The 57,671-nt window shown below is 43.3% G+C and carries 52 protein-coding genes and 1 tRNA gene (1 of these 53 running past the window's edge); 20 read left to right on the forward strand and 33 right to left on the reverse strand.

Annotated elements, in window-relative coordinates; genetic code table 11:
- Both ABD772_RS16270 and ABD772_RS16275 read right to left on the reverse strand, forming a co-directional pair.
- On the reverse strand, positions 1-1,288 hold a 1,288-nt coding region (locus ABD772_RS16270), incomplete at its 3' end, for an MBG domain-containing protein (protein WP_345106858.1).
- 423 nt (positions 1,289-1,711) lie between these two features.
- On the reverse strand, positions 1,712-2,062 hold the full coding sequence (locus ABD772_RS16275; RefSeq protein ID WP_345106861.1) for a HopJ type III effector protein: 351 nt from the start codon (positions 2,060-2,062) through the stop codon (positions 1,712-1,714).
- Positions 2,063-2,268: 206 nt separating this feature from the next.
- Between ABD772_RS16275 and ABD772_RS16280 the strand changes: the two genes are divergently transcribed.
- On the forward strand, positions 2,269-4,665 hold the full coding sequence (locus ABD772_RS16280; protein WP_345106863.1) for a TonB-dependent siderophore receptor: 2,397 nt from the start codon (positions 2,269-2,271) through the stop codon (positions 4,663-4,665).
- A 147-nt stretch (positions 4,666-4,812) separates the two neighbouring features.
- Positions 4,813-5,304 carry a DUF421 domain-containing protein gene (locus ABD772_RS16285; RefSeq protein WP_345106866.1) on the forward strand — a complete coding sequence of 164 codons (492 nt, stop codon included), beginning with the start codon at positions 4,813-4,815 and terminating at the stop codon, positions 5,302-5,304.
- Positions 5,305-5,360: 56 nt separating this feature from the next.
- Here ABD772_RS16285 and ABD772_RS16290 read toward each other — a convergent pair whose 3' ends face one another.
- Positions 5,361-7,130 carry a thiamine pyrophosphate-requiring protein gene (locus tag ABD772_RS16290; protein ID WP_345106869.1) on the reverse strand — a complete coding sequence of 590 codons (1,770 nt, stop codon included), beginning with the start codon at positions 7,128-7,130 and terminating at the stop codon, positions 5,361-5,363.
- A gap of 118 nt (positions 7,131-7,248) precedes the next feature.
- Between ABD772_RS16290 and ABD772_RS16295 the strand changes: the two genes are divergently transcribed.
- Complete coding sequence (locus tag ABD772_RS16295) at positions 7,249-7,434, forward strand: DUF2188 domain-containing protein (RefSeq protein ID WP_345106872.1); 186 nt, start codon at positions 7,249-7,251, stop codon at positions 7,432-7,434.
- Between the two features lie 3 nt (positions 7,435-7,437).
- The gene (locus tag ABD772_RS16300) at positions 7,438-7,821 is read left to right on the forward strand and encodes a YidH family protein (protein ID WP_345106875.1); all 384 of its coding nucleotides are present in this window, start codon (positions 7,438-7,440) and stop codon (positions 7,819-7,821) included.
- A 311-nt stretch (positions 7,822-8,132) separates the two neighbouring features.
- On the opposite strand, the gene ABD772_RS16305 is transcribed toward ABD772_RS16300, so the two are convergent.
- From ABD772_RS16305 to fucP, 9 genes are all read right to left on the reverse strand, one after another.
- Complete coding sequence (locus ABD772_RS16305) at positions 8,133-8,975, reverse strand: DUF2911 domain-containing protein (RefSeq protein WP_345106877.1); 843 nt, start codon at positions 8,973-8,975, stop codon at positions 8,133-8,135.
- A gap of 247 nt (positions 8,976-9,222) precedes the next feature.
- Positions 9,223-9,642 (reverse strand): DUF1810 domain-containing protein, encoded by a 420-nt coding sequence (locus ABD772_RS16310; RefSeq protein ID WP_345106880.1) that lies wholly within the window; start codon positions 9,640-9,642, stop codon positions 9,223-9,225.
- A 43-nt stretch (positions 9,643-9,685) separates the two neighbouring features.
- Entirely contained in the window at positions 9,686-11,689 is a 2,004-nt protein-coding gene (locus ABD772_RS16315; RefSeq protein WP_345106884.1) for an FAD-dependent oxidoreductase, read from the reverse strand.
- Positions 11,690-12,060: 371 nt separating this feature from the next.
- On the reverse strand, positions 12,061-12,843 hold the full coding sequence (locus tag ABD772_RS16320; protein ID WP_345106887.1) for an SDR family oxidoreductase: 783 nt from the start codon (positions 12,841-12,843) through the stop codon (positions 12,061-12,063).
- A 137-nt stretch (positions 12,844-12,980) separates the two neighbouring features.
- Positions 12,981-13,811 carry an amidohydrolase family protein gene (locus ABD772_RS16325; protein WP_345106890.1) on the reverse strand — a complete coding sequence of 277 codons (831 nt, stop codon included), beginning with the start codon at positions 13,809-13,811 and terminating at the stop codon, positions 12,981-12,983.
- Entirely contained in the window at positions 13,798-14,655 is an 858-nt protein-coding gene (locus ABD772_RS16330; RefSeq protein ID WP_345106893.1) for a fumarylacetoacetate hydrolase family protein, read from the reverse strand. Before ABD772_RS16330 ends, ABD772_RS16325 begins: the two co-directional genes overlap by 14 nt.
- A gap of 112 nt (positions 14,656-14,767) precedes the next feature.
- On the reverse strand, positions 14,768-15,532 hold the full coding sequence (locus ABD772_RS16335) for an SDR family NAD(P)-dependent oxidoreductase (RefSeq protein ID WP_345106896.1): 765 nt from the start codon (positions 15,530-15,532) through the stop codon (positions 14,768-14,770).
- Between the two features lie 8 nt (positions 15,533-15,540).
- The gene (locus ABD772_RS16340; RefSeq protein ID WP_345106899.1) at positions 15,541-15,870 is read right to left on the reverse strand and encodes an L-rhamnose mutarotase; all 330 of its coding nucleotides are present in this window, start codon (positions 15,868-15,870) and stop codon (positions 15,541-15,543) included.
- Position 15,871: 1 nt separating this feature from the next.
- Complete coding sequence (gene fucP, locus ABD772_RS16345; protein ID WP_345106903.1) at positions 15,872-17,131, reverse strand: L-fucose:H+ symporter permease; 1,260 nt, start codon at positions 17,129-17,131, stop codon at positions 15,872-15,874.
- Positions 17,132-17,353: 222 nt separating this feature from the next.
- On the opposite strand from fucP, the gene ABD772_RS16350 reads away from it, so the two are divergent.
- Positions 17,354-18,367, forward strand: coding sequence for a LacI family DNA-binding transcriptional regulator (locus ABD772_RS16350; protein WP_345106906.1), 1,014 nt, complete (start codon positions 17,354-17,356; stop codon positions 18,365-18,367).
- 2 nt (positions 18,368-18,369) lie between these two features.
- Here ABD772_RS16350 and ABD772_RS16355 read toward each other — a convergent pair whose 3' ends face one another.
- From ABD772_RS16355 to ABD772_RS16370, 4 genes are all read right to left on the reverse strand, one after another.
- Positions 18,370-19,893 (reverse strand): rhamnogalacturonidase, encoded by a 1,524-nt coding sequence (locus ABD772_RS16355; RefSeq protein ID WP_345106909.1) that lies wholly within the window; start codon positions 19,891-19,893, stop codon positions 18,370-18,372.
- 111 nt (positions 19,894-20,004) lie between these two features.
- Positions 20,005-20,742 (reverse strand): hypothetical protein, encoded by a 738-nt coding sequence (locus ABD772_RS16360; RefSeq protein WP_345106911.1) that lies wholly within the window; start codon positions 20,740-20,742, stop codon positions 20,005-20,007.
- 178 nt (positions 20,743-20,920) lie between these two features.
- Positions 20,921-22,048 carry a glycoside hydrolase family 76 protein gene (locus ABD772_RS16365; protein WP_345106913.1) on the reverse strand — a complete coding sequence of 376 codons (1,128 nt, stop codon included), beginning with the start codon at positions 22,046-22,048 and terminating at the stop codon, positions 20,921-20,923.
- A 122-nt stretch (positions 22,049-22,170) separates the two neighbouring features.
- Positions 22,171-24,393, reverse strand: coding sequence for a thioredoxin domain-containing protein (locus ABD772_RS16370; RefSeq protein WP_345106916.1), 2,223 nt, complete (start codon positions 24,391-24,393; stop codon positions 22,171-22,173).
- A gap of 296 nt (positions 24,394-24,689) precedes the next feature.
- Between ABD772_RS16370 and ABD772_RS16375 the strand changes: the two genes are divergently transcribed.
- Positions 24,690-25,631, forward strand: coding sequence for a sugar phosphate isomerase/epimerase family protein (locus ABD772_RS16375; protein ID WP_345106919.1), 942 nt, complete (start codon positions 24,690-24,692; stop codon positions 25,629-25,631).
- A 47-nt stretch (positions 25,632-25,678) separates the two neighbouring features.
- Here ABD772_RS16375 and ABD772_RS16380 read toward each other — a convergent pair whose 3' ends face one another.
- The 5 genes from ABD772_RS16380 to ABD772_RS16400 form a co-directional block, all read right to left on the reverse strand.
- Positions 25,679-26,095, reverse strand: coding sequence for an arsenate reductase ArsC (locus ABD772_RS16380; protein ID WP_345106921.1), 417 nt, complete (start codon positions 26,093-26,095; stop codon positions 25,679-25,681).
- A 134-nt stretch (positions 26,096-26,229) separates the two neighbouring features.
- Positions 26,230-26,760: a DUF6428 family protein gene (locus tag ABD772_RS16385; protein ID WP_345106924.1), complete on the reverse strand. Its 531-nt coding sequence runs from the start codon at positions 26,758-26,760 to the stop codon at positions 26,230-26,232.
- 38 nt (positions 26,761-26,798) lie between these two features.
- Positions 26,799-27,128 carry an ArsR/SmtB family transcription factor gene (locus ABD772_RS16390; RefSeq protein WP_345106928.1) on the reverse strand — a complete coding sequence of 110 codons (330 nt, stop codon included), beginning with the start codon at positions 27,126-27,128 and terminating at the stop codon, positions 26,799-26,801.
- A 98-nt stretch (positions 27,129-27,226) separates the two neighbouring features.
- Positions 27,227-29,542 carry a S9 family peptidase gene (locus ABD772_RS16395; protein ID WP_345106931.1) on the reverse strand — a complete coding sequence of 772 codons (2,316 nt, stop codon included), beginning with the start codon at positions 29,540-29,542 and terminating at the stop codon, positions 27,227-27,229.
- A 130-nt stretch (positions 29,543-29,672) separates the two neighbouring features.
- The gene (locus tag ABD772_RS16400) at positions 29,673-31,184 is read right to left on the reverse strand and encodes a carbohydrate-binding domain-containing protein (RefSeq protein WP_345106934.1); all 1,512 of its coding nucleotides are present in this window, start codon (positions 31,182-31,184) and stop codon (positions 29,673-29,675) included.
- 134 nt (positions 31,185-31,318) lie between these two features.
- Between ABD772_RS16400 and ABD772_RS16405 the strand changes: the two genes are divergently transcribed.
- On the forward strand, positions 31,319-31,870 hold the full coding sequence (locus ABD772_RS16405) for a ferritin (RefSeq protein WP_345106936.1): 552 nt from the start codon (positions 31,319-31,321) through the stop codon (positions 31,868-31,870).
- 62 nt (positions 31,871-31,932) lie between these two features.
- Here the strand turns inward: ABD772_RS16405 and ABD772_RS16410 are convergent, their stop codons facing one another.
- On the reverse strand, positions 31,933-34,497 hold the full coding sequence (locus ABD772_RS16410; RefSeq protein ID WP_345106939.1) for a PAS domain S-box protein: 2,565 nt from the start codon (positions 34,495-34,497) through the stop codon (positions 31,933-31,935).
- A 155-nt stretch (positions 34,498-34,652) separates the two neighbouring features.
- Here ABD772_RS16410 and ABD772_RS16415 point away from each other — a divergent pair, with 155 nt between their 5' ends.
- The 5 genes from ABD772_RS16415 (at position 34,653) to ABD772_RS16435 (ending at position 38,416) form a co-directional block, all read left to right on the forward strand.
- The gene (locus ABD772_RS16415) at positions 34,653-34,889 is read left to right on the forward strand and encodes a hypothetical protein (RefSeq protein ID WP_345106941.1); all 237 of its coding nucleotides are present in this window, start codon (positions 34,653-34,655) and stop codon (positions 34,887-34,889) included.
- Between the two features lie 97 nt (positions 34,890-34,986).
- Complete coding sequence (locus tag ABD772_RS16420) at positions 34,987-35,454, forward strand: VOC family protein (protein ID WP_345106944.1); 468 nt, start codon at positions 34,987-34,989, stop codon at positions 35,452-35,454.
- Between the two features lie 16 nt (positions 35,455-35,470).
- Positions 35,471-35,680 (forward strand): hypothetical protein, encoded by a 210-nt coding sequence (locus tag ABD772_RS16425; protein WP_345106946.1) that lies wholly within the window; start codon positions 35,471-35,473, stop codon positions 35,678-35,680.
- A gap of 14 nt (positions 35,681-35,694) precedes the next feature.
- Positions 35,695-36,288, forward strand: a complete 594-nt coding sequence (locus ABD772_RS16430; protein ID WP_345106948.1) for a hypothetical protein — start codon at positions 35,695-35,697, stop codon at positions 36,286-36,288.
- 496 nt (positions 36,289-36,784) lie between these two features.
- The gene (locus tag ABD772_RS16435; RefSeq protein WP_345106951.1) at positions 36,785-38,416 is read left to right on the forward strand and encodes an ArnT family glycosyltransferase; all 1,632 of its coding nucleotides are present in this window, start codon (positions 36,785-36,787) and stop codon (positions 38,414-38,416) included.
- A 338-nt stretch (positions 38,417-38,754) separates the two neighbouring features.
- Here the strand turns inward: ABD772_RS16435 and ABD772_RS16440 are convergent, their stop codons facing one another.
- From ABD772_RS16440 to ABD772_RS16455, 4 genes are all read right to left on the reverse strand, one after another.
- Positions 38,755-39,513 (reverse strand): ABC transporter permease, encoded by a 759-nt coding sequence (locus ABD772_RS16440; protein ID WP_345106954.1) that lies wholly within the window; start codon positions 39,511-39,513, stop codon positions 38,755-38,757.
- A gap of 11 nt (positions 39,514-39,524) precedes the next feature.
- Positions 39,525-40,307, reverse strand: coding sequence for an ABC transporter ATP-binding protein (locus ABD772_RS16445; RefSeq protein WP_345106956.1), 783 nt, complete (start codon positions 40,305-40,307; stop codon positions 39,525-39,527).
- Positions 40,308-40,529: 222 nt separating this feature from the next.
- Positions 40,530-43,277 carry a glycoside hydrolase family 2 TIM barrel-domain containing protein gene (locus tag ABD772_RS16450; RefSeq protein WP_345106958.1) on the reverse strand — a complete coding sequence of 916 codons (2,748 nt, stop codon included), beginning with the start codon at positions 43,275-43,277 and terminating at the stop codon, positions 40,530-40,532.
- 176 nt (positions 43,278-43,453) lie between these two features.
- A complete protein-coding gene (locus tag ABD772_RS16455) occupies positions 43,454-44,092 on the reverse strand; it encodes an START domain-containing protein (RefSeq protein WP_345106959.1) in 639 nt (212 codons plus the stop codon).
- A gap of 312 nt (positions 44,093-44,404) precedes the next feature.
- On the opposite strand from ABD772_RS16455, the gene ABD772_RS16460 reads away from it, so the two are divergent.
- A complete protein-coding gene (locus ABD772_RS16460; protein ID WP_345106961.1) occupies positions 44,405-45,427 on the forward strand; it encodes a glycosyltransferase family protein in 1,023 nt (340 codons plus the stop codon).
- A gap of 5 nt (positions 45,428-45,432) precedes the next feature.
- Here ABD772_RS16460 and ABD772_RS16465 read toward each other — a convergent pair whose 3' ends face one another.
- On the reverse strand, positions 45,433-46,380 hold the full coding sequence (locus tag ABD772_RS16465; protein ID WP_345106963.1) for a Smr/MutS family protein: 948 nt from the start codon (positions 46,378-46,380) through the stop codon (positions 45,433-45,435).
- A gap of 114 nt (positions 46,381-46,494) precedes the next feature.
- On the opposite strand from ABD772_RS16465, the gene ABD772_RS16470 reads away from it, so the two are divergent.
- The 3 genes from ABD772_RS16470 (at position 46,495) to lysA (ending at position 49,899) form a co-directional block, all read left to right on the forward strand.
- Entirely contained in the window at positions 46,495-46,992 is a 498-nt protein-coding gene (locus ABD772_RS16470) for a DUF892 family protein (protein ID WP_345106966.1), read from the forward strand.
- A gap of 340 nt (positions 46,993-47,332) precedes the next feature.
- Positions 47,333-48,643: an aspartate kinase gene (locus ABD772_RS16475; RefSeq protein WP_345106969.1), complete on the forward strand. Its 1,311-nt coding sequence runs from the start codon at positions 47,333-47,335 to the stop codon at positions 48,641-48,643.
- 104 nt (positions 48,644-48,747) lie between these two features.
- Positions 48,748-49,899 carry a diaminopimelate decarboxylase gene (gene lysA / locus ABD772_RS16480; RefSeq protein WP_345106972.1) on the forward strand — a complete coding sequence of 384 codons (1,152 nt, stop codon included), beginning with the start codon at positions 48,748-48,750 and terminating at the stop codon, positions 49,897-49,899.
- A 148-nt stretch (positions 49,900-50,047) separates the two neighbouring features.
- Here the strand turns inward: lysA and ABD772_RS16485 are convergent, their stop codons facing one another.
- Positions 50,048-50,410 carry a hypothetical protein gene (locus tag ABD772_RS16485; RefSeq protein WP_345106974.1) on the reverse strand — a complete coding sequence of 121 codons (363 nt, stop codon included), beginning with the start codon at positions 50,408-50,410 and terminating at the stop codon, positions 50,048-50,050.
- Between the two features lie 197 nt (positions 50,411-50,607).
- Here ABD772_RS16485 and ABD772_RS16490 point away from each other — a divergent pair, with 197 nt between their 5' ends.
- Positions 50,608-50,994: a YtxH domain-containing protein gene (locus ABD772_RS16490; RefSeq protein ID WP_345106977.1), complete on the forward strand. Its 387-nt coding sequence runs from the start codon at positions 50,608-50,610 to the stop codon at positions 50,992-50,994.
- Between the two features lie 127 nt (positions 50,995-51,121).
- On the opposite strand, the gene ABD772_RS16495 is transcribed toward ABD772_RS16490, so the two are convergent.
- From ABD772_RS16495 to pfkA, 4 genes are all read right to left on the reverse strand, one after another.
- Positions 51,122-52,201 carry an alpha/beta fold hydrolase gene (locus ABD772_RS16495; RefSeq protein WP_345106980.1) on the reverse strand — a complete coding sequence of 360 codons (1,080 nt, stop codon included), beginning with the start codon at positions 52,199-52,201 and terminating at the stop codon, positions 51,122-51,124.
- A 255-nt stretch (positions 52,202-52,456) separates the two neighbouring features.
- Positions 52,457-53,452, reverse strand: a complete 996-nt coding sequence (gene gap / locus ABD772_RS16500) for a type I glyceraldehyde-3-phosphate dehydrogenase (RefSeq protein WP_345106982.1) — start codon at positions 53,450-53,452, stop codon at positions 52,457-52,459.
- A 5-nt stretch (positions 53,453-53,457) separates the two neighbouring features.
- The gene (locus ABD772_RS16505; protein WP_345106985.1) at positions 53,458-54,306 is read right to left on the reverse strand and encodes a hypothetical protein; all 849 of its coding nucleotides are present in this window, start codon (positions 54,304-54,306) and stop codon (positions 53,458-53,460) included.
- On the reverse strand, positions 54,306-55,292 hold the full coding sequence (gene pfkA / locus ABD772_RS16510) for a 6-phosphofructokinase (protein ID WP_345106989.1): 987 nt from the start codon (positions 55,290-55,292) through the stop codon (positions 54,306-54,308). Before pfkA ends, ABD772_RS16505 begins: the two co-directional genes overlap by 1 nt.
- Positions 55,293-55,421: 129 nt before the next feature.
- Between pfkA and ABD772_RS16515 the strand changes: the two genes are divergently transcribed.
- On the forward strand, positions 55,422-56,114 hold the full coding sequence (locus ABD772_RS16515) for an NUDIX hydrolase (protein WP_345106992.1): 693 nt from the start codon (positions 55,422-55,424) through the stop codon (positions 56,112-56,114).
- Positions 56,115-56,228: 114 nt separating this feature from the next.
- On the opposite strand, the gene ABD772_RS16520 is transcribed toward ABD772_RS16515, so the two are convergent.
- Entirely contained in the window at positions 56,229-57,089 is an 861-nt protein-coding gene (locus ABD772_RS16520) for a BadF/BadG/BcrA/BcrD ATPase family protein (protein WP_345106995.1), read from the reverse strand.
- A gap of 212 nt (positions 57,090-57,301) precedes the next feature.
- Here ABD772_RS16520 and ABD772_RS16525 point away from each other — a divergent pair.
- A tRNA-Arg gene (locus ABD772_RS16525) sits at positions 57,302-57,375 on the forward strand.
- A gap of 145 nt (positions 57,376-57,520) precedes the next feature.
- On the forward strand, positions 57,521-57,671 hold the 5' portion of the coding sequence (locus ABD772_RS16530; RefSeq protein WP_345106998.1) for a carboxypeptidase regulatory-like domain-containing protein. Its footprint extends 3,395 nt past the window's final position; the window shows 151 of its 3,546 coding nt (coding positions 1-151); it begins with the start codon at positions 57,521-57,523; its stop codon lies beyond the right edge, outside the window.

Raw genomic sequence — 57,671 nt, forward strand, 5'->3', positions numbered from 1 at the left:
TTAACGCCTGGCCGTAAGTTTTATGGACAGTATTGGCCGTAATGGTAATTGCTGCTTTGTCTATGATCAGGTCTCCGGTTGCGTAGCTAATCGTATAATTACTGGCATTAAACGTTCCGCCCGTGGCAGCGCTTGGCGTGATGCTGCCGGTGTAGGTCCCTGCTGTTGCTGTGGCAGCTGCTCCTGCGCCATAAGCAATCGTGATGCTGCCTATCGTTTCCGAGTTTTGCAAGGTACCTGAGGTGATGGTGTAGGCTGTCGAGCCTGCTGCGCCAGTCAGCGTTTGTCCGTAGGTTTTATGAACAGTATTGGCCGTAATGGTAATGGCTGCCTTGTCTATGATCAGGTCTCCGGTTGCGTAGCTAATGGTATAATTACTCGCACTAAACGTTCCGCCCGTGGCCGCGCTTGGCGTGATGCTGCCGGTGTAGGTCCCTGCTGTTGCTGTCGCCGCTGCTCCTGCGCCATATGCGATGGTGATGCTGCCTATGGTTTCTGAATTCTTTAGTGAGCCGCTGGTGATCGCATAAGCTGTCGAGCCTGCTGCGCCAGTGAGCGTTTGTCCATAGGTTTTGTGGACAGTATTGGCTGTAATGGTTATTGCTGCTTTATCTACAATCAGGTTGCCTGTTGCGTAGGTAATTGCGTAATTATTGGGATCAAACGTACCGCCGGTGGCTGCGCTTGGTGTCACGCTACCTGTGTATGTCCCCGCTGCGGCTGTGGCTGCTGCTCCTGCGCCATAAGCAATCGTTACGCTGCCCATGGTTTCCGAGTTTTGTAAGGTACCTGAGGTGATCGTGTAAGCTGTCGAACCGGCTGAGCCACTTAACGTCTGACCGTAAGTTTTGTGGACATCGTTGGCTTTGATGGTTATTGGATAAGGATTAACTGTACCGGACGGCATATTCATTGTAGCAGACTGTACAGGAAAGATTATAAATATTTCGGCAGCGAACACGCTCCCAGCATAGGTGCCGGCATCTGCAGTCTTTGCTAATCTAATATAAACCGTTGTAGTAGGCACTGCTCCTGATACAACAGGTATCGACAGAAAACCATTAAAGTTTGAATTATCCAAACTCACTTCATAACCAGTCGGGGCTATAACGACAAAAGTCGAATTTGTTACACCACTTGCCGAAACCGTAAAAGATTGGGATGCAGATGCCGTCCCATAAGTGGTACTAAAAGCAGATAAGCTTCCGGTCAAAGTAACGGTAGCAAATGTCTTCGCCGGAAGAACAAACAGTAAGACTATAACGACAACACGTAAAAATTTTCCCATATCAAACCCTCAAAAATTCAAGAAAATAGATACCGGAATTCTGTTACCGACAACTGTGTAAAAACTATAGTCACAAAAAACTTCATCGTCTTTTGGGGCGATTAAATTAATTACAGGTACATGATTGAATCCGAGGACAACATGGGCACGTGCTTCAAATTAAACACTATCATCATCGTTGTCCACTTTTACGCAGACTAGGGTCAGTAAGTTCACTTTTAAATAAACTTTTATTACAACTAACGGAAGTATACCAGAAAAACTATGTATAAAGGAGATTAAACAGCCCAAGGGTCAGACCGATGCAGTTATTATTCTGCATGCGCCGATATCGATTTGGCTCGGTATAGCTAATTAGAACAATACGCACCAAAAAGGCAACACATTCTGTGGAACGGAGTGACGATCGCAAGCATAAATATGCTATTTTGCTATAAGGGCTTGTTTTTCAAAAGCTATCCCTGACCAGCCGTGGGCCATAAATTGTCTGATATTCTGGTGATCTGTTCCGCCGGGATTATCTAATACCGATTGGTAATGTTCTGCAAACAGAAGAAGTGTATCTGCTGCACTCAAGTTATTTAGCTGTGCAAAAGCAAAGACTCTGGCACTACCTTGGTTTTGTGTCGATTCGTTAATGGCGTCGCCATTTTTGAAAGCAGTTGGCTGATGCTGGTAGCGAACTTCAATAAACTCGATAACATCTTTAAATAAAAGCGATTTAGCTTTCAATTTTCCAAGCAAGCTGCTTAATTGTTCTGGCGTCTCGAACATCTTATACTGATATAAATGAGTTTTTAAAGCTACAACAGTATTATTGATAAATAGCGATGAAAAGACATCATTAAGCTATGAATCCTCTAAATTATTGATATCCAATCATAAAATAAATTATAAAAAATTGCACAAAATTATTTGGTACGATAAGGTTTTTAATGTTTCTTTGCGCTTGTTTAGAATTAATCTAATTAAAAATTAAAATGAAAAACCTTATACTTATTCTTTTCACACTTATTTGCATTCCCGCTGTCTATGCGCAACAGCACGGCAGCGTGAGCGGTGTTGTAACCTCAACTGATGGTAGTCCTGTTGCTTATGTTACTGTAGCACTTAAGGGTACCTCTTATGGTACGTCGACTACCGACAAAGGACATTATCACCTTGGCCGCATTAACCCGGGTACTTATACCGTTTGTGTAACAGCAATTAACATCGTATCCCAGGAAAAACAGGTGACAGTAGTAGCCGGCGAAACCACCGCTATCAACTTTATGTTAGACCTCAGCACTTCGCAATTGCGTGAGGTGTTAGTAAACGCCCGTAACAACAGTGTTAAAATGGATAATCCGTCGCAATCGCTGCGCTTACAGGAACCGTTGTTGCAGGTACCGCAAAATATACAGGTGGTAACAGCTCAATCGCTTAAAGAACAACAGATCATCAGCATGAGCGATGGCCTTATCCGTAACGTGAGCGGAGCCGTACGTTTAGAACACTGGGGAGATCTGTATACTAATATTACTATGCGCGGTTCGCAAATCCAGGCTTTTCGCAATGGTTTTAATGTAGTAAGTTCTTACTGGGGACCACTTACTGAAGATATGAGCTTTGTCGACCACATTGAATTTGTGAAAGGTCCTGCAGGTTTTATGCTGTCAAACGGAGACCCAAGCGGTTTGTATAATGTAGTAACTAAAAAGCCTACAGGTGAAACTAAAGGTGAGTTTAGCTACACCGTAGGAAGCTTTAACCTTAACCGTGCGACACTTGATCTTGATGGTAAATTGAGTAAAGACGGAAAGCTTCTATATCGTTTAAACCTGGCTGCGCAAAATAAAGACTCATTCCGTCCTAATGAATTTAATGACCGTTATGCCATTGCACCGGTAATTTCATATCAAATTGATGATAAGACCAAATTAACCGCAGAGTATATTTATCAACGTGCGCATATGTCAGATGTAGGTTCATATTACGTATTTAGCCCTAAAGGGTACGGCGTATTGCCCCGCGATTTTACCCAAGCTCCGGCAGGCTTACCTCCAACCATTATCAACGACCATAGCTTTACCATAAACCTGCAGCATCAATTGTCTGATAACTGGAAATTAACAGCGCAGGCAGCCCGCTACAACTATTCACAATTAGGTACCTCAATGTGGGCCGACACTGTATTTGCTGATGGCAGATATGTACGTAACGCCGGCATTTGGGAGGCAGAAAGCAGCATGTCGTTAGCTCAGATCTTTTTGAATGGCAGGGTAACTACCGGCAAAGTTGTACACAAAATTTTAGGCGGGATAGACATGGCCGACAAAAAGTATGTTGCCGATTATGCTCAAACCAAATCGTTGGACACCAAAGCAATTCCTTTTAACCCATATGAGTCTGGCATACCTACTTTAAATAATCCGTCAAACGGCTACCCTACATTTAACCGTACCTTAAACTTAGAGGCCCGCGCGGCTGCCGGATTTGGTTTGATTAACTCGCGTTATTCAAGTTTATACGTGCAGGATGAGCTCGGTTTCCTGAATAATAAAATCCGGTTAACACTGGCAGGCCGTTATACTTCGATACAAATGTCAGACTTTAACACTCCCGAGTCGGCTAAGCATTTTACGCCGCGTGTAGGTGTAAGTGCCTCAATAGACGACCAGACATCGGTTTATGGCCTGCATGATGAAACGTTTTTACCACAAGCAGGTAAAGTAAGCGTCGGTACTTTACAGCCCTTAACAGGTAACAATACCGAGTTCGGTATCAAAAAAGACTGGGCCGATGGTAAATGGAATACCACTTTGTCTGTGTATCAAATATTAAGAAATAATGAGCTAACTGCCGATCCGAATGCTGCCCCAGGTTCAAACACCAGCATCGTGTTTGGTCAAAAACGATCTCAAGGATTGGAGTTTGATCTGCGTGGAGAACTGTTACCAGGCCTTGATGTAACTGCTAATTATGCTTTTACAGATTCAAAAGTAAGTAAGGTAAATCCTGATCTTGCTTCATCTCCCGGCAATACCATTAACGTAGGTGATGTGGTGCCCGGTTATTCTAAACACGTTGCCAATGCCTGGTTAAGTTATAAAGTACTTAGCGGCGAACTGAAAGGTGCCGGCGTTTCATTAGGCGGAACTTATCTTGCGGGACGTCAAACCGACACCTGGAGCGTGGGCCTTGAAAGATTGCCTGATTACTTCAAAATGGATGGCGGTTTATTTTGGGAAGGCAGTAAAATGCGCATAACTGTTAATGCTTTCAATATACTTGATAAATACACTTATAGCGGGTCTTATTACAGTTTCCTGAATGCTTACTACTGGCAGGCAGATGCACCACGCAGTTACCGCTTGTCCATCGCTTACAAGTTCTAATCCTAATACTAAATCATTACGACAAAACCCAACCATCTGGTTGGGTTTTGTCGTTAATAAAATTTGATACGCAGCCTGTCATCAGCACACAAATACAATGGCAAATTGTTATAATGCCAATTAACAATCTAATAACAATTGCTTCATATGACGTTTCCGGCTGATGAAATTTTTGGTAGCGGCACCAATCTGAGTGTTTTACAGATGAGTAGTCGCGGTGTAGTTATTTTTTTGCTGGCGCTGATCATGATCCGCGTTTCGGGCCGCAGGTCATTCGGATTACGCACACCGGTGGATAATATTATTTCAATACTTTTGGGTGCGGTTTTAAGTAGGGCTGTTGTGGGTGCATCTCCGTTTTTACCCGTCATGGTTACATGTTTTATTGTGGTAGGTATACATCGTGCCCTGGCTTGGTTTATAGCACGATATCCGTCTTTTAGTAGTTTTATTGAGGGAAATAAAATATTAATTTACCAGGACGGCACGTTTTTAGAGGATAACATGAAACGCGTCCAAATTTGCCGCGAAGACGTTATGCAGGGTATCCGCCGCCAGACAACAACTGAGGATTTAGATCAGATTGACCATATCTACATTGAACGCAATGGCGAGATTAGCGCTATTAAAAAAAAGTAAACCTGGTTAAAGCAGCTTATGACGCCAGTTTTCTGGTTGACGTCAAATCAATACTATCAGGCGAAAACATCCTTAAACGTTTGGGTAATTACACCCAGTTCATGAGGGTCGCCTTTTAGCATGGCTTTGCTAAATTTCACCATTTGCTCGAAACTAATATGCGGCGGAATGTTAGGTACGTTTGGATCAACAACTACTTCTACCAAAGCGGGGCGGTCTGCAGAAAAAGCTGCATCAAGGGCGGCTTCAATTGCATCAGGGCGATCCACTTTGATACCTTTAAGACCTAACATTTCTGCATAACCTGCATAAGGAAAATCCAGTAATTCCTGCGAACCCACAAATTCAGGGTTACCAGAAGTGACACGTTGCTCCCAGGTTACCATGTTCAGATCACCATTGTTAAGTACCACGATCACCATCCGGGGGTCGGCCCAGGTTTTCCAAAATTTGGCGATGGTGATCATGCTGTTAATACCCAGCATCTGCATGGCTCCGTCGCCAATCAAAGCAATGGGTATCCTATCGGGATAGGCAAACTTAGCCGCAACCGAATAAGGTATGGCCGGACACATTGTTGCCAGTGTACCTGACAATGAAGCTTTCATACCTTCACGAATCTTAATGTTCCTTGCAAACCAACTGGCAGATGAGCCGGAATCGGCAGTAATAATACAGTTATCCGGGAGTTTAGGTGACAATTCCCAAAAAACCCGTTGCGGATTGATCGGGTTGGCTTCTTTCATTGATTTTTCCCCGACAATGTTCCACCATTCTGCAACACTAGCTTTTATCTTGTCCTGCCATGATCGGTCTGTTTTCCTTTTTATCAGTGGAATTAATGCTTTCAATGTCGCTTTACTATCACCTGCCAGGTTTACCTCCATTGGGTACCGCAAGCTCAGCATACGGCTATCGATATCTATTTGTACACCGCGCGCCTGTCCCTCATCGGGTAGAAACTCTGAATAAGGAAAACTGCTGCCAATCATTAACAGTGTATCACATTCGGTCATCAAATCCCAACTGGGTTTGGTGCCCAACAGACCTATGGCGCCGGTAACGTAAGGTAGATCATCTGGCAATGCAGCACGGCCCAGCAGCGCTTTGGCAACACCCGCTCCCAGCAATTCTGTTATCTGCTGCACTTCTTCAGATGCACCAATAGCGCCGGCACCGATGAGTATGGCCACCTTTTTCCCTGAATTAAGTACATCGGCAGCTTTTTGTAATTCAGTTGTTGGCGGTACGGGGGTTTCCACGGCATGGCCTACACCGGTAAAAACGCTACCGTGTTTTTTTGGCGGCGCTTCCACGGCATCCATCTCCTGTAAATTATTGGGCAGGATAATACAGGTTACTGTACGTTGTGCTTTAGCAATCCGCACAGCTCGGTCAACCAGTTGACGAGCCTGTGCAGGGTCGGTAAGCATCTGTACATACTCGCCCGCCACGTCTTTGAAAAGCGAAAGCAGATCAACTTCCTGCTGATAGTTACTTCCCATCGAAGTACTGGCTTGCTGGCCAACTATGGCCACCACCGGCTGATGATCGAGCTTGGCATCATACAATCCATTGAGTAAGTGAATAGCGCCTGGCCCGGAAGTTGCAATACAGACACCTACTTCGCCCGTGAATTTAGCATGCGCACAAGCCATAAATGCGGCTATTTCCTCGTGCGCTACTTGTATAAACTCCATTTCTTCTTTAGCCCGGTCTAAAGCCCCCATTACGCCGTTAATGCCGTCGCCGGGATAACCAAACACACGTTTGATGCCCCACTCGCCTAAGCGTTGCACTATAAAGTCACTTACCTGCTTGCTCATAATTCATGCCCCCTATATGTCAGATAACAGGCGGCTTAAGAGCATTGTTTAGATAATATTACAATAAAACCCTATGGCCCCAATATTGTTAATGAATTAAAATGAAAGGAACAGTATTATGCCATGGTATAACGGCGATTATCCGCCATCCTATAAAAACCAGCCTAAACACATTCGTGAAAAGGCTACTGAGATAGCCAACGAAGTTTTGAAAACCACCGGAAACGAAGGAGAGGCCATTGCCACCGGACTTAAGCAAGCGCGTGCGCACTTTGCCAAAGAGCAAAAAGAGAAAAAGGACTAAACTTTGGAGCAAGGGCCTAAAATTAAAATTGGCGCCAGTGACCATCTGGCTAATGAGCGCACTTTCCTGGCGTGGATCAGAACTGCCATCGCGTTAATGGGCTTTGGCTTTGTGGTGGTTAAGTTCTCACTTTTTGTGAGGCAGCTTTCGCTGGCAGTTGCGGGGCATACTGTCATACCGGCAAGGGGTTTCTCGGGCGTTATTGGTATGTGCCTGGTAGCTATCGGGGCTTTAACAGCGCTGATTGGTTATCTGCGTTATCAACGTGTCGAGAAACAGCTCTTAAATCATGCCTTTTACCCTAAATCGCGCTTGTTGCTGGTGTTAACTGTAGGCGTTATTGCGGGCAGCTTGTTGCTATTATATTATTTACTGCCGAATTTGTAAATTAATTTCATTCAAAGTGTTTCACTTTTCAAGTGAAACACTTTGAAACAGTATTATCATCTAACTATTTGATTATAAAATACTTAACAAAAGAAGGTGAAACACTTTGAAACAGTACCAATCCTTTAGGAAACACCACGTAAATAATTACAAATAAGCTATTTATGATTTTTTCGGCTTTTTTAGCCGAATTAGTTGAAACACCTAAGTGAAACACCCTTAATAAAATTTTCTTCGAAGAAGAGCCCTTGACATGTTTTTAAAAGCCCCTCGGTACCGGGAGTGGCATAACTAAAAACTAACTAAACTAATTATTTTGCTGCGTCAGCAAGTACTTCCTTGTTCATGCGGGCATATTCAACATCATTGGCTTTTGTAGCCAGATTCAGGCCCTCGGTAGCTGTGGCTATAGCACCTTTTTTATCGCCCATTTTTAATTTGATACGTGCTATCCAATATTTAATATTATCAGAATTGGGTTGCGCCTTGTCCTGTACTTCCATCCATTCAAGCGCTTTTTTCAAATCTTTGTTGTTATTATAATAATAGATGGCCGCAGAATAGTATGGCTTTTTATCGCTTTGCATAGCGCGGTCTATATTGGCCATTACTTTAGTATCCACATCAATTTTTAAATGCAGGCCGGTTTGCACATGCTCCCAGTTTAACTGTAAAAAACAGTCGGTTGGAGTAGCGTTTGCAAAATCAAAAGTCAAGGTTTCTGTTAAGGCAGATGTGGTTTTAACCGGCACTGTAAAACGTATCACATCGTCGCTTTCTTTATAGGTATAGGCTCCCCACTGTTTAGAGGTTTTATTGAGGATGAAAATCCATTCCTTTTGGCCGGGGATGCTAAACAAGCCATACTCGCCGGCTGCCACAGATTTACCCTCCATGGTAACATCATCAGTAAATTTAATGGTTGTTGCCCAATTGGCCCCGGTGCGCCAAACTTTTCCGTAAGGTTCCATGTAACCAAAAATCTTACGGCCCTTAACACTGGGGCGCGAATAGGTTAAAGTGACCTGCCCCAGGCCAAAGCCCTGTATAATAGTTTGCGGGGTACTTGGTTGAGGGATAGTCAGGTCCTGCGCGGTTACGGTAAAAACGCCAAGTGACAGCAGAACAGCCAGGCAGATAATTGTTTTTTTCATAGTAATATGATTTCAGTAATTGGTTATAATACGCAATTTAAAATATACGCCAGGAAGCCCTGCATAGTTGCCTCTCCTGCCGTTGTATCAATTGCCGGCCTTGTAACATTTATATAGTCGTCTATACAAGTTACTTTTGATTACCTTAAATTCGTATCGATTTAGAGTAAATTTCATTTACTCTAAATCATTTAACCGGGGATGGTGGTACGTTCCCGGTTTTTATATGGCCAATTATTGCTACTTTTTAAATCTCGCCCAATAAATTTAAAGTAGCATTATCCATCTTACCATCAAAAAATTTGTCGAGCACCGATTTAAAAACCGGATAAGCATCAGGCAATGAAGCAAACAAGGTCATAGACGACCGCAGCTTCATGTCATCCGGCGTGCCTAATACCTCATAAGCATTGTTACTTTTCAAATCAAGCAAAGCGGTACAAATCTCAATTAAGCGCTGCCCCAGCAACGGATGTTTAATATACGCCTCGGCCTCATCAAGGTTCTTTATAGCATAACGTTTTGACATCTCACTAAAGCCCAATCCCTGTATCTGCGGAAATATATACCACATCCAATGGTTGCGTTTACGGCCGCTCTTTATTTCGGCCAGTGCATTAGCATAATCATGCTCCTGTGCATTAATAAATCGTTGTAGATCGTCCATATCACTTTAATAACAATAAATCTGCCAGTCTGATCTGTGATTATTATTGACTTTCAGGTACCAACAATACCGCATCGGCAACAACCACTCCATTTGCATTTTTATTGGATATAGCCACATAAGCATTTTTGCCGACATTAAATTGCTGGCTGCCCATCGACACCCATTCGCCAGAAGTCTGACCTACTACCTGAACCTGATTTTTATCGATAGTTTTATTGACGACGTTTCGTCCGTCGGATATCTCCACTTGGGTAGTGCTTGTACTATGCCCTACTTTTGGACAATACACATAAATATGATAATTGCCTGTTTTTTTTATTTGCGGGATAAATTTGATCTCGGCGGCGGTGCTTTTAGCGGTATCGGTGAAAAAAGACGGTCCGTAGCCACCCACCGTCTCACGTTTCCATTGCCCGGTTTTAACAACATTTTCTGTATCATCATTATCAACTAAAATCTCCGGTGTACTGCCGTCCACCAATGGGTTGTCAATCAGTGTTGATTGCAATTGCCTGACATCTATTTGCTGCACGTCTACTTTCTTATCAATGGCCTGGCAAGCCGCCACGGCTGCCGACTGAGCCAGCACCATAAACACCGGCTCCATACGAATGGAACCATAGGCCATGTGGCTGGCCGACAAACACACCGGCACCAACAAATTACCACACTGATTATTTTTTGGAGTGATAGAGCGATACGCTATCGGGTATGGGTTAATACCGCGCAGCTGCACATCACCTTCATTCTTAACCATGCCGTTCACAACCAGTCGCTCGGCGTTGTGCGAGTCCATATTGTAGGCGCCCATGCCAATTTTGTCGTCGACCACCTCTTTGCGCAGGCAATTAGCCTCCGTCATCACATAAGCACCCAGCATTCGCCGCGCTTCGCGGACATAAAGTTGTGGGGTAAAGTGACTGGAGCGGAGGTACTCATCTTTTGGATAACCCCACTTTAACATTTGAGCCTGTAGCTTAGCCGGCATTCGCGAATCATGGCCAATAAAGTATAAAAAACCTTTGGTATAATCTTCATGCGCTTTGATGATAGCCGCACGAGTGGCATAATCGCCATCGGGGTAAGCATAGTTCATGCCTATCATATCTGTACTAAACGGACCATTATTGTTAATGTCTGTCTTGTGGTTAGGCATCATATCGGGTTTCAGGAACGCGCTCCAGTCTCTGGGTGGTTTAGCCTGCAGATATCGGAGTAATAATTCATAATGCGTTGAATCATACCCAGGCGGACGGGTAATTTCTATCATATTCGCCGGATCATTAGTCAGGCACAATCTGAAATTATAAGCCTGTATCTTTTTGTCGCCGCTCCCAATTGGCGCCAGCTTTTCGTCACTGATACCCCAAAGCAAACCGCTTTCTGGCTTACCCGAAATTTTATATGGATCGACGCCATTGGGAAATTGATGCTGATCCTTCAGTTGTACGCCATCCACTGTCTCCTTATAAACTGAGTTGGCCTCGCGGCCCGTGGTATAGCTAACACCGGCCTTCGCCATCAGATCGCCCTCATAACTGCAATCAATAAATTGTTTGGCCTTAATAGTTTGTATTTGGGCGGATGGATGCAATGAATTTTCTAAATCAATACCGACAATATGGTTGTCAGATTTATTGACTTTGTGCAGGCGGCTTTCATATATCACCTTAAAATTACCACGCCTTACATAGTCCAGGAAAATCGATTCGGCGACTTTTGGCTCAAAGGTCCATTGTTCAAATTTACCATAGTGCTGCCCTACACGGCGGTAAAAATCACGCGCGAGGCCGGTTACTACGTATTTATTGCCGATATCGGTAAAACCCAGCCCACCGCTCGAAAGGCCGCCCAGGCGGTTGCCCGGCTCAATGAGTATTACGTTCTTGCCCAACCTAGCCGCCGCATAAGCCGCTATTACCCCGGCAGAGGTTCCGCCGTAAACACATACGTCAATATTTGCTTGATTGCGTTTGGGCTGCGAATTTGCGGTGTTTAAAAAAGTAACTAATAGTGCAAAGCACCAGGCGAAGAATTTGAACATAGGTTTGCTAATTGGTTATTTGCAAATCTATCATTGATTGGGCGTATATCAAAGTGGGGGTGAGCTGCAGGCTCATTACATAGTGGTTAGAAGTTAAGAACTTCAAACATCGGAATTATTAAACGGGTTTTATGTTAAACATAAGGGCAAAGGCCAAATGAACGCTTTGTAATCCCAACGCTCCCCGTTCGAGTGCCTTAGGGTGACACCTGTTTAGACATGAAGTTTGTCATATCCTTTAGATTAGCTTCAACAAAATAGTATCGATTATTATTGTTGAAGCTAATCTAAATGAATGACATCGAATAAAAATATGTCATTTCACCTCCAGAGGTTGCGGATTTTAAAACGCAGAATAACAAATTATGGAGCTACTCAATCACCCTATCCAGATGCGTATAACCACCATCAACATGTATAAGTTGACCAGTAGTGTGGCTTGATGCTTCTGACAAAAGGAAAATCACCATATTGGCAATTTCCTCAGCAGTAGTCATCCGGTGACCAAGCGGAATATTTTTCACAATATCTTTTAATTTAGCCTCAGGGTCTTCCATGGTAGCGATGTAAGCTTCATAAAGCGGCGTCCAGCACTCGGCTACGATCACTGCGTTAACGCGGATACCATACGGTAATAATTCAACGGCCCATTCGCGGGTAAGAGCGTTACGTCCGCCATTTGCGGCAGCATACGCAGAGGTGTTTCCCTGGCCGGTTTCTGCTACTTTTGAGCCGATGTTTACAATGTTGCCTTTTGATTTTTTCAACTCAGGCAGCGCGAATTTAGCCATAAGGTAGTAATGTGTAACGTTGCGATGTAAGCTGCGTACAAAGTCGTCATAATTGCCCTTTTCAAGGCCTACACCGTCATTCACACCGGCATTGTTTATCAGTCCTTCAATGCGTCCGAATTTGGCAATAACGGCGTTTACCGCTTTTTCGCATTCCGCCGGATCGGTTAACTCTGCCTGTACCTGGAAACTCTCAACGCCCCGTGCCTTAAGGCTTTCAACCACTTTCAAGTTATCCGCCTCTTTGCGGCCAATTATCACCGGGATGGCTCCCTCATTTGCCAGCACGTTCACAATGCCCTCGCCAATGCCCTTTGCACCGCCGGTTACTATTACCACTTTATTTTTTAACTGCAGATCCATATTAGATTTTTATAATTGATTCTTCTCTCAATAAACAACATCTGTAATCTTGACCAACGGGAGAGATCTGTACACTGTTAAGAAACTCGTGTATAGATTTCTGCTATCGCTCGAAAATGACAGAGGATAGTATAGGTTTACAACCCGTAAAACTTAACCGCGTTCCCACCCCAAAACTTATCCCGTTCATCAGCAGAAAGTTTAGAAACATAAGCCTCTGGTATTGCCAGCATCTCACCGTAAGTCGCCGCTACACGACACACCGGCCAGTCAGAGCCATACATTACCCGGTCGGCACCAAAAGCTTCAAAAACTATGTCCATATAAGGCATAAAGTCTTCGGGTTTCCAGTTTTTCCAGTCGGCCTCAGTTACCATGCCAGATAATTTACAGTTTACGTTTTCATTTTTGGCTACGGCTTTCATGTCCTTAGCCCATTGGTTTATTTCGTGTTGTTTTATTTGCGGCTTCGCCAGATGATCGATCACAAAAGGCTGATCAGGGAACGCAGCGGCAAACTCATTAGCAAACGCAATCTGATCCGTATAGATCAGAATATCATAGGTATAGCCAAACTGTTTCAGTTTGCCGATGCCCCGTTTAAAATCGCCCTGAAGCATATAAGCACGGTCGGATTCTCCTTGTAAAATGTGGCGAAAGCCCTTCATTTTGTCGAACTGCTTATAGTAATTCAATCGCTCCTCAATATTTTCGGCTTTAAAATCAACCCAGCCAACCACACCTTTTATAAAATCGTTATTGACGGCTTGCTCCAGCAAGAAATGGTTCTCTGTTTCCGACTGGTCGGCTTGCACAGATATACAGCCATGAAAGCCGTACTCTTGCAGTATCGGCTCCAGATCATGCGGGAGGAAATCCTGACGGATGATCTCCATATCGTCGTTGATCCAGGCGTAAGCTACCGGGTCGTAATTCCAAAAATGTTGATGCGAATCAATTCTTTGCATAAGCTTTCACTTCTTGTCTCGACTCACCCAGGCCGTCGATACCCAACTCCATTACATCGCCGGCTTTCAGGTATACCGGTGGATTAAAGCCCAGACCCACACCAGCCGGCGTTCCGGTAGATATAATATCACCAGGTAAAAGGGTCATGAACTTACTTACATAAGCAATCACAAACGGCACATTGAAGATGAAGTTTGAGGTATTGCCATTTTGCATGGTCTCGCCGTTAACCTTTAGCCATAAGCGCAGGTTATTGATATCACCCAATTCATCCGGCGTAGCCATAAACGGACCAACCGGTGCAAAGGTATCGCAGCCCTTACCTTTATCCCAGGTGCCGCCACGTTCAATCTGAAACTCGCGTTCAGAAACATCGTTATGCAAAGCATATCCGGCAACGTAATTCAATGCTTCCGGCTCCTCTACATAACTCGCTTTTTTGCCGATCACTACTGCTAATTCAACTTCCCAATCCGTCTTCACGGAATCGCGCGGGATGACCACATCATCATTCGGGCCAGCCAGTGCGGTAGTCGATTTCATAAATAAAACTGGCTCGGCAGGTACCTGAGCGTTGGTCTCCCTGGCGTGGTCGGCATAGTTTAAACCGATGCAAAGGATCTTTGATGGTCTGGCCACCGGGCTGCCTAAGCGTTCGCTGTCAGCAACTTTGGGTAATTTACCTTCATTGTCCGCCAGGAACTTTTTAAGCCTGTTTAATCCATCGTTTTCAAAGAAAGCTTCGTTATAATCCTCGCCGAAGGCTGAGGTATCGAATTTAGCATTGTTTATAATGACACCGGTTTTCTCTTTACCCTGTGCGCCGTATCGTATTAGTTTCATAAAGCTTCAGCCCCTCTAGATCTCCCCCGGTAGAGGAGACTTTTGTTTTATTGTGCTATTTATTAATAATTCTTTAAAGCCCTCCCTACCGGGGAGGGTTGGGTGGGGCCTGTTAATTATTCAATTTCACAAACCCACCATCCAGCAGATAATCGCAACCGGTAACAAAGCCTGCTTCGTCGCTGCACAGGTATAGCGCCAATGCGGCAACTTCTTCAGGCTTGCCCATGCGGCCTATTGGCTGACTTTTGGATAATTTTTCGAATATTTCTTGCTCCTTGCCTGCATAATTTTTGGCGATAAAACCGTCCACAAAAGGAGTGTGAACTCTTGCCGGTGAAATACTATTGCAACGGATGTTGTCATTCAGGTAATCGCGCGCTACAGATAGTGTCATTGTATACACGGCGCCCTTACTCATTGAATAGGCAAAACGGCTGGTTATACCTACGGTAGCTGCTATTGATGCCATATTTAAAATAACACCTTTGCCTTTGTTTTTCATCAGTGGAATAGCCGCAAAAAGCGAATTATAAACGCCCTTAATGTTCACGCTCACTATGCGGTCAAAATCGGCCTCGCTGGTTGTAGTAGCTTCGCCGATATGGGCGATTCCGGCATTGTTTACGAGGATATCGATTACACCTATTTTGTTATAAATATCCAATACCTGCTGCTGATTGCTCACATTGCAGCTGTAAGCCAGGGCCTTGCCGCCCGCCTGGGTAATCTCATTAACTGTCTCGGCTGCTGCATCGGCATTTAGCTCCATGATATGTACCGTGGCTCCCGCTTCAGCAAACAGTACAGATATGGCTCGCCCTATGCCGCTTCCTCCCCCCGTTATTACTGCTGACTTTTCTTTTAAACTAAACATTTGTATTTCTATAGATTGAAGATTTTATTCATCAATACCCACTTCTCGCCGGCCTTCGCGCCCGGCAGGGCCTGCTGGTATTTCCACATCAACTCTTCCCACTCCTGCACTTTCGGATTAGCTGCGTCCATAGCACCTTTCTTCGCGAAACTGAAACTTGCATCGGTCTCCATGATCATGAACAGACGATTAAAGCAGCGGTAAATCTCCATACCGGTAATACCTCCGGTAACAATGCTTTCCCGTATTTCGGGCCAAATCGACTCGTGGTATTTCTCGTACTCAGCAATCAGTTGCGGGTCATCCTTCAAATCAAGCGCTAAACAATATCTGGCCATATTATGCTTTAACTACTTTATGTCCCTTGATACCATAATACAATACTATGGCGAAGCAGATCAACGGTACGATATAAGCCATCTGTATGCTACCGGTTTTGTCTGATATCAAACCCATAAATAACGGCGCCACACCGCCGCCTATAATAGACATTACCAGGAATGATGAAGCAATCTTGGTTTCTTCGCCCAAACCTTTTATACCCAAAGCAAATATAGTGGGAAACATGATGGACATAAAAAATGGCACCGCCATTACTGCGTATAACGCCACGGTACCATGCGTTGTTAAACCGATGGCTAATAGTAATACGCTGATAGCCGAGTATATGCTCAGCAGTTTAGCTGGATCAATAAATTTCATAAAGAAGGTACCCGCAAAGCGGCCCACCATAAAACCTCCCATAGCTATCATACCCCATAAAAACGCGGCGTCTTTTTCGGCTATATCGGCTACAAATTTAGCGTAACGAATAAAAAAGCTGGCCACGCCAACCTGTGCACCAACATAAAAAAATTGCGCTACTACTGCCCATGACAAATGCTTGTGTTTTAATACCGCTACCGAAAAATCGGTACCCGGCGCATGGCTTTCAACAGCACTGTCATCCTCTTTAACATCAGGAATGCGGGTGAATACAAAAAGTAATATCAGGATCAATACAGCTATCCCGATAACTAAATATGGCAATTTTACCGTGTCGGCTTCTGACTGCAGATAAGCGGAAAGCTGTGCCACCGACATATGTTTTAATTCATCGGGCGTGTGTTCAATGCCAGAAAGTATTACACGGCCACCTATGATAGGTGCGACGCATGCTCCCAGACCGTTAAATGATTGTGCAAAATTTAATCGCTGTGCCGACGTCTTTTTGTCTCCCAAAACCGAAACATAGGGATTGGCCACCGTTTCTAAAAATGTGGCCCCGCTGGCTATGATAAACAGCGCCACCAGGAAGAACGTATAACTTTGTGCGTTTGCTGCAGGAATAAACAACAATGCCCCTGCTCCGAACAGCGCAAGCCCCAAAATGATGCCCTTCTTATAGCTGTATTTATGAACAAATAAACCGGCCGGTATAGCTACTAAAAAATAGCCTAGATAAACCGCCGAGTCAATAAAAGACGACTGGGTATCGCTTAACTGGCATGCCTTTTTTAAGTGCGGAATAAGAATGGAGTTAATGTTGTGCAAAAACGCCCAAAGAAAAAATAACGAGGTCACCAGGATCAATGGGAACAGGTATTTGTTTTTTGACATAATTAAGTATGGTTGGTTTTTAATTGGTTATAGCAAAGAAAGCACATTCAGCTGTTAAAAATGATATTTTATCATTAAAATATTACACAATTTTGGCATGTTTAAGTTGATTATGTGTAACATCATGCCAATTGATAACTAAAATTTTATACAAACGTTACCGATTTCAATTTTTTATGGCTCTCATTTTAATTAGCCGTATTATTGTATTCGCTAAATAAAATGTACAAACCTGCCACCATAAAAGATATCGCCCTGGCACTCCACCTGTCCCCTTCGACGGTGTCACGTGCACTGCGCGATGGCTACGAAATAAGCGAGGAAACCAAAAAACTGGTGGTGGCCTATGCCGAAAAGGTAAATTACAAATCAAACCCAATAGCGCTGAGCCTGAAAAACAAGCGTAGCTACTCTATAGGCATTGTGGTGCCTAAACTGGCCAATAGCTTTTTTTCGCAGGCGATTGCAGGTATAGAATCCATTGCTTATGAGCGGGGTTATCATACCATTATTACCCAAACTCATGATTCGACCGAGCGCGAGCGGGCCAACGTGCATCACCTTGCACAGCGGTCGGTTGATGGTTTGCTCATCTCCGTGTCGGCAGAGACTTCAGACTTTAATTTCCTGAAAACCTTGCACGATGATGGCCTGCCGATCGTTTTCTTTGACCGTATTATTGATGAGATCGATACTTTTAAAGTGACATCAGATAATTTCAAAGGCGCTTATAACGCGGTTGAGTCGCTGATTAAAGCCGGGAAACATAAGATCGCCCTGCTTTCCAACTCGCCGCATTTATCTATTACCAATGAGCGGCTATCAGGTTATATGAAAGCTTTGGTCGACAATCATATTCCATTCAGATCTGAGTTAATCCGTAATTGTAATAAGGGCGGCAATGATTACCAGGAGGTTGAAGATGCGGTAAAAGATTTGCTTCATATGCCCGAAAAACCCGATGCTATCTTCATCAGCAGTGACCGGATCAGCATATCATGTGTGCGGGCTTTAAAAAGCCTTAATTTCAATCCCAAAGAAATAGCCATAGCCGGTTTCGCCAATTCAGACGTAGTAGACTTGCTATACCCTTCGCTATCCTATGTCAAACAAAAATCGTTCGAAATGGGTCAGATAGCTGTTGAAATGCTACTGAAATTAATCGAAAGCAAGTATCCGATCACCGAATTTGAGACCCGCATATTGGATACTGAGTTTCATTTGAGCCCGCTCTAAATCTATAGCATCTTACTGGCTACGTTTGATATCTTAGTATCAGGCACTAAACCACTGTTGAATACCTTAAAATTCTTCACTGTGTTCAGCATAAAGGTTGATGCACCATCAACTTTTTGTGCACGCACATGCTCAAAATCGGCACCGTCGACATTGTCCAAAGCAAAGGCCGGGCGCTGGTCATCTTTGAGGAAATTTACTTCGACATCGCTCATTTTTAAGTCCTTTACGTTACGGATAAAAAAACCGTATGACGGCGTAGCACCAAATTGATCGGGCTCAGGGTAGCTTTTAATCAGGTCGGGCACTTTGGTAACTATTTGTTCTTTAGTACCTCCGCCTTTAAAATAAATGCGGATGTTGCTCAGCGTCAAATCCTCAATATCATGCCCTGGTATACCACTTATCAATGCAGCCTGTTTGGCAGCGACGTTGTAAGCCACCACATTGCTGATAATCACTCTGCGCAGCGTGCTATACTGAAAACCCTCAGGTGCGCGTTGACGCGCGCCAAGGCGAACGAATATTGGCGTATTCGTAATATCGCGCATGGTAATGTTGGTAATGGTGATATCTTCTAACGCAGCACCATCCACGGTTTCCAGGCAAAGTCCACGGCAGTAATCGAAAGTACAGTTTGATATGGTGATATTTTTAAAACCACCATTCGACTCTGTGCCTAACTTAATACGCCCCGTTGGCGACCTGCCATCCTTTACAAAAGTACCATCCAGCAAAGTACCTTCTTTATAGCCCGATACGTTGCAATTGTTAATCGTTACATTCTCCAAAGCGCGCGGATAGTTTAGCGAGTAATCGCATTTCAAAACGATACCATCATCGCCGGGTGAGTTAACGGTACAGTTAGATATATGCACATTTTTGCTCGAGATCAGATCGATACCATCGCGGTTGGTATCCATTTTTATATTGTCTATAGTGGTATTATCAACCGCCGTCAGCAGAAAACAGAACCAGCCACCATGAGCAATGGTAAAATCCTTAAAGATCACATTGCGGCAAAGTTTTAAGCTAACGGTTTTATTGCCAAGACCATCCTGTGGTTTCTTGTTATCGTCTTTCACTAAACCTTTACCCCAAATGCGGCCCGGACCCATAATTGAAATATCATGTAAATTCTCGCCCACAATCAAACTATTATGGAAATGACTGTGTCCATAGTCTTGATATACTTCGTTTTCTCCCTTTTCAGGCAGGTCGTATTTAGCATCATCACCGGGAGTAGCGGCTACAATGCTAGCCCCCTGATCAATATATAAACTAATATTGCTTTTGAGGTGGATGGTAACTGATAGATAATCCCCGGCAGGGAAATAAACGGTGCCGCCACCGGCGGCGTTGGCTTCGGTGATAGCTTTGTCTATAGCTTTGGTGTCCAGGTGTTTGCCATCGCCTTTGGCGCCATACTTTTTGACGTTATAAACAGGCGCGTCGGCAGCAGATACATTAGTAAGTGAAACCAACAGCAGAAAAATAACCGCAAGGCAATTATAAAGTTTTTTCATATTAAAGGATATAATGGTTTATGCAGATAACTTGCATAATGCGATATTAGCACTTTAAACTGTATAATTACCTTACGGTTAGCTAAATATTTATGCAATCGTTACCGAGGCCTATAACTCTTTAAGCAGTTTATTTAGCGTTCTTGGTACCATTGCCGGCCCACCCTTTGCGGCATAAGTTATTTCATGTTTCGCATTAGTTACTACAATTAATGCATCTCCCCCTGTTTCGTAGAAATCTATTAGGTCCTGCGCATCAACGACATAGCGTGCATTTAAAATCGGAGCAGCTTTTTGTGCGGCTTTGGCCGAGGCATAATCAAGATTGGTAATTGCAAAAACCTCAAATTTATTGCCATCAATAAAATTAGCAATGGCATCATTAATTCCCTTATACATATAACCATAGTTCCTGTTCCTAAATAACAACACAACTGCCTTACCATCCAATTTGCTTATATCTGTATGTTTAGCCAACGGGGTCAGGTCAAGTATTACACCATCCCAAAGCTTAGGGCTTGACGGGCGAAACATCAATCTACTACTTGCATCCATTCTTGCTTCCATTGCATGATCTACTTTCATCAGGACATGCTTGTATTCTGTTTGTCCGCTTGGTATGGTTTGATTTATTTGGTAATCGAAGGTTTTTACCAATTCTCGCGCTTTGGCAGAATCAACTATATTTCCTTCTCTGTCGTAAATTTTTGTATCCGTAATCTTAGGAACCCTTTTCATAAATTCGGCATACTCGGCTCCCGTCATGGTTTTACGCGTCATAACCGCGCCGGTTTGCGCAAAGGCGCCTGAACAAACTAATAATAAGACGACGGCTAGAATCTTTTTCATCTTTTTGGTTTAGGTTTATTAAGCCATCGAAGGACAAGAGCAGCATAGTCGGCATTCAACATTTGCGCTCTTATTCGATGGCTTTAGTTTGACATTTTTAATTCGTGGCAATCATGAACCTTGCAGCGTGCGATTACTTGGTTGTTCCGTTTCGAAATCGACAAAATATTAAATTTATTTACCCCCTCAAATCATACTGTTTCTCAAGCCAGGCATAGCGTGCCAGTATCTCCAGCAAACCACCCTGATCAACCAGGTTACGTACACCGTTATGGCCGACAAATAAGCCCTGTTCATTTTTTTCGTGCAAAAGAGTATAGTCCAGCGCTTTTTTAAAGCCCATGATGTATTTGGTGTCTTTATTGAATTTCAGCAAATGCTGATAGCCCCTCAATAATACCGCATTGAACCAATAATCGTCACGGAATTTCTCAGCACCGTAGAAGAAGTTCAAAGATGCATCGGCTATAGTATTGGCTTCATCTAAATATTTTTTGTCTTTGGTGATCTCATACAGATAAACATAAGCTTCAAGCGGAGTGCCTGTGTTGTATGACAGGATGCCCTTATTTACGCTGCCATTTTTAGTGCGGATGTTATCCCAATATAATTTTTCAGGCGTTTGCAGTTTGGCGTCCGTCCATTCAATAATTTTAATTGCGGTATCTAAATACGCCTTGTTCTTGGTGGCTTCATACATTTGCAGGGCCACCAATGCACCGGGGCCATTTGAGCAAGTGTTCTTTGAACTCAGATCGCCTTCTTTCCAATAGATACCACCACCCAGCACCTGGTCGTGGCCGGTCATGATGAAATCATACATGGCTTTGCCCAATGCAAGGTCGGCTTTCTTTTTGGTGCGGCTGTAAGCATCTAAAGCAGTAATGCCTATCCACTCGTTATCGTCATAATAACGCTCGCCTGGTTTCAGTTTCATAATGTAATCGGTAAAGCCCGGCTTCGGCGGTGCCGGACTATAGTACTCATACATCAGTTTCAGTATTGGTGCCATCAGATTAGCTTTTGGCTCCAGCTTTTCAATTTCGTTGGCAGCCTGATACAGGGCGCAGTACGACCACAGATAAGTGTATTCGCGCAGATATCCGTTTTTATTTTCGCGTTTGGCCGGGTCGAGTTCTACAAAGTAGTTGCCCGATTTTGAGTCATGAAAATTCTTTTCAATAGCCGCCTGTAACGACTTCATTTCTTTGTAATAGTGGCCGTTAGATTTAGTTTGCGCCGAAGCCAGGCCGGAAACAAACATCAGCAACAAAACAAAGATTAAGCTACGCTTTTGGGTATTCATATAGATTTATTTTTTGTGGATTTATTCGTCTTCAAATATTTTAAAATAAACGCTGGCTTCCAAATCTCACTAATCGAAAGGAAATAATAACTCTTAATTAATTATGTTAGCCGGCTTTTAAATTACCATGATAACGCCACTTTAACGCCATCCGGGTTATTATCAAAACTCAAAAACTGTGTTTTGGTCGTTGCATCCCATGATTGCTTAACATTAGCCAAAGCTTTACCTTTTGTATCTGTAACCACAACTTTCTTAGGTTGCGTGGGCGTCAATATACGCATGGCATTAATTGTATTTAATGGGCTGATTGCCGTAAATGCATATTTGCTCTTGCCCACCTTTTCATCATAAATGCGCGCAGCTGTAGCCAGTACCTGCGATTTTTGTTTATTGGCGACGCGATCGACATTATAAAAGTACCCCTGTTCGCCCGGTTTTATTTGCTTTTCGCTCACAACAGGTAAGGCCGGATCATATAAATCAATTAAATTCCCTTTAATTGTGTATGGATCATTATTAACGCCCTCGTCCATTACTGAAACAATATCATACGGGCCGCGAGCCAGGTAAAAACTGTTTTTGTATTCAATTTTTTGACCGGTAGCTTGCTGGTACAAAGGCTCAACATGGTCGCGCAGTTCGCCGTCACGGTCGCTTTCCATTACATATTCTTTAGGGTCTCTGCGGATGATGCACACTTTGCCTTTGTCTACGCTGTAAGTTCCGGCTTTAGGGTTTGTACCGATGCCAAGCTTATCGAAAAGGTCATCGGCAGGGCAATTGTATTTTTTGCTGCCTTTGTTCCACCATTCCTGTACTTTCTGGAATGCGTCGTCATCACGGCCAGAGTAAACTATCACACCGCCATCTTTAACCCATTTAGCCAATTGTTCATGCGCCTGTCCCGTAGGCGGTTTCATGTTCGAGTACGACATCAGTAGCACTTTGGTATCTTTCAGTGCTTTTTCAAATCCAAGGTTTTCTATGTGAACGATATCAACCGGAACCCCTCTTTTCAGAAAGGGCAGCGCCTCACCAAAAAAGTCAGACAGTTGCGGGTCCATTAATTTATTGTCAGACGGCACCCGGTTAAACATACCCGAGGTCTCATAAAAGCTTGCGAAATATGGATCGGCCCAGGCTTTGCCGTCGTCGTGCGTTGGCAGGCGCTGAAACATCAGCGAGTTGGCCATTAGTACACTCACCCCTTGCGAGCCTGAAGTTTTGTTGGTGGATACCGGCATATCGTTCAACGAGTTGATCATCACCATCATCTGCGTCGAATAACTTTTAGGCATTCCCGCGCGCTCATTGCTGGTGCGGCTGGTAAAGTATTTACCGTCAAAAATACGGTCAGGCCAGGGCATTACCTCGTAATTGTTGATGTCAGGAAAAAACAGTTCGGCTGTAAAGGTTGTCTGGTAATTCTTTTTATAATCACTCCAATCGCGGCGGGTATCCTCTACCGGGTCATTCTCAAAAAATAATTTGCGGCCGGTTGGTGCCGTCATCGATTTCATACAGCAATATTCCAGGTAAGCCGTCTCGAACGAGCGTTCTTTAGCAATACCGTTAAAATAGTTAGGCTCGCGCGCAGTGCCTGTCCATGATTGTACAATGTAGCCATCCACACAATCCAGCGAAGCCAGACTTGCCTCGGGGCTCACAATCTGCCACATAGAATAGTTAATTAAAGAGTGCGTGGGGACATAACAGCGCACGTTCATGCCCTTGCTTTTGCCATACTCCTTGGCATAGGTAAACGACTCCTTCAAAGCCCGGTAAAACAAATAATACTTCAGCTTATTCGACAAGTAAGTATTCTCTGCCGACTCATGCTGCGGCCGCCAGTCGAAACCATAATAATCTTTCCACTCGCGCTTAAAGGCTTCGCTATAGCCTGATTTTGCCCAAAACTCGGGCTCTTCCAGGTAAATGGCATCTACCCCGGCGTCGATAACTTTTTTGATGACCTGTTCTTTGTAATACTTTAAAAAGTTCATGGTCGGCACAACGTAGGGTGTGTTTCGGCCATGCCAAACAGTGTCGCCATTCATCATTTTCTGGCCTTCGTCAAAATGCTGTTTACCATCCCATCGGCCTATAAAATAATCCTGATAACCGCCCCAGGCCATGCCGGTCATAAAAGCCAGTTGGTAACCATGATCTCGAAACGATTTTACGCGCTGCTCAAATTGTCCGGGCCTGCCGCCGTCGCCGTATACAATGGCTACATCGGCGCGCAGATCGGTGGTTGGCTTCCATGTTCCACCGGTTTGGAAAGTTGTTTTTTCAGTATTAGGGATGGCCGGTCTGAGTTTTATCTGAGCTTGGGCATTCATGCTTGCAAGTAAACCTGCAACAATAAAAATCCCTGAAATTATTTTTTTATGCTGATTGGCTGACATTGTTTATAGGCTAATTTGGTTTATAATGCTAACAAATAATATCAGCAATTACTAAGCAATTCTACCATTTATAGCCAAACATCCAAAATAAATTCTGCAACATTGGCATTACACGAAAGTTTATATCAGGAAAATAAATCGTAACAGTTTTACTACAGCTTAATGCTGATCGCCAAAAATTTCTAAATTTGATTATACCTTTTTCAAAACCAAACAAACCATATAAGATTATGAAAAACTCTGAAATATCCAGACGCCGATTTTTGGGCACTGGTGCGCTTGCCGCTACCGGACTAATGTTTTTATCGAAAGCATCATTAGCCGGCCGCATTTTAAGAGCCGATGCCAAACCAAACTCGGTAATAGCCGGGGTACAGATAGGCGTTATTACTTACTCATTCAGAAGCATGCCTTCATCAATTGATGATCTGTTAAAATACTGCCTGGCCTGCAACATTAATGCTATTGAGCTAATGGGCGATGCTCCGGAAGCTTATGCAGGTATCCCTAAACGTGAGCAAGGCCAATCGCGCGATGACCATAACAAGGCAGTGGCCCAATGGCGCGCTACTGTATCTATGGATAAGTTTAAAGAGATACGTAAAATGTTTAATGATGCGGGCGTGACTATTTATGCCTGGAAACCAAGTGCATTAGACCCGCATAACACAGACGAGGAGATTATTTACGCTTTTAATGCCGGCAAAGCTTTAGGTGCGAGCCACGTTACCGTTGAGCTGGGCGATGCCGCACAAACTAAACGCCTGGGCGATTTAGGTGCTGCGCATAAAATGAAAATAGGTTATCATGCCCATACACAGGCTACGCCTACTATATGGGATACTGCTTTGAGCCAGTCAAAATATAATTGCATTAACCTGGATGCAGGCCACTACGCATCCGGCACCAGCAGCAGTCCGGTTCCGTTTATTGAAAAATATCATGACCGCATTGTGAGCATGCACCTTAAAGACCGCAAATATCACGATGGGCCAAATGCACCGTGGGGCCAGGGCGATACGCCACTCAAAGACATTCTGCTTGTGGTGAAAGATAGAAAATATAAGTTTCCGGTTACTATTGAATTGGAATACGACATTCCTAAAGGGTCAGACGCTGTTGCCGAGGTTAAGAAATGTCGCGACTATGCTGAACAAGTTTTGAAAGCATAATAGTAATTATGCTGATAAAAATCCCAGGTACAATATACCTGGGATTTTTATTTAAGATTAGCATTCACGAAATCTTTAGCATATTCCCTGATCATATCCCTGACCTTTTCGAATTGAGCCATTACCTCTTGTTCACTGCCGATTGCCTTAGCCGGATCTGGAAAGTTTCGATGAAATTTAATGGCTGTTGATGGAAAATATGGACAACTTTCTTTAGCATTATCGCAAACAGTTATCACAAGGTCGAAATCGATATTTGAGTATTCGTCAATATGATTTGAAGTGTGGTTCGAAATATCTATGCCGTCTTCTTTCATTATCTTAATGGCTTTCGGATTAACGCCATGGGTTTCTATACCGGCGCTGTAAATCTCGGCTCTATTACCCGCAAAATGTCTTAAATATCCTTCGGCTATCTGACTGCGGCAGCTGTTGCCTGTACATAGTACTAATACTTTTTTCATAATGATTTCAAACTAATAACCAGATCAAATTTATGATGCAAAATTTAGCATCCCAGCCAAAAATAAATTGCAGCAACATAACTGACGAAGTAATGATTAAAGGCTTTTTATGTCTTTTTATGTGAGCTACCATCTTAACAGCAACCTGATCCGGGAGTGCAACAACTATTTTGATCTGTTAATGTCACCAATTGAATTTTTGGCTTACTATTATCGCCGCAAGTATCGCCCCTGCCTATCGCTTTACATTGGGTTTGGTCGGCACTTAAAATAACGATCAGATTATCACCGCTAACTAAAAATTCGGCAGGATACATTTGTCGCGTATCAAATTGCGAATTGCCGAACTCTATTTTGACAACACCAGCCGGGTTTAATGGCAATGATTTCTCCACCACATTGATAATAGACAATGCTTTTTGAACCTCCATACCTTGCTGACTATTATTTGTCTGAGACTCCCAGAGCTGTATGATAATTTCAGTCCATTTGTTCACTTTTCCACCACAATCTACCGAGGTTATTAGGGCCTGTTTGATTTCTGTAATGTGATAAGATGCATCAACCCATTTACCGGGCGCATATTGAAACTGCAGCGTCAGGTCTTTGTTTGATAGCAACTTTTGCTTAAAAGTTTGCCAATCTGTTAAAATAGTATTTTCCATGTTGATTGTAATATTACGATTAATGAGTTTAAATTTTTTTAGCAGCAGGTACTTCCAGGCTTATAATCGTTAAAAAAACCGCCCAGTTGCATCTGTAAGCGTAGCCATGTTTTTGGGTCGATACAATAACAGGTTTTCACCCCGTCGATAGTTCCTTGTATGATACCGGCATTTTTTAGTTCTTTTAGATGTTGTGATATGGTGGCCTGTGCCAGCCCCAGTTCTTCTACCAAGTCTCCGCAAATACATGCGTTGGCGATAATGATATGCTGCAAAATGGCAATACGCGCGGGGTGAGCTATGGCCTTAAGCAAAGTTGCCAACTCATTTTGCTCTTTAGAAAATATTTCCGTTTTAGATGCTCCCATTACATCGCAATATTACGATTAATATTTTTAATATTCCAACATTATTAAACAAAAAAAGCGGATAACCATCGCCATCCGCTTAAATATTAGTTTTAATTTTATTTATTCGGGCCGATTTTATAATCAGCCGGAGGCTCGGCGCCCAGCAGGTTCTTCACAAAATAATCCCAGCGACGGCGCATCATGTAGTATGAATACTGCCCGTAACCGTGCGGACTGTTAGGAAAAATCACCAGGTCAAAACTTTTATTGGCTTTCTCTAATGCTTCGGCAACCAGCAGGGTATTTTGCGGTGGCACATTGTCGTCCATAAGCCCGTGAGCTAACATTAATTTACCTTTTAAATTCTTAGCCAGATTTTGATTGGCCTGCTCATCATAAGTTGCATTTTCAAGCAAGCCGTTATAACGCTCGCCCCAATTATCTTCGTAGTTACGATTATCATGGTTACCTGACTCGGCGATACCCACCTTAAAGAAATCCGGGTAACGGAACATAGCTCCGGCCGTGGCAAAACCACCGCCCGAATGCCCCCAGATACCTACCCTATCCAGGTCAATATATGGATATTTAGCAGCGAGCTGTTTGATACCGGTTATCTGATCGGCCAGGGTATTTTGGGCCATGTCGCCATAGGCCATATCATGAAAACTTTTTGAGCGCAGCGGATTGCTGGTTCCTTCAATTTCGACAACCACAAAACCAAGCTCGGCTAATGCGCTGTTGTCACCACGTACTGCAGAGAATGACCAGCTACCCACGCTACCGCCCTGCGGACCCGGGTAGATATAGTCAATAACTGGATATTTTTTGTTAGGATCAAGATTAGCGGGCACCCACATCAGCCCGTAAATGTCAGTTTTACCGTCATGAGCCTTAACTGAGAAAGGCACAGTTGCTTTCCAGCCTGAAGCCTGGAGTTTAGATATATTAACCTTCTCCAACTCCAATAATTGTTTTCCTTTTAGGTTACGGAGTACGGTTACCGGCGGCACATCAGGCTTTGAGTATGTGTCAACAATATAATTGCCTTTTGGCGAGAAACTGGCGGTATGATTACCTGCACCTGGAGTAAGCACCATAAAACCCTTGCCATCTAATCCAATTTTACAAAGCTGGCTAAAATAAGGATTCTCTGCTTCAAGGCCATCGGCAGTAAAATAAACCACGCGATTTTTCTCATCTACTTTAACAACATTGGTCACTACCCAATCGCCTTTGGTTACCTGGTTTTTCAGTTTACCGTTGTTGGCATCGTACAGATAAAGATGGCCCCAGTTATCGCGTTCAGAGAACCATAATATCTCATTGCTCTTGCTGAGGTAGCGCCAGTTCACATCATCCCAACCCGATTCAAATTGTGTTTTCGACGTTTCGTCAAATATCTCACGAACGGCGCCTGTTTCCGCATCGGCCATACGCACTTTCTCCACTTTATGGTCGCGGTTGGTTGAGGCAAAGACCAATTTGGCAGCGTCATCACTCCAATAAACATCGGCCCAGCCTGCGCCACCCTTAATGTCATCGCTCAACGTTGAGCGGTGCGGATCTGGTGCGCATTGCAGTTTGAGCACTTTCGGACTATCGACATTAATAATAACACGGGTAAGCATTGGTATCTCTTTATCGCCGGGCAATGGATATTTCCATTCTGTTAGTTTTGGAGCACCTACTTTTGTGCTTACCAGGTACATATTGTTCACCTTGCGCTCATCTTGCTGAAAGGTGGCTATCTTTTTCGAATCGGGCGACCAAACCAAAATCGGCCTGTTGCTTTGCGCCCAACCGGCATTATCGGTGGCGTAGCCATTGTCTTTTATCCCGTCAGTAGTTAATTGGGTTTGCTGTCCGGTTTTAACATCGCGCACCCACAAATTAAAGTCTTTTATAAAAACTGCTTTTTGTTTATCAGGCGATAAGACTTCGTTGGGGTTGCCGCCCATAGTACGGCCACGACGACCGCGTGCATTTGTCGTAGTTACCTCGCTGGCATCTGGCACTACCCGGCCATTTTCAAATTTCCATTGTTTGTCATCGACACGAAAAATCAACCCTTTGCCATCATCACTAAAACTAATAGTGTTAAAAGGCAAATTGGTGGCTGAATATTGCTTACCCGTAGCTGCCGACAAAGCTGCCGCCAGTTTTTGATGATCAAAAGCCCGAGCCTTAGTTGCTTTAGCCGGATTGTAAATGATAAATTCACCACCCTGAGCGGCTGGTGTGCGGTAATAAAAACGATCGTCAGACAGCCAGTTGGGATGAATACCATTACGTTGTATCAATGGCTCAGTATTAAAACTGAGGCGAGTTTCGGCCCGCGCATAATCTCGTGCCGTAATTGCCGGATGTTGTTGCGCGCCGGCAGTAAGCGCCATACTTACAGGTATAGCAGCAAGTAAAAACCTATTCATGCGTTTCAATAAAGACAGTTATTTAAGGTAGCAATATACAGCTATTAATACTTTTTTCAACACAACCGTCAGAAGCAAAAAAGGGTGACTTAAAGCCATCCCTTCTTTGTATTATAAATTGATAATAAAATTAGTTGGTAGTAATAATGCCACCAACTTTAGTTACCACGCTGCTTGTGGTAAACGTTGTGGCCAACTTTGTGCCTTTGGTATAAGTACCACCGGTAAATAACCCTTTAAAGCTAATGCCTGAAACAACGCTACCGCCTGTATACACATTATATACGGTGTTTGATTTGAGTTTAGCACTGGCAAATACCAGTGTTGCATAAGCCACTGGTGCCTGGAATGTAAGAGCCTCGGCACCACTGGCAGACTCAATATGAATAAGTTGCGCAGTGCCTGTACCCAAAATAACCGAGTTAACTGTCGAACTGGTGCTTACTGCACTAGTGCTGCCACCGGTAGCGATTAACTGCCCCCCGGTAATTTTAAACTGACGATCGTCGCAATCAATACCAGACTCGGTTACGGGCGAGCCGATAGCAACAACCGTACCTCCGTTTAAATCGAAATTACCGTTTGAGTCCATACCATCATTTGCAGTACTTGATGCATAAACGTAGCCACTGTTAATATATATGGCAGAGTCGGCCTTAAAAGCGTCATCACTGGCTGATGAGCTGATATTACCTTTGTTGATAGTCAGACTGCCTTTGCTTGATATACCTTCATCGGCAGTTGATTTAACGTTGATATTACCGCCATTGATCACGATATAACGTGCAATAGAGCCATCGGTCCCTTCATATGAAGTTCTGATACCTTTACCAACCGAAGTAATATTGAAGGTACCATTATTAACAATCACGTTACCTTCTTCGGCCTCAATGCCGTCGGTTCCGGAGTTAATGGTAATATTACCACCATCGGCAATAAAGGCATTGTTAACATGTATGCCGTCACTTTTTGATTTAAGTATGTTGATATTACCGCTAACTACCCGGATATAATCATCGCTACAAATACCGTGTTTATAATTACCGCTAACTTTTAGCGTGCCGTTTCCGCTAAATACCAGCTGCCCCTCGGCAAAGATGCTTCCTTTTTGATCTTCTGTTGACGAAGCATACGTTGCTCCATCGCTAAGGTTGTTGGTGGTACCGTCTGCCACAACTATAAATGCTCTTTTCTTAGATTGTATATTCAGGGCAGGGCCATCCAGGTTGATCAAATCAACACCGTTTAAAGTAACCAGAAATTTCTTGTCGCTATAAATTTTAAGCGAGCCATTTGATGTTGAACCAGAAACAGTATAAGCTACGCCGGTGGCGGTAGCAGTAACTGTTACGTCACCATCTGATTGGGTTATAGCAACGCCACTGGTTGTCGCCGGCGTTATTGTGGCACCGTTAGGAGTAAATACAATTGAAATTGTGGTGGGGAAATCAGTTGTAGCATACGTGTCACTGGTATTGGCCCCCGTATAGTTCAAACCTTCGGCAGCGCCTGTCGTTACCCCTATACTATCAATTTTTGCAGTGGTATTGGTTTGATTATTGCCCTTATTATTGTTACTTTTTTTACAGCCTATTACCCCTATAAAGGCGATAAAAATTACGGCAATTGCAAGTTTGCGCATGATCAAAGAATCGATTTTCTATTATAATATATTAATTACAAAAAGTTGGCATTTCAATTTTTCCATGAAGATAAGCATTAGGAAGAAAATAAAAGAGAGACAAAACTATTAGGACGACAATTGGTTATATTTTCATGGAAACCAATAGATTATCACCTACGCTGACACAGGCTTTAAATGAACAAATGACTAACGAGGCGCATAACGCTCAGATCTATCTGTCTTATGCTTCATGGGCGGCCGACAAAGGTTATGATGGCATATCAAACTTCTTATTCAGACACGCTAATGAAGAGCGCAACCACATGATGAAATTTCTGGAATATATTTTAAAACGCGGAAGTAAAGTGGTAGTAAGCGCCATACCGGCTCCAGGCCCCGATCCGGTAAGCGTGTATGATTGCTTTGAGAAGGTATTTCAATCGGAGGTTGAAAATACCGGTAAAATATACCGCATAGTTGAGATGAGTATGGCCGAGAAAGATTGGGCTACCTGGAATTTCATGCAGTGGTTTGTAAAAGAACAAACCGAAGAGGAAACCCTGGCCCTTGATCTGCTAAGTAAAATTAAAGTAGCTGGCGGACCTAACGCCAATGCCGATGCTTTATATGTACTTGATGTTGATCTGAAGAAAACACCTGACGACGCTACTCTGGCACAAGATGTTACGGTTGAAAACCCATAATTGTAAATAGCCGTCTATAACGTTATTAAAAGGCGAATGACCGGGTTATTCGCCTTTAATATTTATATTATTGGTAGTTCGAAAGTAAAGGTCGACCCTACGCCCAATTCGCTATCTACCCACATTTTACCGTGATGGCGTTCTATGATCTCGTAGGATATGTATAAACCAATACCAAGCCCGGACATGTGGGATGCCAGGTTCTCTACCCGGTAAAATCTGGAGAATATACGACTATGCTGATCTTCGGCTATACCGATACCAAAATCCCGTACAGATACTTTAACTTTTTTATCGCTTACCCCTGCATTGATAATGACCTTGTCTGCGCCCGGCGAATATTTGATAGCATTGGTGACCAGGTTAATCACCACCTGCTCTACGCGTTGTTGGTCGGCTTTTATTATAATAGGCTTTTTGTTATAGTTCAACTCTATTTTATGCCTCACGCTATTTTGCTGCAGCATTTCCGATACATCGGCTAAAACGGCTACCAAATCAAACTCAGCATAGCTTAAAGGCAGTTTACCAGTTTGAATTTTTGATACGTCAAGCAGATCAGATATCAGCGTGGTTAATTTATTTACCTGCTTTAACGTTTTATTAATGAAGCTTTTACTCCGGTCGCCATCAGGCAAACCCCGCTCAATTATTTGCAGATAGCCGCTTATGCTGGTAACGGGTGTTTTTAACTCATGACTGGCCAAGCCAATAAATTCATCTTTTTTTGCATTAAGCGTTGTTATTTCCTGGTATAACCGCGCATTTTCAAGTGCTACTGACGCTTGCGAACCTATACCGGCTATTAATTGCTCATGTTCTTGTTTAAACTTCGCAGGTTCAGGATGCCCAAAAAATAATCCACCTATTACTTCGCCGTTTTTTGCGGTTACCGGCACAGCCAGATAGCTAACCACAGGTAAATGTCCTTCAGGCATGCCATAATATGGGGCATTCTTCCCATAACGGATATCTTTGGTAATATCATCCGATCTTACAATACCTTCGCCTCTAAAAGTGGGCCCAAACACATTGGTGTTTCTGGGCATCGGGAATCTTTCAAAAGCACTGCGCGGCACACCCGACAAAGTGTATAACATATAAGATTCACCCTTTTCATTGACCTTGTTATGAAAAAAAGCGCCAAATGCTGCACCTGTTAATTGTGTAGTAGCATCAGTTACTTTTTGTAGTATGCTTTGAGTGTCCAGGTCGGCAGATATGGTTTGACCAATGGAGTTTAATATCTCCATATGCTCTGCATAATTTTGTAAACGTTCTTCAGCTATTTTTTGTCTGCTAATGTCGCGGGCTATTTTTGAAGCACCTATCACCTTTCCCTGCTCATTACGAATAGGCGAAACAGTTAACGATAACGGAATCTCAGTACCCCATTTGGTACGGCGCATAGTCTCAAAATGCTCAACTCGCTCGTTATTGCTCACTTTATTGATAATCACGGTTTCTTCGGGCAGGCGGTCGTCGGGAATAATGATCGATATATGTTTACCTATAACTTCCTGTTCCTTATAACCAAACATCCGCTCAGCCGAGTTATTCCAGCTGGTGATTATACCTTCAAGCGTTTTGCTGACAATAGCGTCTTCAGACGATTCGATGATCGCTGCCAGCATAGCCTGTTTATCTTCATTACGCTTGCGAATAGTTATATCCAGCAATATACCCGAATATTCACTAACATTGCCGGTACTATCAAAAAGCAACTTCCCGGTTGATCGAACCCATTTGCGTTCGCCGGTTACCAGGTTAGTGATGGGGTATTCGATATCGCTGTCTTTATGATTGATGAGGGCATCATTCAATACCCCGGCTAGCTCAACCCGATAAGCGGGATCAATAACCGACATAGTTTGTTCGACAGTTATTTCCTCATCCAACGGAAACCCAATCAGCTTACGGATAAAATCTGACAGGGTAACTTTTTGAGTTACCGGATCAATGCTCCACGTGCCCATGTTACCCGTTTCAATGGCCTGTTGTAATTTGGCATTAGCTCCGGTTAGTTGCTGTAATAATTCTGCCTGTCGCTGTTGAGTAGCTGCCAGCTTTTCGTTGGCGGTGGCAAGTTCTTTATTATAAATTTGCTGCAGCCGTGTTATTTCTTGCTCTTTGATCAATTCATTATCCGAGTTATTCTGTCTTTCAAATGCGTTAAAATGGCCGGCTATCAGATTGGCAAATAGCGTAAACAAGCCAATTACCCGGGAGTTATTTAGGTTGGCGGGTTCTGGGTCAATAGCGGACAGTGTGCCAAAAAATTCGCCGGTAGGTTTGAAAATTGGTGTCGATATATAACTTTTAAAGCCATACATGGCAGGCGCCGGATGGCTTTTATAATTAGTATCTATATCTGCATTGTCGATGACTACCAACTTTTTACATTGACGTACCTCATTACAAATCATAGTATTCAACTCCAGTTCATCACCAGGTTTTAATCCAAAATTGATCTCATCTTTTACGGCACAAGTCACCCATTGCGTGTCAGTTACACGGGCAATGGCAACGAAGCGCATGCCTGTAGTTTGTGATGCTACATCTAACAAAGTAGTTATTAACGGAATATTCGCGACAGCTTGAATGTCGGTCTGCACGTCGTCGGTCATACTTGTCGGGGGTCGGTATCTTTTATCTTAAGGCTCACAATATAATTGCATTTTTACTAAAAGACAAAAGCTTTACCTTAATGGTTTTAATAATTAGCCAACCGTACAACAAAAAAAGGGCTTTATGGTTTGTTAATTAGAAACTATTTTGAGTTATGGAAAAATTTGAGATATCGGTTGCTGTCGGCAAAGAAAATCAGCATTTTGAGATTCGCGATTATATGCACCACGAAGGTGATAAATGTAAATATGAGGTTTTTAAAGAAGGGCAATTCATCGGCAGCTTTGAACCAGATAACCATAAAGTATTGCACATTTGCCAAAATCCCGGTGTAGTTTCAGAAAATATATTGAATCTGATCTGCGATCAGTTGGAAGGTTATCATATCTAACAATTATTGTCTTTAATCAGCCCTTAAAATGTCTCATTTGCACCCTAGCCGCCATGGGGCAACAGAGTAAATTTGCTTACAACAAAACATTACTACTATGAGCAAGATCACCCCATTTTTATGGTTTGACGACAATCTGGACGAAGCCATAAAGTTTTACCAATCTGTTTTTAAAAACAGTCGTTTATTATTCGAAGTTCAATATGGCGATGCTGGTCCGGGGCCAAAAGGCACTACTATGACCGCGACTTTCGAACTGGAAGGCCAAAAATTCATGGCGCTAAACGGTGGGCCGATGTTTAAATTTACCGAAGCCATATCTATGTTTATTACCTGCAATAACCAGGACGAAATTGATTACTACTGGGAGCGGCTGGCTGAGGGCGGACAAAAAAGTCGTTGTGGCTGGCTAAAAGATAAATTTGGATTATCATGGCAGGTAGTACCTTATAACCTGCTGCAACTCCTGCATAATAATGACCCGCAAAAGGCCAGCAACGTAATGCAAGCCATGATGAAGATGGACAAGATGGATATGTCTGCACTGGAAGAAGCCGGTAAATAATTTTATATTTACCGGTATGGAGACACCGGTAAAGAACGAACTAAAACAGCTCAGATTGTCGGCATTTATTAATGCGGCGGTAGCTGTTTATGCCGTTTGCACATTTTTATCGGCTTTACAAAGCCATGTTGCCTGGCGCATATTATTAAGCGGGACAGGATCTGTATTTTTTATTGCCGCCGCTATTGTTGCAATAATTAAGATAGTGAAGTTGGGAAAAAGTTGACACTTAACTTTGATATGAAACCAGCCTTATACCTGATCACAATTGTTTTCTTTTTTTCTTCGTGTGCAACGATATTAAATCGCAAACGCCAGCGAATTGTTTTTTATACACAGCATCCCGCTAAGGTCGTATACCGGCACGATACTGTGTCAACATTGAACAATAAGGCAAGCGTACGCATTGAAAGGAAGAACAAAGTGGCCAATCTCCAAATTATTGAAGAAGGCCTGAAGAAACAGATCACACTTTATCCCCATATTTCAACCGCTTTTTGGTTTAATCTGCCTGCTAACTTCGGTTTAGGTATGTTGGTTGATATGTGGATTCCAAAAAGCTGGGCTTACCCCTCAAAGATAGATGTGAATAATTACGATAGCGTAAAATTTTATCATGCCTATCAAGTATCTCACAATAAAGATAAAAACCCCTTAAAATCTTACCTTTCGTATGACCCTCCACATAAAAAAGGCGAACTATATGTCCATGTATCGTCACCCGATATAAATTATTTTAGTTTTTCTCCCGAAGGAGAGCCCAGAAAAGAAACATTGGATTTATTGGGATTTCATACGGCCTTGATTATTATCATTCGCAAAACCAGTTTTTAAGTTTAAATATTGCAAAGGTTAACAACTCCATAGTGCCTTTTCCTGCACCGGTAGATTATTTTGGTTTACGGCAGGATTTACGATCCAGTTTTATAAGTCTATCCAACAATTACAAGATCAAACGCTTAAGTATTGGATATGGCATCGCGGCAGCAACAAACAATTGGCATTTAAGTTACCGGTCGGGCTATACGGATTCAATTCCCCCAAGTGCACGCCTATTTGCAGACAAAACCCATTATTCTTTTGGATTGATTTTTCCAGTATATTTTCAGGTAGGTAAATTTTTTCATACTGGTTTAATTTATCGCCCTACATTTTATCGCCCCAGCCTGCCCGACAAATTTAAATATGAGCATACTATGAGTATTGATTTTGCCTGGAAATTCAGGATAAAAAAATAGACGGTATAACTCACCGCAACACCCTATGCGGATAACTTATATTTTTTTCAGAGATTTGCGGCGACTGCAAATAAAACCTGTGTTCTCTATCCATGAAAAAAATAACCGAACAAAACGCCGCTAAATATACCCTGGCACTTATTATAATCACATTTTTTGCCCGGTTATGGATTGCAGCGTACACGGGTTTGGGCAATGGCGAGTCGTATTATTTTCGCGGTGCCATTCATTTAGATTGGAGTTATTTTGACCAGCCGCCCCTGTTCTTTTGGCTGGGTGGGGCAAGTATCCGTTTGTTTGGATTAACTAATTTCGGCCTTCGCTTTCCGGATGTATTGATGTTTGCAGGTACAAGCTGGCTGCTATTCCTATTGGGTCGTAAATTATTTAATGCGGCTGCGGGTTTCTGGGCTGTTGTGGTAATGAACCTGAGCGCGCTGTTTACCGTGGGCGTAGCCTGCTGGTATCAACCGGATGCACCGCTGATGTTCTTTTGGCTGCTGAGCACCTGGTACATTGTAAAAGTGCTCGGCATCGGCGAAGCGAAACCGCTTGACCCCAAAGCCGACAAAGGCAAGGTTTACCGCCTTTGGGTAATCATCGGCATTTGTATGGGTTTGGCTACTTTGAGCAAATATCATGTACTGTTTCTGTTTGCAGCGGTATTTTTATTTATTCTGACTAACAAAAAACAACGTCATTGGCTGGCGCATCCCGGGCCTTACCTGGCTATCCTGATCACTATCTTAATGGCTACGCCGGTTTTATGGTGGAATTACAAAAACAACTGGGTATCATTTGTTTGGCAGGGCTCGCGAGCGGGCACCCGCGACGAACCTTTTACTATCCATTTCGACTGGTTTGTCCGCAGCATTGCCGGGCAGGCGGTTTGGTTACTGCCATGGATCTGGTTCCCTACCATTCGCCAAATGTTCGTAGCATACAAAAAACGCATACAGCAGGAATATGGCTTTAACTTCTGGATGTCGGTATTGCCTATCGTATTCTTTACTGTTATTACCCTCTGGGCCGATCTGCAATACCATTTCCATTGGCAGGCACCGGGTTATATGATGCTGTTCATCCCTTTGGGCTTTGCCATTGACAAAGCCCTGAACGGAGCCGATGAGCGTCGTAAACGCTTTACCCGCCGCTGGCTTAATTTTTCAATATCCTTTACGGTGATAACCATTACAGTACTGGGCCTGCACCTGGTTACCGGTTTCTGGCAAAGTTATGGGCCAAAATGGGTGGCAAGCCTGGGCGGTGCCAAGATCGATCCCACTATACAGGGTGTTGACTATGACGACGTAATGACCCGTTTTGAAAAACAAGGCTGGATTGCCAATGATAAGGTATTTGCAGGAAGCACCCGCTGGTGGCTGGCCGGTAAGGTAGACTGGGCATTGAAAGGCAAGAAGGAAATCATCTGCTTTAACCGCGACCCGCGCAACCTGGCCTTCCTGGTCGACCCGAAGACTTTATTGGGTAAGGATTGCGTGATTATTGGCGAAGCTCATGGCTATGAGGAAACTATTTATAAGGATGCTACGCCATTTTTCGACAGCATTACTGAACTTGATGACATCCCCATCATCCGTGGCGGTGTGGTTGAGGAGCATCTGCAGGTTTATTATTGCAAGAACTTCCATCAGTCGGCCCAGCCCCTGCCCGATTACCCATTGTACAGGCAGTTAAACGGCCTTGTCCCTTTCGGAAAATAGTATGGTGCTGTTTCACTAAAAAGTGAAACACTTTGGAACACTTGAAACACTTTTTACACGCAAACATCTGTAAATAAGTAGTTTACAAAAACACAGTGAAACACTTTGAAACAGTACGAATACTTCAGGTAAAGCCATGTAAACCGCTTTTTATCAGGGCATTATCGCATTTTTATGGCTTTCTGACCAAATGAGGTGAAACACCAGAGTGAAACGCCTTAACACAAAAAGCCTCCAGACGGAAGCTAATCAAACATAGCGGAGAGCAGGCGGGTTAATAACGCAGGTAATGAGGCGCTCTTTATGAAAAGGATATCCTTTTTGTACCCGGTAGCCCCTTACTTTGTACTCCATTTAAACTTATTGATGCCAATACCTGCAAACACAACTATGTAACCCAACGACAACAATACCGCCCTGGTAGCATCTTTGTCCCATTTATCAGGTTCCATGCTGGCGGCTAACATAATTTTAACACAACCATAGGGCGTCCAACGGATAGCGTCTTTGATGTAATCGCCAAGCAGCCCCAGTTCGCCAAACATACCTATCATGATGAAAAGGAAATAAACCAGGCGTACGCTGGCATTAACGGTTTCAAAATTTTTCACCAAACCTACAATCAACTGGCCAAGGCTTAAATATACCGCACCACCTATAAAGGCTGAAAAAAAGGCTACTATGTAGCCCGATGCGGGCAATGTTACCTTATCTACCTGCATCCCCACCATAAAAATAACCAGGTTTAGGATCATGATCATCAGCAACTGAATACTGATACGGCTGAACATGATTGCCCAGGTAGGAACAGGGGCTACCCGCAGGCGTTGAAAAATGCCTTTATCACGGTCACGCGCCAGTGACAGGGAATAACCCATTAATCCGATAGATATCAGGCCAATATCTATGGCAGAAGACAGCACATAAGGGCCGCCAATTTTTTGAGCAAAATTTTTCCACGATATCAGGATCATAATCGGCACCAGCAATGTGATAATTACTGAACGGCGGTTACTGATCTGCGTTGCCACATCGGCCTTGAACAAAGTGGCTAATACCGTTGGGGTGCTGGGTATATTGATATTGTTATTTTCCATTTTACGTTCAATCAGGCTCTTACAGTTTTGCCGGTAAGGCCAATAAATACATCCTCTAAAGTTATTTTTCCGCGGCGCGAAGCGGCAATTACTTCGGGGTCATCCCGATATTTGTCGACTAATGCCTGCGGGGTGTCTATGGCTATAACCCTACCATGATCGACGATGGCAATCCTGTCGCACACTGCTTCGGCCTCTTCCATTGAGTGTGTGGTTAACAGCACGGCATGTCCCCTTGCTTTGATGGCCTCAATACGTTCCCATAACTGGCGCCGCGACTGCGGGTCGAGGCCCGTGGTAGGCTCGTCTAACAATACCAATTTAGGATTATGGATAGTGGCAATAACCAGTGATAAACGTTGTTGCTGGCCACCTGATAACTGACTGAATTTCTTTTTACCGGCATCGGCAAGGCTAATTTCTTTAAGCAGGGCTTTAACCTGCTCTGTATCCATCGGGACGCCATAAATACCAGAATACAGCTGCAATATCTGGATGACGTTCAACTCGGCCTGAAAACTGGTTGACTGGAGTTGTACGCCCATAGAGGCTTTTGCCTGCAATGGCTGTTGCTGCACATCAAATCCATTTAATAAAATGCTGCCGCTTTTAAATTTCACCAGACACTCGATAGCGCTTAGCGTACTGGTTTTACCGGCACCATTTGGGCCCAGCAAACCGAAAATTTCTCCCTGCAATACCTTAAAGCCGACGTCCTTCACAGCTTCAAAACTGCCGTAGTTTACGCCCAGTCCTTCTACTTTTAAGATATACTCATCTTGCTCAGTGGTCATTTTAATTGTTTTGTTGTTAGCGTGAGATAATGCAAGATAATTACAAATCTGATAGGAAAAAATAAAAATAATGGATTGTACTATGGATTAACCACAATGTCATTTCCTGCCATAGGGAGACTCTATACACATGCTACCAATCGCAAATAACAATACATAGATTTCTCACTACGTTCGAAATGACAAACTTAAATGTCGTTAAAACAGGGGGGCGAAATATCCCTAAAATTCAAACCAAAGCGTATTACTTACGGGCGTACCATCGGCATGCGTTTTCTGGCTTTGAGGGCCCATTTGTTTGGCCGACTGAAACTTGGTACCTATGGCACTAACCGCATTCAGAAAACCAATGTTACCGTCAGGGAATGGCGGCTCAACGTTGTTGTTTTTCAGTGCGTCCATTTCGCGGGCCGGGCGGTACATTTGCAGGTACATGTCCTTGTTATCAGTATAAATCGTAAACGGCGATTCTTTATTTTCAAGCACCACCCAGTTCAGGTCGCTATGATAGCCTTTAAATTCAGGATAGTCCCAGTTCTCGCCGGTGATGGTGTTATTATAATCCTTATGCCATACACCGAACTGCTGGCCCGGCACGCGATTTTTCCAGGTACGGTATGGGCCACGGCCCAGCCATTTCATGCCGGTAACTCTTTCTTCGGGATAATTGAACGTGATACCCATATAATCTACATCGCCGCTTTGAGTATAGGTATAATCCAATTTAACCGGTTTGCCCGGTGCGAAGGTCCATTTTACCTGCATGGAGGCATCGCCTGTGTAGCTGGCACTAACCGTAAGCAGTTTTCCTTCGGTTTTGTACGAGAAATCTTTTAGCACAGTGCTGACACCGGCAAGCACGGGGCCGCCCGACAGAGAAATAGTTTTATTGCCTTTTAATACTTTCCCGATATAGCCGGTACTTTTATCGAAATAGTATTTCTTGCCGTCGGCGGTAATGATCAGTTCGTTGCCTTGTTCGGTATGAGAAATAGCTCCGCTCGCGGTAACCGGTGCTTTAATAATAGCCTGAGGCGATTTAATAGCCCAGCTCCAGGTGCACAACTCTTCTCCGTGCGGGCCGTAAGCTGCCAGGTAAAGGGCATCATTATCAGCCCAGTTGGCAGGCAGATGCAGGTTGAGTGTACCTTTTTGTCCCGGCTGCAGCTCCAATGGTAACGGCGACCCGGTCAGCGTTGAAACGGGCTGTGTTGTTTTAGCTTGCGCCGATGGTAATTTCACCAGTTTCCATTTAAACTTGCACTGGCTCAGTTTGGTAAACACATAGCGGTTCTCTACCGGTATTTTACCGTTAAACGATTTATCAATAGGCTGCGGTTTAATATAAACCGGCGACCATATCTCTTTCACCGTATAAAAACTCGCTTCCTTTTCGCGGTGCGGACCGAGGATACCGTCGGGAGCTCTGTTACCCGTGCCATCGTAAGTATTATTTTTATCCGTGCGGATGACAGACTCATCCACAAAGGCCCAGATAAAGCCGCCTGCGGTATGCGGATATTCGAGCATCTTATTCCAAAAATCTTCAAGCGCGGCTCCGGCGCCACCATCATACAGGCCATGCATAAATTCGGTCGGCATAAAAACAGCTTTGCCGGTATTAGCAGTTTTCAGGATGTAATTATAGTCGGGATAGTGATGCGCGTCCAGGTTGTTAAAATTAGACCACGGGTGCAATACCACCCGTTTTTGCGGGTCATACAGCGCATAGTCATTATCCAACGCGAAGTTAAAGCCGCCCTCGTTACCATTATCCCAAAATACAATCGACGGATGATTGACATCGCGCACCACCATTTCTTTAACTAATTTACGGCCCACAACAGTGTCATATTTAGCTTGCCAGCCTGTCAGTTCGTCCAGTACATAAATTCCTAACGAGTCGCATACATTCAGAAAATCCTGATCGGGCGGGTAATGCGACATGCGAACGGCGTTGTTATTCATTTCCTTCATCAGCTTCACATCCATCACCTGCAGTTTGTAGCTTAAGGTACGGCCGGTCTCCGGCCAAAAGCTGTGGCGGCAAGTACCTTTCAAAATGGTTTTGGCACCGTTAACATAAAAGCCATCCTGCGGACGCAGCTCAACGGTGCGAAAGCCAAATTTTTGTTTGATGGTATGTCCAACTCCCTTTTTATTTTTTATGCTGACGATTACCTGATAGAGATTAGGAAACTCCGAGCTCCATAAAGCAGGCTTATTGAAATTGCCTTTCAATTCCAGACGATCAGCAGAGGCATCAGCCTTCACCATCATCGGTTTGCCGACATTCTCGCCGTTTGTTTTTTGCACTTGTGCTTGTATGGTTTCGTCGCCATGTAAATTATGGGGATAGACATCCAGAGAAAAAGAGCCGTCGGCCCTGGCATTGATGGCTGCATGGTCGATATAAGTATCGGGTACAATTTCTAAATAAACCGGACGATAGATCCCGCCAAAAACCCAGAAATCACTCCGGTCGCGCTCGGCGGCGTTTACTGATTTTTCTGCCGACATTTTATCAACCGTAACCTCCAGTAAATTTTGGGCATTAAATTTTACCAGGTCAGTTATATCATACTTAAACCGGTAAAAACTGCCCTGGTGTACCGGACCGGCCTGCCGGCCGTTTACCATCACTTTGGTATCGGTCATTGATCCTTCAAAAACTATAAATACCCGCTTGCCGGCCCATGCACCTGCGGTAAACTGGTGTTTATATTGGCCCTGCTCATGTGCCTTGTTTTTGTCGCCGCCGTAATTATAGGCACCAAAGCCCTGCAGTTCCCAGCATGACGGTACGGCTATTTTTGTCCATTTGCCGCTGTTACGGCCATCGGTACAAAAGAAATCCCACTGTACGGTATGATCCTTATCTGTACCCGATAAATATTTAATGATGGTTGATTGCGCGAACGAGTTAAGCGAAATAAATAACCCCAGGCAGGCTATGTAAAATTTCTTCATAATTTAACAGCAATTGGTTTATTACCTGCTAAGCTAACATATCCGGCCTGATTAACGAAACCAAAAACACGGCATCGATTGCGTAATGAAGATGTTGCAGATGTTTGCAAAGGAATTTGAAACGCCTGTCATCCCGAATTTATTTCGGCATGACAGAAATTAATTATGTCAGGCGCCTATCTAAATAAGTTTGCAGCATTGCGATAAGCCGGCTTTTGCACTTGCACTTTCAGCTTTTTAAAGCTTTGCATTGGCCCGTCAGTTATAAAAAGATTAATGATCCAGGCCGGAGCACCGCCATCCGGTTCGAGCGTGAAATAGTAGGTTACTTTGGTTTTATTGTTGCCATCGGGTATAAGTATCCATTTGCCGTGAGATCTCTTCACCCGGGTAAGGTCTTCCTTTTCGGGCACCAGATCGGCTACTGACGGCGCGTCGATCGTTATTACTTTGGTTTCCGGGTTTTGAGTTACGGTAATATGCGCAGCAAAATCGCGGTTTTGCGCCGGCCAGGGCATATTAATTTCGGCATAGTAAAACAGGTCGGTTGCTGATGTTTGCTTTACCAGCGACGTTGATTTGATTTTGTATACCCAGTCGGGATAGTTTTCAACATCCAACAATACAGCAGCAATTTGCGTGGGCGTAGCGTTGATACTGCTCTCTACTTTTATCGGTTTAACTTTCATCGCCGACTTATTGTCGACATAAACTTTTATGCCGCTGCTTTCGGTTTTAAAAGTCCAGGCGCCTTGCGCAATAACTATACGGGTGGTAAAAGTCAGGATAAAAAATATGATTAATTTTAGTTTCATTTTGTTTGGTTTTGTATGCACAGCTATCGGGTTAAAGCATTTATATGATTAACAGGCCAACCGCTTACAACCTAGTGTAAGCTACGCAACAGCCGTACCAAAGCATTCAACATTAACTAAGCACACAACTAACATTAAGTTAATCAACACTTAACACAGCAGGTTTACTTTTGTATCGTTATTCAGATGATATACTAACCAATCGTTCTTTTTTCATTGAACTAATAAGATCAGTTAATAGTAAAGAGGGCAATTTAGCTCTCTTTATTTATTTACAACCCTTTCAATTCAAAAAATCGTTTATTGTAACTCATGAAGATTTTGTATGCCATACAAGGAACAGGCAACGGGCACCTTAGCCGGTCGATGGACATTGTACCCTTACTGAAAAAGATGTGTGATGTTGATGTATTGGTTAGCGGCACCCAGGGCGATCTGAACCTGCCCTTCCCGATAAAATATAAGTTGCACGGCTTTGGATTTGTCTTCGGCAAGTCGGGCGGGGTTGATCTGTGGGCCTCGTTCATGAAATCGCGTTTCAGAAAGTTTATCAGAGAGATCAAAAACCTGCCGATAGAAAAGTATGACCTGGTGATCAATGATTTTGAGCCGGTGTCGGCCTGGGCCTGTTATTTAAATAACAAACCCTGCATAGGCCTGAGCCACCAGGCAGCAGTATTGCATGACAAAGCGCCGAAGCCGGAGGATACAGATATGATAGGCCGGCTGATCTTGAAAAACTATGCCCCGGTTACTGCCCAATTTGGTTTTCACTTTAAGGCTTTAGATAAAAACATATTCACCCCGGTTATTCGCCAGCAGGTGCGTGAGCAGCAAATTGGTAATAAAGGTCACTATACCGTTTACCTGCCTGCTTATGATGACAAGCGACTGCTGAAGCGTTTATCAGAATTTAAGGATATTCAATGGGATGTATTTTCAAAACACAACAAAAAAGCTTTTACGCATAAAAACGTTTCAATACAACCTATTGAAAGCAAAGCGTTTGTAAAAAGCATGGCCCAAAGTGCGGGCGTGCTTTGCGGCGGCGGTTTCGAAACCCCGGCCGAGGCATTGTTCCTGAAAAAAAAGCTGCTGGTTATCCCGATGAAAAACCAATACGAGCAACAACTCAATGCCGAGCTGCTTAAAGAAATGGGCGTACCGGTAATTAAAAGCCTGAAACCAAAACACGATGAAAAAATCATGAATTGGCTGCAAAACGGGCAGGTAGTAAAGGTAAACTATCCGGACAATACCCAGCAAATACTCGACCAGCTGTTTGAGCGTTTTGCTGAAACCAGTTATCAAAATGTACAACTGGCAACATCTTAAGCTTTTTATTTTAGCACCACCCTGGTAGCGCCATAACCAAACTTTTCTTTCAAAGCATCCATGAAGGTTTGTACTTTGGGATGTTTGCTTAACACCTTGTGTAACTCGTGGCGCAATATGCCATTACCGGTACCATGGATAAAGACAATCTCTGGTAGCTGATGCACAACAGCGGCGTCCAGCGCTTTAGTGAAGTGAGCTATTTGTATGCGTTGTATCTCGGCACTTTTTAAAAATTGATAATCGTCGCGCAGCTTTTCAATGTGCAGGTCGACCTCGCGTTGCGGTTTATCAATTACTACTTTTTCTTCGGCTGTTTTAAAGAAGCTTTCCTTTAATCTTTGTGGGTCGATAACTAAGTCAGCTTCATCCAGCCGGATCAACCAACCCGGCTGATTCATGATCGGCAGATTCTTTTTGTTCCCCGAAAAATCCTTAGCCTTGAATTTCTCGCTAAAAGATAAAGGTGCCGGTGCTTCTATGTTTTGTGTAGTGTAGTAAAGTATATTGATCAGAAACTTTGGCCACAGTTGCAAGTCGGCCAGTTGAGCTGAATAAATTTTAAATGCTGATTTAGGCGCGATGACGCCTGCATACTCGCCTTTGAAACCGTGTTTATCGGTTGTTAGCGTTACCAATAGCTGAAACGAAGTATCATTCAGCAAATTAAAATGCACTACAGCGTTTGCTTTGGCATCGGCCACAACACCTAAATATATGCCTTTGGTTTTGAACTCGCCTTGTAGTATTTGTGGTTCAATGCCGGTTGATGGCGCTTGTTCTGTTCCGGCGGGCTTGTACCCGTGTACCAACGTAACCTTACTCGCCAGCACGGGGATCTCAAATTCGTCTTCGCCGGTTACGCCTATCATCTGGTCGTCGATAATGCGGGTAATAAAACCTTCCATTTTTTCGTCAACAAATCGGACGAAATCGCCTAGTTTGTATTTCATAGTTTCAAGTATCGGGCAAAGCTACCGCATATAAATCTATTACCGCAAACATTCTGCCTCTTAATTGTTGTTGTGTTATAAGTTTATTTGTCTTACCGCTTAACCATTATCACTATGAGAAGCAACAACAAGTCAGCTGACGGGCACTTACCCTATAAGGTATTTGTACACAATTTGAATCGACTATACTTCGCCAAACGATATCTCGACCAAAAAATGCCGGACCTTATCGAAAAAGCATCATTTAACGCGCTGCAACTGGGCATGCATGAGTTTTGGGAAGACTTGAAAAAACAGATCATCAGGATGGAAGAAATTTTTGAGACCATTGGCGAACAGCCATCCGATAAAAATTGCAACCCTATCAAAGCCATTGTTAAAGATGAATTTTGTCTTAGTGAAAAGAAAGATCTGGCTATATTAAATGATATGGACCTGATCATGTATGTCCAGGTATTAGAAAATATCAATATTACCACCTATGGACTTTTAAAAATGGTAGCGCACCGCTTAAACTACAATCATATAGAACAGCTGATGATGGAATGCTTCGATGAAAGCGTGGATAATGATGAGCTATTTGAACTCATCGCCAATGAGCATATTAAGTAAGACAGGCTATAAAAAAATAAGCCGCCTGCATAAAATACAAGCGGCTAGGTATAGCTATTTAATACCCCTATTAAAATAACCTGATGTAAAGTAAAGTAATAAATCTCCCCGCTCCAAAAAAACAGCCGCAATATTATTAAAAACAGACGAGTTAGTCAGTATTTTAACACTCTCACAAAGGTTTTATACGGTCAAAAGGGCTCTGTCAACATCCCGACGCGGTTTTTTTCTCTTGACTTTTTGTGATTTATTATACAATTAATAGGCGTTAAAACCCTATTTTTAGCGCCGCTAATCTGCTATGTTAAATAGCAGTAGCATTGTGTTTAAGAGCGATAAAATGAAGGTTTTAAAATTTGGCGGAACGTCGGTAGGTAGCCCGGAGCGGATGAAAAAGCTGCTGGACATTATTGATGTTTCCGAAAGGCAGATCGTTGTACTGTCGGCTGTGTCGGGTACAACAAACAGTTTAGTTGAAATTGGTCAGGCTTATTTAGCGGGCGACAAGCCCAAAGCCGGCCAGTTAATTGCTGTTTTAAAGGAGAAATATGAAACCTTTATACGAGAACTGTTTGCCCGGCCCGAGTTTCTTGCACAAGGTAAAGAAGTTATTGAGTACCACTTTAGTTTGTTGAGCAATCTGGCTAATGACCTGTTCACCCCTGTGGAAGATAAAATAGTATTGGCCCAGGGAGAATTGCTGTCAACTACCTTATATCATGTTTATCTGAAGGAGATCGGCATACCGTCTGTACTGTTGCATGCGCTGGATTTTATGAAAACCGATGAAGATAATGAGCCTGATGTAGATCATATCACCACGCATTTAACGCCGCTGTTAGATGCAGCACCTGATAATAAACTATTCATTACCCAGGGATATATTTGCCGCAACGCGTTTGGCGAGATAGATAACCTGCGCCGGGGAGGTAGTGACTATACAGCCTCATTGATCGGTGCGGGTATCCGTAGCGAGGAAGTGCAAATATGGACCGACATTGACGGCATGCACAATAATGATCCGCGTATTGTTCAGGGTACCAAACCCATCGCTCAGTTATCATTTGACGAAGCTGCTGAGCTGGCTTACTTTGGTGCAAAAATTCTGCACCCGCAAAGCGTGTTCCCTGCGCAGAAATATAAAATACCGGTTCGGCTGTTAAACACCATGGACCCACAGGCCAAAGGCACCTTAATTACTACCGACAGTGAAAAGAACCAAATCAAATCTATCGCCGCTAAAGACGGCATTACAGCTATCAAGGTCAACTCAAGCCGCATGTTATTGGCTTACGGTTTCCTGCGCCGTATATTTGAAGTATTTGAGCGATATAAAACGTCTATTGATATGATCACTACCTCAGAGGTGGCTGTATCATTAACCATCGACGACACCACCCATCTGGAAGAAATTCTGAGCGAATTAAGATCATTCGGCGATGTGGAGATCGATGCCGACCAAACCATTATCTGTGTGGTTGGCGATTTTGCCGCCGATAAGCACGGCTTCGGGTCGCGCGTTTTGGAAGCGTTAAAGCATTTACCTTTACGTATGATCTCGTATGGAGGCAGTAATCACAACTTATCAGTATTAGTTAAAACCGAAGACAAGGTTGAGGCGCTGAGAAGTTTGCATAGCAGGCTATTTTAAGTACTATTAATCTGTCGTTGCGAGGAGAAACGACGAAGCAATCGCAAAAAGAAAAGTTCGCGATTGCCACGCTACGCTCGCAATGACACAATACATTTTAGATAATGTTCACTCCCGATACTATTACCCGTTTTAAAAACGCCGAAACACCTTTTTATTATTATGATTTAGAGGTGCTTCGGCAAACTTTGCAGGCCTGTTATGATGCGTCTTCGCGCTATGGCTTTCATGTGCATTATGCTTTAAAGGCCAACTTCAATTCAAAAGTACTGCAGATGATCCAGTCGTTTGGTTTTGGGGCCGATTGTGTGAGTGGCGGCGAAGTTAAGGCAGCTATCGACTATGGTTTTAAAAACAAGCAGGTGGTATTTGCGGGCGTGGGTAAATCAGACAAAGAAATAAATCTGGCCTTAGATGCCGATATCTTCTGCTTCAACGTCGAGTCTGTTCAAGAGTTGGAGATCATCAATGAACTGGCACAGGCAAAGGGCAAGATTGCTAAAGTGGCTATCCGTATAAACCCCAATGTTGATGCGCATACGCACCACTTCATCACTACCGGTTTAGATGAGAACAAATTCGGCGTTAATACCTGGCAACTGGACGATGTGCTGCAAGCGCTGCACGCCTGCAAGAACATTCAGTTTGTAGGTGTACATTTTCATATTGGCTCGCAGATAACCGATATGGAAGTTTACAAAAGCCTTTGCGTACGCATTAACGAAATAGCTACCTGGTTTGAAGATCATGGCTTTACCGTAAAAGTGTTGAATGCAGGCGGTGGTTTAGGAGTAGATTACCATAACCCGGACGGCAATGCCATCAGTGATTTTGAAAGTTACTTTAAGGTGTTTAAAGATTTTTTAAATGTCCGGGCCGATCAGGAGGTGCATTTTGAGCTGGGCAGAGCGCTGGTTGCACAGTGTGCTTCGCTGATATCAAAAGTACTTTATGTTAAAAACGGACAGAAAAAGAATTTCCTGGTGCTGGATGCCGGCATGACGGAGCTGATTCGTCCGATGTTGTATCAGGCTTATCATGAAATTGAAAATGTTAGCCGCGGTGCTGCCGCTGATCTGAAATACGATGTCGTTGGCCCTATCTGTGAAAGCACCGACTGTTTCCGTAAGGATGTTGAACTACCCGAGTCTTTCCGTGGCGATTTGATTGCAGTGCGTACTGCCGGTGCGTATGGCGAAGTAATGGCGTCAGGTTATAATCTGCGTGACAGGGTGCAAAGTGTTTACTCCTCTTAAACGTTGTTTGTCATTCTGAGCGATAGCGAAGAATCTGCCGGCCGGGGTGCAGGTTGCAAAGGTTCACTATCGCTCAGGACAACAAAATTAATAGTTTGAAAAGCTTACCCCAACAGTACAAGACTCAGGACTTTCAACTGACTAAGCACTACTGCAATTTTATCTGGGCCGGGTCTGTAATAATGATCTCCGGCTTTCCCTTGTAATCGACAATTTGTCCGGTTATACAAACTTTTTTACCCTTCAGGCTTTCCTCAGGTGCATCTTTGAATTTTTTACGGTCATCACCCTTAATCAAAAGCGTAAGCAATTCATTAGGATGAGCGCCACCTACATCAATTAAAGTGATACCTGAATTACTTAAAAATTTGCCGCCATATATCTGGTCGCATATTACTACTTTTTCTTTAAAGTGTTTTGCAGCTTCTTTTGCGGGGATGTTGGTTTGGGCAAATGATTTAACACCAGCCAATGCTATAACAAAACCTGTAAGCAGGATAACCTTTTTCATATCTGTTGATCTTTATTTAACTGTAAAAGTACGATTTATAACGTTGAGTGAAAGGCTTGTATTACTGTTGTGCGGCATGTTAGGCACTGGCGTATTGTATTTATTACAGCTGTGGGTTATTACGCTATTTTTTGATATGGCAAACTGCTTGGCACTGTTGTTGTGTTAATGAGGTGAGCTACATAAATATGAAAACCATGAAAGATCAATCAAAACTTTTAGCAGCAATTTTGGTGGGTGCCGCAGCAGGTGCAGTGTTAGGATTGTTATTTGCGCCCGGCAGCGGCGAAGAAACCAGAGGCAGTTTAGCCGGTTATGCCGATGAACTTGCCGGCAAAGCAAAAGAAGGGGCGCGTACAGTGTCAGACCAAATAAAAGAATATGGCAACAACGTTTACGAAAAAGCAAAATCAAAATTTGGTTCTGCCGCCGAGGATATGTATAATTACAGAGACGGCGTATCTGACGAGATCCGTTCAGAGGGTAATAATTTAGCCAATGAAGCACAAGATCAGGTTAACCGTGCCAAATCAAAAGTAAAGGGCGCCGCTGATGATGTGAACGACTCAATTCAGGAAGCATAACATCACACAATAATATAAGAACAATTGAAATAGAAAGCCTTCTGATTAATCAGAAGGCTTTCTATTTGGTATCCAATCTGGCATTGTCCCGAACGCAATGACGAATGTTGCGGAACTATAAACTACATTATTTCTTCGCAGATATTGCCATCAATTCTTCTAAATAATTGCCCCAGATGGTGGGGTTGGAATGTGTGCCGTGGCCCGACGTTCTATCGGTCAATGGCAATAGTATATACCTGCCTTTGGCAACTTTCCTGATTTCTTTTTCCATCAAGCCTAACTCGGGCGGATTGATCACATCGTCAGCCGAATTAATGGCAAACAAAGGCGCTTTAATTTGTTCCAGGTGCGGTGTAGGGTTGTAATATCGCGAAGCATCAAAAGCGTAGATCACATCGTTGGCATCTAATAATTTATAGTAACGTTCCTCTGTTCTGGCTAGCAATGCATCTTCCTGTTCGCGCGTTGGCGCTGCCTTTTGCATCTGTAGTGGGCTGCTGCCCATAAACAACAAACAGGCTGTGGCACCCAATAAACCGTCTTTAGGCTGAGTTTTGTATTCGCCCCCCATCCAGGTGGGGTCGTTTTCTATCAGGTCAATAGCCAACTTGCGCATCATGCGGTTACGGCCCGCAATTTCGACCGGGTTGCTGGCCAGCGGCAACAACGCATCCATAAAGTCGGGATAAGTATAACCCCAAACCCAGGTATGCATCGCTCCCATAGATGTGCCCATCACCAAACGCAGGTGATTGATGCCCAGATGCTGCGTAACCAGCAGGTACTGAGCCTTCACCATATCGTTATAAGTATATTTCGGAAATTTCATATGCAAGCCGTCACTGGGCTTGCTCGATTTACCGTGACCAATGCCGTCGATAAAAACAATGTAATATTTGTTGGCATCCAAAGGTGCGCCGGGTGCAAATAAGGTGTTCGAGAAACGTGGGATACCTATCAAGCCTTTTGAGTCGCCGGTAGTGCCGTGCATAATGAGCACTGCGTTGTCGGTGCGGCCATTGGCATCTTTGTGTTGTTTGCCGACAGTTATGCAATGTATGCGTAGCTCGGGCAGTTTTTCGCCGCTTTCAAAGGTGAAGTCTTTAATGCTGTAATCGCTTTCCTGGGGTGTCGGATATTTGATCTGGGCCTTGCCAGCTATAGTAATGCCGAGCAGCGGGATAAGTAGTAAGTGTTTAAGCATTGGAGTACTGTTAAATGTGTATGACTAATATACACATTTAACTTTTTTGTCATTCTGAGCGAAACGAAGAATCTGTAAACCTTGCATAACTTCGCCCGGCAGGTCCTTCGCTCCGCTCACGATGGCAAAATTTGGTATAAGGGCAAATACCCGCCGCGTCCCCTTCGGGGGCCTCAGGGTGACAGCCTATTCACCAGGGGCTAAAGCACAAAAGCCCCCGATTACTCGGAGGCTTTTCAATTATAATGTGTTTAATTATAATTTACCAATTTCCTGAACAAGGTCGATCAATTTGTTTGAATAACCCCACTCATTGTCATACCATGATACAACTTTAACAAAGTTATTGTTCAATGCAATACCTGCTTTAGCGTCAAATATTGAAGTGCGTGCATCACCTTTAAAATCTTCAGATACAACTTCATCTTCAGTATAACCTAAAATACCTTTCAATTCACCTTGTGATGCCTCTTTCATTGCAGCTTTAACATCCTCATAAGTAGCAGGGTTTTTTAAGCGTACAGTTAAGTCAACCACAGATACGTCAGCTACCGGAACGCGGAATGACATACCTGTTAATTTACCTTTCAGCTCAGGCAAAACTAAACCAACGGCCTTAGCAGCACCGGTTGATGAAGGTATGATATTCTGATAAGCGCCACGACCACCTCTCCAATCTTTTGCAGACGGGCCATCAACTGTTTTTTGAGTAGCAGTTACCGCGTGGATAGTGCTCATTAAACCTTCTTCAATACCAAATTTATCATTTAACACTTTAGCAATAGGCGCTAAACAGTTGGTAGTACAAGATGCGTTTGATACGATATTTTGATCAGCTTTTAATAGTTTATGGTTAACACCCATAACGAAAGTCGGGGTATCGTCTTTTGCAGGCGCGCTCATCACTACTTTTTTTGCACCGGCATCAATGTGTTTTTGTGCGCTTTCTTGAGTTAAGAATAAACCTGTTGACTCAATAATAACCTCAGCACCTACTTCGCTCCATTTAAGGTTAGCAGGATCTTTCTCAGCAGTTACACGTATAGTTTTACCGTTTACAACCAAGTGGCCACCTTCCACAGCAATAGTGCCTTTGAACTGACCGTGAGTTGAATCGTATTTTAACATGTAAGCCATATAATCTGGCTCAACAAGGTCATTAATACCAACAACTTCAATGTCCGGTCTTTCAACTGCAGCTCTGAAAGCAAGGCGTCCAATACGGCCGAAACCGTTAATTCCTATTTTCATGATTTTTAATTTTTATTTGAATAATACGTTAATAGATTGTTTATAGGTTCTTTTATAATACCCGCGATGGTCAGACCGGCTTCGGCGGTAGCTTCGTGCAGATAATCCTGAAAAGCAAAAGCTACCGAGCCTTCAAAATGGAGTGGTGCCTGCGGATGTTGCTTATGTAAAGGTAACAAGTATGTGGCTATTAGTTTATTAAAACCTTGTTTTATGACGTTTTTAAGATATTCGTCGCCATCATTATCGACATAAAACTCACTAAATGTACTTAAGTACAATGCAGTTTGTTTTTGCCGGTATACTTTTTCAAGCAAGGTCTTTCTGTCGGCCTCATATTTGTGTGCAAATTTCTTACGCAGATGCTCGGGCAATGTCTCGTTGATGAAATTTTTAATAAGCTGCCTGCCCAGCCAGTTTCCTGATCCTTCGTCGGCCAAAATATAACCCAAACCATAGTTGTTTGGCTTAGTTTTACGCCCATCGTACCAGGCTGCATTTGAGCCGCTGCCGCAAATACCAACAATACCCGGCGAGTTGCGGCAACAAGCAATTGCTGCACCCTCAATATCATGCGATACGTTGATTTTAGCAAATTTAAAGAACGATGTCAATGCGTCATGAACCACTCCCTGCAACTCTTTTGATGAAGAGCCGGCACCAAAGAAATAAATACGTTTAACTTCTTCGGCGTGGTGGATCAGGTTTATATTTTTATTTAACAGTTGCATGATGTGTTTCTCATCATTAAAATAGGGATTGATACCACTTGTTTTGAACGATGCAATAGTTCGTCCTTTGTCTGACAAGCGCCAGTCTGCATGATTCGATCCGCTATATACAACTGCGATCATTATATGGCAAGTATGTCCATCATTTGCAACAAGTCCGACTCCAGTTTAAAATCGTGATGACTTAAAGCTTCCTCAAGCGGTGTTAGCTTGATATGGTTGGCCTCCAGGCCCACCATTTTTTGGCTTTGGCCGGAAATAAGTGCATTAACGGCAGCAAAACCTAAGCGGCTGCCTAACACGCGGTCAAAGCTGCTTGGCGCGCCACCGCGTTGTAAGTGCCCAAGTACGGTAACTTTAATATCGTAATGTGTAATTTCTTGCTGCACCGCTTTAGCCAGGTCATAAATTCCTCCGGTTTTATCACCTTCGGCCACGATTACTATACTTGATGATTTTTTATTAATGGCACCATTTTTAAGATGCGCTATCAGATCTTCCATAGCGGTTGACTTTTCAGGAAGCAGAATAGCTTCGGCACCGCATGATATACCCGCGCGTAAAGCAATAGCGCCCGAATCGCGGCCCATTACTTCGACAAAGAACAAACGGTCATGCGAATCGGCTGTATCACGAATTTTGTCGATAGCCTCAATAACCGTATTGGTTGCGGTATCAAAACCTAAAGTATACGTCGAGCCGTAAAGGTCATTATCAATAGTTCCGGGTACACCAATTACTGAAATGTCAGGATATTTCTGCGAAAAACGCAGCGCACCGGTAAAGGTACCGTCGCCGCCAATAACCACTAAACCATCAATGCCTTGTGCTTTAATGTTTTGATAGGCTGTCTCCATACCTTCGTCGGTACGGAAAGGCAGGCAGCGTGCTGTTTTTAAAATAGTGCCGCCTAAATTTAATATGTTGCTAACAGAGCGGGTGCCCATCTCATACATATCATTCTCAATCATCCCCTTGTAGCCCTGCTTTATACCAACAACTTGCAATCCGTTGAATATAGCGGTACGTACAACAGCGCGTATGCAAGGGTTCATTCCCGGTGCGTCGCCGCCTGAAGTAAGCACTCCTATTTTCGAAATTTTACTCATCTTTTTACTAAAAAAAATTTTGCACGAATATAAGGTGTGAAAATTACACTCTTAAATTTATTTTTATTTATTTTTGATGCCAGTACAGCATTTATCGTAATAAAATAACAACTTAATTTTAACGCTATTTTGGAAGAGAAATTACCCACGTTTGAATCGGTTTTCAGTATCGACTGCCTGATTTTTGGGTTTGAGGCCGGCGAACTTAAAATACTTTTAATTGAACGTAACGAAGAGCCTTTCAAAGGTTGGTATGCATTACCGGGATATATTGTAAAACAGGATGAAAGCCTTGACGATGCTGCCGACCGTATACTTTATGAGCTAACCGGCCTGCGCGACCTGCAGATGAAGCAGTTTCACACCTTTGGCGAAGTTAACCGCCACCCGCAGGGCCGCGTGATAACCGTAGGTTACTACGCGTTGATACGCATTAACGGACAAAAAGAGTTAAGACCTATAAGCCAATACGCCAGACAGGCGGTATGGCACCCGGTTAATAGCCTGCCAAAACTGGCGTTTGACCACACCGAAATATTTAAAAACGGTTTTAGCAAGATACGCCGCCGCCTGAACCACCAGCCTATAGCGTTTGATCTGCTACCTGAAAAATTTACGCTTACCCAGCTACAGGGCCTATATGAGGCTATCCTGAATAAGAAGCTTGACAAACGTAACTTTCGCAAAAAAATGCTGAGTTACGGTTTCCTGAAAGAACTGGTTGAAAAACAAAAAGGTGTATCCTATCGCGCAGCAAAACTCTATAAATTTGACCGCCGCAAGTATGCCAAGATATTTCAGAATGAGTTGACGGCGGAGTGACGGTCTTAAGTCGAGAGTCTTAAATCTCTTGGAAATAAAAAAAGCGAAATTTTCATTTCGCTTTTTTTATGGAATTTGACTTCAAACTCTAATAGCCCCGGGACTTAGGACTTATTACTTAACCTCAGCAGCCAACTCCTGGTGGAATTTAACCAGACTGTCTATAGGCGAGCGGATAATATTGCCCACTTGCATCCCGTTTTCAACGCAAACCTCTTCCAACACGTTACGGAAGTTATAACCTACCGAGCCAATGCAGTTGAAGGTATACTTTTGGTAATCAGGGTAATGAGTTACCAGGTTTTTAAAGAAATCTTCGAATGATGTTCTAACCAGGTTTCTTGAATATTCAATATGTACATTGTTGTCATAAACAAACTTGCTGAAGCTTGCACAAAAACGGTTAGCCAACGGTTTGGTATAAACCTCTTCGTTCACATCGTCTGGTGTAAGTTGGTAGGTTTCCCAGAATAAGGCACGCACCACTTCAGGCATATAGCCCCTGATATAGTCGGTCAGCAATTTTTTGCCAATATGGCAACCGCTACCTTCGTCACCCAAAATATAGGCTCCAGAGTCTATATTTTGAACAATTTCTTTACCGTCATAAATACAGGTGTTGGTACCTGTACCTAAAATAGCAGCAAAGCCTGCGTTGCGGCCCAGCAGTGCACGTGCAGCAGCTAACAAGTCGTGACCAATGTTCACCTGCGCTTTAGTAAACACAGCGCTCATGGCTTGTTTAACCTGGTCGCGTTTCTCTTGCGTTGAACAGCCTGCGCCATAGTAGTTTACTTCTGTAATTTTGTCCTTCTCCAAATCGGCCGGTAAACTTTCATTTAACGAGTTAATGATGTATTCAATACTTGAAAAGTATGGGTTATATCCTTCGGTGTTGAAGTATACTTTCTTACCCTCGTCATTCAGTAAACACCAGTTAGTTTTGGTTGAGCCGCCGTCAGCAATTATAATCATACCTTTAATTTTAAAATAGTGGGCTAAATGTATAATTTCTTATTGTATTTTAAACACTTTGTATCTAAAAAAATATGATCGCCCTTTTACTTCATATTAACAACAGATTAAGCTTTTACGTTTTTGTATAGCTTGTGTAATAATAAAGTTAAAATTTCCATTCTGTTTTTACGTTGATTTTTGCATCTTTGCCCCACGAATTATTTCGTGATGGTCCCATAGCTCAGCTGGATAGAGCAACAGATTTCTAATCTGTGGGTCTCAGGTTCGAATCCTGATGGGATCACTTAATTAGTCAGAAAGCTTTTAGTCGAAAGATTAAAGGCTTTTTTATTTTTCATCGACAAGCAGCCTTGTAGCAAATTATGACTTGTTAGTTGTTGTATGCGACTAAACTACGCCGTATATTAGTTGGGCCTAAACGCCTCTCTATGAAAACAGTTTACCAATTGCTGTGCTTTGTCGTCTTTTCCCTGATATCCTCGGGAGCCTTTGCGCAGGAAGGATACACTGTATCCGGAATAGTTACTAATGAGAAAGGTGAACCACTTAAAGGTGCAACTGTTTTTGTTGGCGGCTCAG

The organism is Mucilaginibacter panaciglaebae (genome assembly GCF_039539265.1).
GTDB lineage: Bacteria > Bacteroidota > Bacteroidia > Sphingobacteriales > Sphingobacteriaceae > Mucilaginibacter > Mucilaginibacter panaciglaebae.

Coding starts and splice junctions, on each gene's coding strand:
- ABD772_RS16370 (WP_345106916.1), bottom strand. CDS start 24,393: ATGAATGCCCAAGCTCAGATAAAACTCAGACCGGCCATCCCTAATACT.
- ABD772_RS16330 (WP_345106893.1), bottom strand. CDS start 14,655: ATGAAACTAATACGATACGGCGCACAGGGTAAAGAGAAAACCGGTGTC.
- ABD772_RS16375 (WP_345106919.1), top strand. CDS start 24,690: ATGAAAAACTCTGAAATATCCAGACGCCGATTTTTGGGCACTGGTGCG.
- ABD772_RS16315 (WP_345106884.1), bottom strand. CDS start 11,689: ATGTTCAAATTCTTCGCCTGGTGCTTTGCACTATTAGTTACTTTTTTA.
- ABD772_RS16440 (WP_345106954.1), bottom strand. CDS start 39,513: ATGGAAAATAACAATATCAATATACCCAGCACCCCAACGGTATTAGCC.
- ABD772_RS16455 (WP_345106959.1), bottom strand. CDS start 44,092: ATGAAACTAAAATTAATCATATTTTTTATCCTGACTTTTACCACCCGT.
- ABD772_RS16465 (WP_345106963.1), bottom strand. CDS start 46,380: ATGAAATACAAACTAGGCGATTTCGTCCGATTTGTTGACGAAAAAATG.
- ABD772_RS16505 (WP_345106985.1), bottom strand. CDS start 54,306: ATGATCGCAGTTGTATATAGCGGATCGAATCATGCAGACTGGCGCTTG.
- ABD772_RS16475 (WP_345106969.1), top strand. CDS start 47,333: ATGAAGGTTTTAAAATTTGGCGGAACGTCGGTAGGTAGCCCGGAGCGG.
- ABD772_RS16490 (WP_345106977.1), top strand. CDS start 50,608: ATGAAAGATCAATCAAAACTTTTAGCAGCAATTTTGGTGGGTGCCGCA.
- ABD772_RS16410 (WP_345106939.1), bottom strand. CDS start 34,497: ATGACCGACGACGTGCAGACCGACATTCAAGCTGTCGCGAATATTCCG.
- ABD772_RS16445 (WP_345106956.1), bottom strand. CDS start 40,307: ATGACCACTGAGCAAGATGAGTATATCTTAAAAGTAGAAGGACTGGGC.
- ABD772_RS16395 (WP_345106931.1), bottom strand. CDS start 29,542: ATGAATAGGTTTTTACTTGCTGCTATACCTGTAAGTATGGCGCTTACT.
- ABD772_RS16280 (WP_345106863.1), top strand. CDS start 2,269: ATGAAAAACCTTATACTTATTCTTTTCACACTTATTTGCATTCCCGCT.
- ABD772_RS16435 (WP_345106951.1), top strand. CDS start 36,785: ATGAAAAAAATAACCGAACAAAACGCCGCTAAATATACCCTGGCACTT.
- ABD772_RS16485 (WP_345106974.1), bottom strand. CDS start 50,410: ATGAAAAAGGTTATCCTGCTTACAGGTTTTGTTATAGCATTGGCTGGT.
- ABD772_RS16335 (WP_345106896.1), bottom strand. CDS start 15,532: ATGTTTAGTTTAAAAGAAAAGTCAGCAGTAATAACGGGGGGAGGAAGC.
- ABD772_RS16320 (WP_345106887.1), bottom strand. CDS start 12,843: ATGGATCTGCAGTTAAAAAATAAAGTGGTAATAGTAACCGGCGGTGCA.
- ABD772_RS16470 (WP_345106966.1), top strand. CDS start 46,495: ATGAGAAGCAACAACAAGTCAGCTGACGGGCACTTACCCTATAAGGTA.
- ABD772_RS16290 (WP_345106869.1), bottom strand. CDS start 7,130: ATGAGCAAGCAGGTAAGTGACTTTATAGTGCAACGCTTAGGCGAGTGG.
- ABD772_RS16495 (WP_345106980.1), bottom strand. CDS start 52,201: ATGCTTAAACACTTACTACTTATCCCGCTGCTCGGCATTACTATAGCT.
- ABD772_RS16430 (WP_345106948.1), top strand. CDS start 35,695: ATGAAACCAGCCTTATACCTGATCACAATTGTTTTCTTTTTTTCTTCG.
- ABD772_RS16310 (WP_345106880.1), bottom strand. CDS start 9,642: ATGGACGATCTACAACGATTTATTAATGCACAGGAGCATGATTATGCT.
- ABD772_RS16295 (WP_345106872.1), top strand. CDS start 7,249: ATGCCATGGTATAACGGCGATTATCCGCCATCCTATAAAAACCAGCCT.
- ABD772_RS16405 (WP_345106936.1), top strand. CDS start 31,319: ATGGAAACCAATAGATTATCACCTACGCTGACACAGGCTTTAAATGAA.
- ABD772_RS16385 (WP_345106924.1), bottom strand. CDS start 26,760: ATGGAAAATACTATTTTAACAGATTGGCAAACTTTTAAGCAAAAGTTG.
- ABD772_RS16380 (WP_345106921.1), bottom strand. CDS start 26,095: ATGAAAAAAGTATTAGTACTATGTACAGGCAACAGCTGCCGCAGTCAG.
- ABD772_RS16460 (WP_345106961.1), top strand. CDS start 44,405: ATGAAGATTTTGTATGCCATACAAGGAACAGGCAACGGGCACCTTAGC.
- ABD772_RS16360 (WP_345106911.1), bottom strand. CDS start 20,742: ATGAAAAAGATTCTAGCCGTCGTCTTATTATTAGTTTGTTCAGGCGCC.
- ABD772_RS16420 (WP_345106944.1), top strand. CDS start 34,987: ATGAGCAAGATCACCCCATTTTTATGGTTTGACGACAATCTGGACGAA.
- ABD772_RS16415 (WP_345106941.1), top strand. CDS start 34,653: ATGGAAAAATTTGAGATATCGGTTGCTGTCGGCAAAGAAAATCAGCAT.
- pfkA (WP_345106989.1), bottom strand. CDS start 55,292: ATGAGTAAAATTTCGAAAATAGGAGTGCTTACTTCAGGCGGCGACGCA.
- ABD772_RS16350 (WP_345106906.1), top strand. CDS start 17,354: ATGTACAAACCTGCCACCATAAAAGATATCGCCCTGGCACTCCACCTG.
- ABD772_RS16520 (WP_345106995.1), bottom strand. CDS start 57,089: ATGATTATAATTGCTGACGGCGGCTCAACCAAAACTAACTGGTGTTTA.
- ABD772_RS16365 (WP_345106913.1), bottom strand. CDS start 22,048: ATGAATACCCAAAAGCGTAGCTTAATCTTTGTTTTGTTGCTGATGTTT.
- fucP (WP_345106903.1), bottom strand. CDS start 17,131: ATGTCAAAAAACAAATACCTGTTCCCATTGATCCTGGTGACCTCGTTA.
- ABD772_RS16305 (WP_345106877.1), bottom strand. CDS start 8,975: ATGAAAAAAACAATTATCTGCCTGGCTGTTCTGCTGTCACTTGGCGTT.
- ABD772_RS16355 (WP_345106909.1), bottom strand. CDS start 19,893: ATGAAAAAACTTTATAATTGCCTTGCGGTTATTTTTCTGCTGTTGGTT.
- ABD772_RS16285 (WP_345106866.1), top strand. CDS start 4,813: ATGACGTTTCCGGCTGATGAAATTTTTGGTAGCGGCACCAATCTGAGT.
- gap (WP_345106982.1), bottom strand. CDS start 53,452: ATGAAAATAGGAATTAACGGTTTCGGCCGTATTGGACGCCTTGCTTTC.
- ABD772_RS16390 (WP_345106928.1), bottom strand. CDS start 27,128: ATGGGAGCATCTAAAACGGAAATATTTTCTAAAGAGCAAAATGAGTTG.
- ABD772_RS16450 (WP_345106958.1), bottom strand. CDS start 43,277: ATGAAGAAATTTTACATAGCCTGCCTGGGGTTATTTATTTCGCTTAAC.
- ABD772_RS16425 (WP_345106946.1), top strand. CDS start 35,471: ATGGAGACACCGGTAAAGAACGAACTAAAACAGCTCAGATTGTCGGCA.
- ABD772_RS16275 (WP_345106861.1), bottom strand. CDS start 2,062: ATGTTCGAGACGCCAGAACAATTAAGCAGCTTGCTTGGAAAATTGAAA.
- ABD772_RS16340 (WP_345106899.1), bottom strand. CDS start 15,870: ATGGCCAGATATTGTTTAGCGCTTGATTTGAAGGATGACCCGCAACTG.
- lysA (WP_345106972.1), top strand. CDS start 48,748: ATGTTCACTCCCGATACTATTACCCGTTTTAAAAACGCCGAAACACCT.
- ABD772_RS16400 (WP_345106934.1), bottom strand. CDS start 31,184: ATGCGCAAACTTGCAATTGCCGTAATTTTTATCGCCTTTATAGGGGTA.
- ABD772_RS16325 (WP_345106890.1), bottom strand. CDS start 13,811: ATGCAAAGAATTGATTCGCATCAACATTTTTGGAATTACGACCCGGTA.